The sequence below is a fragment of the Lacticaseibacillus sp. YLM2-1 genome (genome assembly GCF_056583465.1).
On sequence record NZ_CM152617.1, the window covers coordinates 2536640 to 2594310 of the forward strand.

General features: G+C 47.0%; 54 protein-coding genes (1 of these 54 cut by a window edge). 17 read left to right on the top strand and 37 right to left on the bottom strand.

The genetic code is table 11. The features are described from left to right. Positions 1-123 precede the first annotated feature (123 nt). A complete protein-coding gene (gene cbpA, locus AC07KQ_RS12285) occupies positions 124-789 on the top strand; it encodes a cyclic di-AMP binding protein CbpA (protein WP_003567650.1) in 666 nt (221 codons plus the stop codon). A 275-nt stretch (positions 790-1064) separates the two neighbouring features. After that, entirely contained in the window at positions 1065-1769 is a 705-nt protein-coding gene (locus AC07KQ_RS12290; protein ID WP_003567652.1) for a L,D-transpeptidase, read from the top strand. A gap of 128 nt (positions 1770-1897) precedes the next feature. Here the strand turns inward: AC07KQ_RS12290 and AC07KQ_RS12295 are convergent, their stop codons facing one another. The 11 genes from AC07KQ_RS12295 to AC07KQ_RS12345 form a co-directional block, all read right to left on the bottom strand. Next, complete coding sequence (locus tag AC07KQ_RS12295) at positions 1898-3331, bottom strand: glutamate synthase subunit beta (protein ID WP_274990907.1); 1434 nt, start codon at positions 3329-3331, stop codon at positions 1898-1900. Between the two features lie 135 nt (positions 3332-3466). Then, a complete protein-coding gene (gene gltB / locus AC07KQ_RS12300) occupies positions 3467-7924 on the bottom strand; it encodes a glutamate synthase large subunit (protein WP_274990908.1) in 4458 nt (1485 codons plus the stop codon). Between the two features lie 272 nt (positions 7925-8196). Further along, positions 8197-8718 (bottom strand): QueT transporter family protein, encoded by a 522-nt coding sequence (locus tag AC07KQ_RS12305; protein ID WP_003567657.1) that lies wholly within the window; start codon positions 8716-8718, stop codon positions 8197-8199. 183 nt (positions 8719-8901) lie between these two features. Then, complete coding sequence (locus tag AC07KQ_RS12310) at positions 8902-9285, bottom strand: type II toxin-antitoxin system PemK/MazF family toxin (RefSeq protein WP_003567661.1); 384 nt, start codon at positions 9283-9285, stop codon at positions 8902-8904. 19 nt (positions 9286-9304) lie between these two features. Beyond that, the gene (locus tag AC07KQ_RS12315; protein WP_003567665.1) at positions 9305-9553 is read right to left on the bottom strand and encodes an antitoxin; all 249 of its coding nucleotides are present in this window, start codon (positions 9551-9553) and stop codon (positions 9305-9307) included. A gap of 67 nt (positions 9554-9620) precedes the next feature. Next, positions 9621-10757, bottom strand: a complete 1137-nt coding sequence (alr, locus tag AC07KQ_RS12320) for an alanine racemase (protein WP_003567667.1) — start codon at positions 10755-10757, stop codon at positions 9621-9623. Further along, complete coding sequence (acpS, locus tag AC07KQ_RS12325) at positions 10744-11118, bottom strand: holo-ACP synthase (RefSeq protein ID WP_003567669.1); 375 nt, start codon at positions 11116-11118, stop codon at positions 10744-10746. Before acpS ends, alr begins: the two co-directional genes overlap by 14 nt. A gap of 168 nt (positions 11119-11286) precedes the next feature. After that, positions 11287-12795, bottom strand: coding sequence for a degradosome RNA helicase CshA (cshA, locus tag AC07KQ_RS12330; protein ID WP_013246091.1), 1509 nt, complete (start codon positions 12793-12795; stop codon positions 11287-11289). Between the two features lie 125 nt (positions 12796-12920). Next, the gene (locus AC07KQ_RS12335; protein ID WP_003567673.1) at positions 12921-13064 is read right to left on the bottom strand and encodes a hypothetical protein; all 144 of its coding nucleotides are present in this window, start codon (positions 13062-13064) and stop codon (positions 12921-12923) included. A gap of 30 nt (positions 13065-13094) precedes the next feature. Further along, positions 13095-14483 (bottom strand): UDP-N-acetylmuramoyl-tripeptide--D-alanyl-D-alanine ligase, encoded by a 1389-nt coding sequence (locus AC07KQ_RS12340; RefSeq protein ID WP_003567677.1) that lies wholly within the window; start codon positions 14481-14483, stop codon positions 13095-13097. Between the two features lie 60 nt (positions 14484-14543). After that, positions 14544-15308: a hypothetical protein gene (locus AC07KQ_RS12345; RefSeq protein WP_003567679.1), complete on the bottom strand. Its 765-nt coding sequence runs from the start codon at positions 15306-15308 to the stop codon at positions 14544-14546. Positions 15309-15687: 379 nt separating this feature from the next. Here AC07KQ_RS12345 and AC07KQ_RS12350 point away from each other — a divergent pair, with 379 nt between their 5' ends. Continuing rightward, complete coding sequence (locus AC07KQ_RS12350; RefSeq protein WP_003571475.1) at positions 15688-16335, top strand: hypothetical protein; 648 nt, start codon at positions 15688-15690, stop codon at positions 16333-16335. Here the strand turns inward: AC07KQ_RS12350 and AC07KQ_RS12355 are convergent. Then, a complete protein-coding gene (locus AC07KQ_RS12355) occupies positions 16332-17009 on the bottom strand; it encodes a DUF2238 domain-containing protein (protein WP_003567683.1) in 678 nt (225 codons plus the stop codon). The genes AC07KQ_RS12350 and AC07KQ_RS12355 overlap by 4 nt on opposite strands. Positions 17010-17108: 99 nt before the next feature. On the opposite strand from AC07KQ_RS12355, the gene AC07KQ_RS12360 reads away from it, so the two are divergent. Further along, complete coding sequence (locus tag AC07KQ_RS12360) at positions 17109-17537, top strand: hypothetical protein (RefSeq protein ID WP_003567685.1); 429 nt, start codon at positions 17109-17111, stop codon at positions 17535-17537. A gap of 380 nt (positions 17538-17917) precedes the next feature. Here the strand turns inward: AC07KQ_RS12360 and AC07KQ_RS12365 are convergent, their stop codons facing one another. The 6 genes from AC07KQ_RS12365 to AC07KQ_RS12390 form a co-directional block, all read right to left on the bottom strand. After that, positions 17918-18169 carry a type B 50S ribosomal protein L31 gene (locus AC07KQ_RS12365; protein ID WP_003567687.1) on the bottom strand — a complete coding sequence of 84 codons (252 nt, stop codon included), beginning with the start codon at positions 18167-18169 and terminating at the stop codon, positions 17918-17920. Positions 18170-18264: 95 nt separating this feature from the next. After that, entirely contained in the window at positions 18265-19524 is a 1260-nt protein-coding gene (locus AC07KQ_RS12370; protein ID WP_003567689.1) for a UDP-N-acetylglucosamine 1-carboxyvinyltransferase, read from the bottom strand. Positions 19525-20159: 635 nt separating this feature from the next. Next, a complete protein-coding gene (locus AC07KQ_RS12375; protein WP_003567691.1) occupies positions 20160-21764 on the bottom strand; it encodes a CTP synthase in 1605 nt (534 codons plus the stop codon). Between the two features lie 239 nt (positions 21765-22003). Further along, the gene (locus AC07KQ_RS12380) at positions 22004-22885 is read right to left on the bottom strand and encodes a TMEM175 family protein (protein WP_003567693.1); all 882 of its coding nucleotides are present in this window, start codon (positions 22883-22885) and stop codon (positions 22004-22006) included. A 417-nt stretch (positions 22886-23302) separates the two neighbouring features. Continuing rightward, positions 23303-23974, bottom strand: a complete 672-nt coding sequence (gene rpoE, locus AC07KQ_RS12385) for a DNA-directed RNA polymerase subunit delta (RefSeq protein ID WP_003658743.1) — start codon at positions 23972-23974, stop codon at positions 23303-23305. 52 nt (positions 23975-24026) lie between these two features. Beyond that, positions 24027-24473 carry a YwiB family protein gene (locus AC07KQ_RS12390; RefSeq protein WP_003567697.1) on the bottom strand — a complete coding sequence of 149 codons (447 nt, stop codon included), beginning with the start codon at positions 24471-24473 and terminating at the stop codon, positions 24027-24029. Positions 24474-24653: 180 nt separating this feature from the next. On the opposite strand from AC07KQ_RS12390, the gene AC07KQ_RS12395 reads away from it, so the two are divergent. Both AC07KQ_RS12395 and AC07KQ_RS12400 read left to right on the top strand, forming a co-directional pair. Further along, entirely contained in the window at positions 24654-25502 is an 849-nt protein-coding gene (locus AC07KQ_RS12395; protein WP_003567700.1) for a lipoate--protein ligase family protein, read from the top strand. Continuing rightward, positions 25492-26844 carry an HD domain-containing protein gene (locus tag AC07KQ_RS12400; protein WP_003567702.1) on the top strand — a complete coding sequence of 451 codons (1353 nt, stop codon included), beginning with the start codon at positions 25492-25494 and terminating at the stop codon, positions 26842-26844. Before AC07KQ_RS12395 ends, AC07KQ_RS12400 begins: the two co-directional genes overlap by 11 nt. An 8-nt stretch (positions 26845-26852) precedes the next feature. Here the strand turns inward: AC07KQ_RS12400 and AC07KQ_RS12405 are convergent, their stop codons facing one another. Next, positions 26853-27305: an NUDIX hydrolase gene (locus AC07KQ_RS12405; RefSeq protein ID WP_003567704.1), complete on the bottom strand. Its 453-nt coding sequence runs from the start codon at positions 27303-27305 to the stop codon at positions 26853-26855. 71 nt (positions 27306-27376) lie between these two features. Between AC07KQ_RS12405 and AC07KQ_RS12410 the strand changes: the two genes are divergently transcribed. Together AC07KQ_RS12410 and mscL are read left to right on the top strand one after the other, a co-directional pair. Then, entirely contained in the window at positions 27377-28435 is a 1059-nt protein-coding gene (locus AC07KQ_RS12410; RefSeq protein WP_003658747.1) for a YdcF family protein, read from the top strand. A 62-nt stretch (positions 28436-28497) separates the two neighbouring features. Beyond that, positions 28498-28869, top strand: coding sequence for a large-conductance mechanosensitive channel protein MscL (gene mscL / locus AC07KQ_RS12415; protein ID WP_003571482.1), 372 nt, complete (start codon positions 28498-28500; stop codon positions 28867-28869). Positions 28870-29025: 156 nt separating this feature from the next. On the opposite strand, the gene AC07KQ_RS12420 is transcribed toward mscL, so the two are convergent. Continuing rightward, positions 29026-30204 (bottom strand): metal-dependent hydrolase family protein, encoded by a 1179-nt coding sequence (locus AC07KQ_RS12420; protein ID WP_003567710.1) that lies wholly within the window; start codon positions 30202-30204, stop codon positions 29026-29028. A gap of 79 nt (positions 30205-30283) precedes the next feature. Then, positions 30284-31633, bottom strand: coding sequence for a M20 family metallopeptidase (locus AC07KQ_RS12425; RefSeq protein ID WP_020751763.1), 1350 nt, complete (start codon positions 31631-31633; stop codon positions 30284-30286). Positions 31634-31878: 245 nt separating this feature from the next. Between AC07KQ_RS12425 and AC07KQ_RS12430 the strand changes: the two genes are divergently transcribed. Further along, the gene (locus tag AC07KQ_RS12430; RefSeq protein ID WP_003571485.1) at positions 31879-33069 is read left to right on the top strand and encodes a hypothetical protein; all 1191 of its coding nucleotides are present in this window, start codon (positions 31879-31881) and stop codon (positions 33067-33069) included. A gap of 158 nt (positions 33070-33227) precedes the next feature. Here AC07KQ_RS12430 and AC07KQ_RS12435 read toward each other — a convergent pair whose 3' ends face one another. The 5 genes from AC07KQ_RS12435 to purR form a co-directional block, all read right to left on the bottom strand. Then, positions 33228-33566, bottom strand: a complete 339-nt coding sequence (locus tag AC07KQ_RS12435; RefSeq protein ID WP_003567716.1) for an ASCH domain-containing protein — start codon at positions 33564-33566, stop codon at positions 33228-33230. A gap of 295 nt (positions 33567-33861) precedes the next feature. Beyond that, a complete protein-coding gene (locus tag AC07KQ_RS12440; RefSeq protein ID WP_003567718.1) occupies positions 33862-34836 on the bottom strand; it encodes a ribose-phosphate diphosphokinase in 975 nt (324 codons plus the stop codon). 97 nt (positions 34837-34933) lie between these two features. Continuing rightward, on the bottom strand, positions 34934-36322 hold the full coding sequence (gene glmU, locus AC07KQ_RS12445; RefSeq protein ID WP_003567720.1) for a bifunctional UDP-N-acetylglucosamine diphosphorylase/glucosamine-1-phosphate N-acetyltransferase GlmU: 1389 nt from the start codon (positions 36320-36322) through the stop codon (positions 34934-34936). A 139-nt stretch (positions 36323-36461) separates the two neighbouring features. Next, the gene (locus tag AC07KQ_RS12450; RefSeq protein ID WP_003567722.1) at positions 36462-37655 is read right to left on the bottom strand and encodes a VanZ family protein; all 1194 of its coding nucleotides are present in this window, start codon (positions 37653-37655) and stop codon (positions 36462-36464) included. Next, positions 37652-38500 (bottom strand): pur operon repressor, encoded by an 849-nt coding sequence (gene purR, locus AC07KQ_RS12455; protein ID WP_003567724.1) that lies wholly within the window; start codon positions 38498-38500, stop codon positions 37652-37654. Before purR ends, AC07KQ_RS12450 begins: the two co-directional genes overlap by 4 nt. Before the next feature lie 233 nt (positions 38501-38733). Here purR and AC07KQ_RS12460 point away from each other — a divergent pair, with 233 nt between their 5' ends. Both AC07KQ_RS12460 and AC07KQ_RS12465 read left to right on the top strand, forming a co-directional pair. Beyond that, on the top strand, positions 38734-39384 hold the full coding sequence (locus tag AC07KQ_RS12460; RefSeq protein ID WP_003567726.1) for an ABC transporter ATP-binding protein: 651 nt from the start codon (positions 38734-38736) through the stop codon (positions 39382-39384). Next, positions 39377-40138: an ABC transporter permease gene (locus AC07KQ_RS12465; protein ID WP_003567728.1), complete on the top strand. Its 762-nt coding sequence runs from the start codon at positions 39377-39379 to the stop codon at positions 40136-40138. The genes AC07KQ_RS12460 and AC07KQ_RS12465 overlap by 8 nt, the downstream gene beginning before the upstream one ends. 89 nt (positions 40139-40227) lie before the next feature. Here the strand turns inward: AC07KQ_RS12465 and AC07KQ_RS12470 are convergent, their stop codons facing one another. From AC07KQ_RS12470 to AC07KQ_RS12500, 7 genes are all read right to left on the bottom strand, one after another. Next, positions 40228-41106: a cation diffusion facilitator family transporter gene (locus tag AC07KQ_RS12470; RefSeq protein ID WP_003567730.1), complete on the bottom strand. Its 879-nt coding sequence runs from the start codon at positions 41104-41106 to the stop codon at positions 40228-40230. A gap of 54 nt (positions 41107-41160) precedes the next feature. Beyond that, entirely contained in the window at positions 41161-42039 is an 879-nt protein-coding gene (ispE, locus tag AC07KQ_RS12475) for a 4-(cytidine 5'-diphospho)-2-C-methyl-D-erythritol kinase (protein WP_003567732.1), read from the bottom strand. A 255-nt stretch (positions 42040-42294) separates the two neighbouring features. Beyond that, positions 42295-42546: a Veg family protein gene (locus AC07KQ_RS12480; RefSeq protein WP_003567734.1), complete on the bottom strand. Its 252-nt coding sequence runs from the start codon at positions 42544-42546 to the stop codon at positions 42295-42297. 117 nt (positions 42547-42663) lie between these two features. Beyond that, the gene (rsmA, locus tag AC07KQ_RS12485) at positions 42664-43560 is read right to left on the bottom strand and encodes a 16S rRNA (adenine(1518)-N(6)/adenine(1519)-N(6))-dimethyltransferase RsmA (RefSeq protein WP_003567736.1); all 897 of its coding nucleotides are present in this window, start codon (positions 43558-43560) and stop codon (positions 42664-42666) included. Then, the gene (gene rnmV / locus AC07KQ_RS12490; protein WP_003567738.1) at positions 43547-44116 is read right to left on the bottom strand and encodes a ribonuclease M5; all 570 of its coding nucleotides are present in this window, start codon (positions 44114-44116) and stop codon (positions 43547-43549) included. The genes rsmA and rnmV overlap by 14 nt, the downstream gene beginning before the upstream one ends. Continuing rightward, complete coding sequence (locus tag AC07KQ_RS12495) at positions 44113-44892, bottom strand: TatD family hydrolase (RefSeq protein WP_003567740.1); 780 nt, start codon at positions 44890-44892, stop codon at positions 44113-44115. Before AC07KQ_RS12495 ends, rnmV begins: the two co-directional genes overlap by 4 nt. A gap of 17 nt (positions 44893-44909) precedes the next feature. Continuing rightward, positions 44910-45392, bottom strand: coding sequence for a PTS sugar transporter subunit IIA (locus tag AC07KQ_RS12500; protein WP_003567742.1), 483 nt, complete (start codon positions 45390-45392; stop codon positions 44910-44912). 218 nt (positions 45393-45610) lie between these two features. Between AC07KQ_RS12500 and AC07KQ_RS12505 the strand changes: the two genes are divergently transcribed. The 6 genes from AC07KQ_RS12505 to AC07KQ_RS12530 all read left to right on the top strand — a co-directional run bounded on the left by AC07KQ_RS12505 (position 45611) and on the right by AC07KQ_RS12530 (position 53260). Continuing rightward, the gene (locus tag AC07KQ_RS12505; protein ID WP_274990909.1) at positions 45611-46609 is read left to right on the top strand and encodes a tagatose-bisphosphate aldolase; all 999 of its coding nucleotides are present in this window, start codon (positions 45611-45613) and stop codon (positions 46607-46609) included. Between the two features lie 191 nt (positions 46610-46800). Further along, positions 46801-47682: an aldose 1-epimerase family protein gene (locus tag AC07KQ_RS12510; protein ID WP_003567746.1), complete on the top strand. Its 882-nt coding sequence runs from the start codon at positions 46801-46803 to the stop codon at positions 47680-47682. A 192-nt stretch (positions 47683-47874) separates the two neighbouring features. Continuing rightward, complete coding sequence (locus AC07KQ_RS12515; RefSeq protein WP_003567748.1) at positions 47875-48579, top strand: LytR/AlgR family response regulator transcription factor; 705 nt, start codon at positions 47875-47877, stop codon at positions 48577-48579. Beyond that, a complete protein-coding gene (locus AC07KQ_RS12520; protein WP_003567750.1) occupies positions 48566-49477 on the top strand; it encodes a sensor histidine kinase in 912 nt (303 codons plus the stop codon). The genes AC07KQ_RS12515 and AC07KQ_RS12520 overlap by 14 nt, the downstream gene beginning before the upstream one ends. 53 nt (positions 49478-49530) lie before the next feature. Then, positions 49531-51357 carry an ABC transporter ATP-binding protein gene (locus AC07KQ_RS12525; protein WP_003567752.1) on the top strand — a complete coding sequence of 609 codons (1827 nt, stop codon included), beginning with the start codon at positions 49531-49533 and terminating at the stop codon, positions 51355-51357. After that, positions 51344-53260, top strand: a complete 1917-nt coding sequence (locus AC07KQ_RS12530) for an ABC transporter ATP-binding protein (protein WP_003567754.1) — start codon at positions 51344-51346, stop codon at positions 53258-53260. The genes AC07KQ_RS12525 and AC07KQ_RS12530 overlap by 14 nt, the downstream gene beginning before the upstream one ends. A 117-nt stretch (positions 53261-53377) precedes the next feature. On the opposite strand, the gene metG is transcribed toward AC07KQ_RS12530, so the two are convergent. The 4 genes from metG to AC07KQ_RS12550 all read right to left on the bottom strand — a co-directional run. Next, entirely contained in the window at positions 53378-55360 is a 1983-nt protein-coding gene (gene metG, locus AC07KQ_RS12535; protein WP_003658752.1) for a methionine--tRNA ligase, read from the bottom strand. Positions 55361-55438: 78 nt separating this feature from the next. Then, entirely contained in the window at positions 55439-56317 is an 879-nt protein-coding gene (gene pepI, locus AC07KQ_RS12540) for a proline iminopeptidase (RefSeq protein ID WP_003567758.1), read from the bottom strand. A gap of 208 nt (positions 56318-56525) precedes the next feature. After that, positions 56526-57338, bottom strand: coding sequence for a DUF72 domain-containing protein (locus AC07KQ_RS12545; RefSeq protein ID WP_003567760.1), 813 nt, complete (start codon positions 57336-57338; stop codon positions 56526-56528). After that, positions 57331-57671 carry the 3' portion of an NUDIX hydrolase gene (locus tag AC07KQ_RS12550; protein ID WP_003571499.1) on the bottom strand. The gene runs 139 nt beyond the window's last position, so 341 of the gene's 480 nt are visible here — the last part of the coding sequence; the start codon falls outside the window, past its right edge — the gene reads right to left on this strand; it ends in the stop codon at positions 57331-57333. Before AC07KQ_RS12550 ends, AC07KQ_RS12545 begins: the two co-directional genes overlap by 8 nt.

Here is a 57671-nt window from a genome sequence, read left to right on the forward strand (position 1 = left end):
CTCTGAAAGTGATCTTCAGCATGAACAGTCCAGAAAAACGTTACACCGCCAGTGATCTATGGTATCATAAAGCAAGATTAGAATATTTTAATAAAGTGATACCTGTTTGATGGAGGAAAACGAATGTTAATTAAGTCGTTAGTATTAAAAAAGGAGTTCCTGACCACTGTCAAGGAAACGGTCACCCTTGAAGACGCGCTGAAGATCCTTGAAGACTCCGGCTTTCGTTGTGTGCCGATTCTGGATGAAAGCGGCACGATCTTCCGTGGCAACATCTACAAGATGCACATTTATCGGCACAAGTCTCAAGGCGGTGACATGAGTTTGCCAGTGACCTATTTGCTGAAGAATGCTACCAAGACGATTCCAGTCAATGCGCCATTCTTTAAAGTCTTCTTCAACATTAAGGATTTACCGTATATTGCTGTCCTTGATGAAAATGCCAACTTTTACGGTATCTTGACTCACGCTAAACTGCTTGGCATGCTGTCAGAAGCTTGGAACGTTGATGTTGGTTCCTACGTGCTGACAGTTATGTCGACTGGCGAGCGTGGCGATCTGGCCAAAATGAGCAAGATTTTGGCCAAGTATGTGTCCATTTCCGGGTGTATCACCTTGGATGCCAAACGCGACGAGTTCGTACGCCGCACCCTCTTTACATTGCCGGCCGGAACTGATGAAAACACATTGAACGAAATCGTTTCCCGGCTTGAGAAAAAAAGCTTCCGCGTTGTTGAAATCGATGACTTGCAATCAGGCCAACCAATCCGCATCGATGAAGATCTCTAATCTCCATGTAACGCTCACATAAACAAAAGAAGGTCGATCGTTTAATAAACGAATCGGGCTTTTTTTGTAAGCACGTGCAGAAGCGCTTACAAGCCTGCAAGTGCCCTATGGTGGTGCGTGTGTTGGTGCATGATCGTGAACATGAAGAACCTGCCTTAAGAACCTTGCGCTTTGCGCGAAAGGTCTTTGCTGTCCACCTCATCAAAAATCCACTATAATATGGGATAACGCATTGCTTGTTGTTATCGCGCTGCATACTAAACGGGAGGAATAACGTGAAACGTATCACTCGTTTTTTCGATCAGATCGCGGCCAGCATCCACTTTTTTAAGACACATCGTCTCAAGCGCAATTATCGACGGGCACTTTTATTCTTCGCGATATTGTTGCCAGTTTGTGTTGTCGCAATTATAGCAGGTCAACGGTTACATCAGCCGACACCGTCAAGTTCGAAAGCCGCTATCGCTCTATCAACCACAAAAAAGAAACAACAACGTCACAAGGCCACCAGTCATAAAACCAAGGTACATACAGCCCCGAAGAACATTGACTGGACAGCACCTTCCGAGAAACAGGCTTATCCCGACCTCACCCAGCATCCGAATATTACTTTAGATGTCAATCTAAAAAAGCAACGGGTTTTTATCAAGGAAGGCGACAAAACGCTATACACGATGTATGCGTCTACCGGTATTGATGACTCAACCCCACGAGGTGATTTTGCGATTCAAGACGAACGGGGTTATGAATTCTTCAATCCAAACGAACAAATGGGCGCCCATTATTATACAAGCTTTTATCTGCATGGAACTTATCTTTTTCATACCGTCCCGACAGATGTCGGCGGACAATACATCAAAAACGAGGCGGCTAAGCTTGGCAAAGAGCCTGGCTCTCATGGCTGCGTTCGGTTGAGTATTGCGGATGCTAAGTGGATATTCGAGCATGTGCCAACAGGGACGCCAGTTAAAATTCATTAGTTTAGTGCCTCAAAAACCAGAGAAACCTGTTAGTCAATCGACTGACTAACGGATTCCTCTGGTTTTTGTGTAAGTACGTATCAATCGTCAGAATGGTGAGCATTACTTTTCGCTAATCCGCCAACTAGTTAAATTTTCTCACTGGCCAACGTTTGCAATGATGCATCAATTTTCTCCGCGCACATCCTGCCTTCATGAATCCCCCAGATAACTAAACTTGGGCCGCGACGGCAATCACCGGCCACATAGATTTGCGTGTCATTGGTCGTGAAGTTATCATTTTTGGCAGTGATGCCAAATTGATCAAAAAGCCATTGTTCAGCGCCAGTAAAGCCCATTGCTAAAACCACAAGATCGGCCTTAATTTTCTTTTCGGTGCCTGCCACTGGTTTAAAGTGATCAACCTGACTAATTTCTGCTTCTTTGACTTGGCCATCTTTGCCGAAGAAAGCCGTCACCGTCGAGGCATAGGCGGTAATATCGCCAAACAATGCTTTAGCCTCTTTTTGCCCGTAGCCGGTTTTCAAAACCATCGGCCACTCAGGCCATTGATTTTGCGGTGTTCGTTCTGCTGGCAACGCTGGGGTGATTTCTAACTGGGTGATATCAGCGCATCCCTGACGAATCGCTGTGCCAATACAGTCATTACCAGTATCACCACCGCCAAGAACCAGAACATGTTTTCCCTTCAACTGATCATTTGCGGCTGGCCCATCTTTTAAAACTGTTTGGGTGGCTGCTTTGAGAAAATCTGTCGCTTGCATAATGCCTGAAAGTTCTCTGCCTGGCACCTTGAGATCTCGGGCTTCGCGCGCACCGGTGCAAATAACAACCCGGTCAAACGTTTTCTTCAGCTCATCAGCCGTGATGTCCTTACCAACCTCCGTGTTTGCAACCAGTTCAATCCCCACTTTAGTCAACGTATCGATGCGGCGCTGAACGACATCTTTTGGTAACTTCATATTAGGAATGCCATACATGAGAAAACCGCCAAAGCGATCATCGCGCTCAAATAAAGTGACGGCATGCCCGAGCTGGTTCAATCGCCAAGCTGCAGCAATACCTGCCGGACCGCTGCCGACGACTGCAATTTTTTTACCGGTGCGATGCAGGGGCTTACCAGAGTCAACCACCCAGCCATGTTTGAATGCTTGCTCGATAATAGATTTTTCGTTGTTACGAATTGTAATGCCAGCGCCGTTGAGTGCCTGCACACAGGAAACCTCACAAGGTGCTGGGCAAACGCGTCCGGTCATATCCGGCAACATATTTGAGCGGCTCAACCGTTCAAACGCACGCTTATCCTGATCACGATAAACCAGATCGTTCCATTCAGGAATCAGATTATCGTTGGGGCAACCACTCACGGCTCGTCCGCCGCCAAAAAAGACGCCATGATGGCAGAACGGAATACCACAGTTCATACAGCGCGCTGCTTGCTTACGGCGTTCAGCCATGTCTAAATCAAGTTCCATCACATTAAAATCTTTGATACGCTGCATGATCGGCCGCATTGGATCGTCTTGTCTAGGGTATTTTAAAAACCCTTTTGGATCTGCCATTCTGTTCCCTCCTCGTAAATGCGTTCACCAGCCCAGAAACCTGCGTATAAGGACCTCAAGCACACTGGCCAAAGCCCGGCCAATGCACTTGAGGCCGCTTATACTCCGGTTTCTAACCGGGCTGGTTCACGCTCTCTATTTCATTGCTTCATCAAAGGCTTTTTCAATCACTTGTTCTTCTGAAAGTCCCGGTTTGGTGTAAGCATCAATCAAGTCGCGCATTCGGTGATAATCGCGGGGATAGACTTTTACAAACGTACCTTTTTCCTTTTCCCAGTGATCCAGAATCATCTGGGCCGTTTCCGAGTGAGTATACTGGACATGCTTTTTAAGTAGTTCAATCAGAATACTGTCGTCTCCAGCTTCATCCAAGTGATAAAGATCAACTAGGTCTTGACTACAATGCTTCGCAAAATCGTGTGTCCAGTCATAGACATATGCAATGCCACCGGTCATCCCTGCTGCAAAATTACGGCCGGTTCGGCCAAGGATGACGGCGACGCCTCCGGTCATGTATTCGCACCCGTTATTACCAACACCTTCAACAACAACATTGGCGCCAGAATTGCGGACACAGAACCGTTCGCCAGCACGGCCATTGAAATAAGCTTCGCCACCAGTTGCGCCAAAACACGCAACATTGCCGACAATCGGTGAATGGGTGTACAGTTCTCGAGCTTGTGGCGGTGCAGCAACGATCAAGCGACCGCCTGACAGGCCCTTGCCAACATAGTCATTGGCTTCACCGACCAACTTAATGGATAGTCCTTGGGTAATAAACGCTCCAAAACTTTGACCCGCCGTACCGTGATAGTTGAAAGCCAGTTGTCCTGGTTTTAATCCGTCATTACCAAAATGCGCCGCAATCCAGCCGCCTAAACGCGTGCCAACCGCGCGGTCCACGTTATTGATTGGTAGGTCAATGGTTGTGGTATTTTGATTTTTGAGACTAGTTTCAGCAAATCGGTCTAAATCCGGCCAGTCATACTTTGGCTTGAAAGGATTGGCCTTTTTACGTTCAATTGGAATCGTTTTGCCCAGCATCCGATCATAGTTAAGGGTTTTGGCTTTCCCAAAAGGTACATACCGCGGCTTCAGATGCTCGCCGTGACCCACCATTTGATCGACTGTGCGATAACCTAATGCCGCCATCTGTTCACGCAAATCTTCGGCCAAAAATTGCATCATGTGAATCACATTTTCGGGGCGTCCTGCATATAACTTGCGCAGCTCTGGATTTTGGGTAGCGATACCGACCGGGCATGTGTTGAGGTTACATTTGCGCATCATGACACACCCAATAGCAACCATGGTTAAGGTACCAAAACTGAATTCCTCTGCGCCTAACATAATCGCAACAGCAATGTCGCGCCCTGTTAATAACTTGCCGTCAACTTCCAATGTCGTGCGTTGGCGCAACTTGTTGAGCGCAAGCGTTTGATGGGCATCTGCTAGCCCCATTTCCCATGGCAACCCACAATCTCGGGTGGAGTTTCTTGGTGCCGCTCCAGTGCCGCCGTCATAGCCGGAGATCACGACCGTATTAGCACCCGCTTTCACCACACCGGCCGCAATCGTACCAACCCCGGTTGAAGAAACTAATTTTACATTGATTTTGGCATACGGATTGACCTGTTTTAAATCATAAATCAATTGCGCGAGATCCTCGATGGAATAAATATCATGATGCGGTGGCGGCGAGATTAGCTGCACACCGGCAATCGAGCCGCGAATGCTAGCCACCCAAGGGTAAGCTTTCCCTGCTGGCAACTGCCCACCTTCACCCGGTTTGGCTCCTTGTGCCATTTTAACTTGGATTTCTTCAGCACTCATCAGATACTCTGTGTTCACGCCAAAGCGCGCCGTTGACACCTGCTTGATTTTGCTGTTGCGGTTCAGACCATCTGCACCGATATGAAATCGATTTCTGTTTTCTCCGCCTTCCCCGGAATTACTACGTGCACCCAACTTGTTCATGGCAATGGCAATGGTTTCATGCGCTTCTTCAGAGAGTGCCCCAAAACTCATCGCGCCGGATTTGAACCGTTTCACAATGGAACTCACCGGCTCAACTTCACTCAACGGCACCGGTTTACGGCCATTTTGATCAATCGTCCACATCGATCTTAAGGTCACTGGATTTTCCTGTTCTTCGGCATCCAGCTCTGCCGTGTACTGTTGATAGGCCTGATAGTCGCCGTTCCTGACTGCTTTTTGGAATTGATAAATGCTCTTGGGATTGTACAGATGCTCTTCACCATCGGCCTTATATTGAAAACTCCCGCCAGAAGGCAAATCGTCAATCGCGTGATTGCTGAAGGCTCGCTGATACTTTTGGTAATACTCGTCTTCAAGCTGGTTAAGATTGATGCCACCAATCCGAGTTGGCGTTCCGGTGAAGTATTGGTCAATCAAACTATCAGCCAAACCAACTGCTTCAAACAATTGCGCCCCTTGGTAGCCGGCGGTTGTCGAAATCCCCATACGGCTCATGATTTTGATGATCCCTTTGGTCGCCGCTTGGCAGTAATCTGGCAATTGCGCTTCAAGGCCACGTTCCTTTAGCGTCAAGAAAGCGCCATACGGATGAATGGCAGCGGCACCGTAACCGATCAGACAGGCAAAATGATGAATTTCGCATGCCTCTGCCGTGTCAACGACGATAGACGCAGCAGTGCCTTTACTTTGCCGTACCAAATAATTATGCAAGCCTGATACGGCCAACAAAACCGGAATCGTCATCTGATTGTCAGCAACTGGTCGATCACTCAACACTAAAATCGTTGCACCTCCATCAATCGCGTTTTCCGCCTGCGTGAAAAGGTCCTTAAGCACATGCGCCAAACGATCGGGCGTATCCGTCAAATCATAAGCCAACGACAATTTAGCGACTTGTAACATCGGCAAATCCAAGTTGAGAATTTTAGCATATTCTTGATCGCTTAAAATCGGGCTGTCAATTTTAAGCTTGTGACAATTTTCAGCAGTATCGCGCGTACAATCGCCATCGCGACCTAAAAAGCCAAAAGTCCCAATGACTACTTTTTCCCGTAATGGATCAATTGGCGGATTCGTCACTTGGGCAAACGACTGCTTAAAATACGTGAACAAAGATTGCGATTTTTTACTCAAAACTGCTAAAGGCGAATCAAAGCCCATGGCAATGACCGGTTCGCCACCATTTTGCGCCATTGGCAACAACGCTGTTTGAATGACTTCGTGGGTATAGCCGTTGCGCAGCCAAAGTTTTTTCAAACTGTCGATCGGCATACTTTCATCTGATTTAGCGTCAGGTAATTCCCCCAACGTTAATCGGTTGGCATTGAGCCATTGCTGATAAGGATGCGCTTCAGCACAAGCCCGTTTCAAATCACGAGTCTTCGAAATGCGGCCGGTACTGGTGTCAACTAGTAACATCTCAGCAGGCGCCAAAATGCCTTTCTCGACAATATCGCCGGGGTCGACATCTACCACCCCTGATTCTGAGGCAACAACCAACTGATTATTTTTCATTAATGTGTAGCGCGATGGGCGCAACCCATTACGATCCAAAAAGGCACCAACTTGAATGCCGTCTGTAAAACACAAGGCAGCTGGGCCATCCCAAGGTGCCATGAAAGTAGCATTGTATTCATCAAACGCCCGTTGTTCATCAGACATTTCGGTACCTTCGCCCCAAGCTTCCGGCACCATCATCATCAACGCTTGCGGAATGGATCGGTCATGCCGATAGAGATATTCCATACAGTTCTCTAACTTGGCGGAATCAGAGTCAGTTTCATCATAAATTTCAATACCATGACTGGTCATCCAATTTTCGGCGCCTTTTAACGTGTTGATTTCCCCGTTATGCGCTAAAAACCGGAATGGTTGAGCCCGATCCCAACTCGGAAACGTATTCGTGGAAAAACGGGAGTGAATCAAGCAAATGGCACTTTTCATTTGCGGGTTATGTAAATCCGGGTAAAAAAGACTTACTTGGTAAGCATGAAGCATGCCTTTATAAACGATGGTGCGGCTTGAGAAAGAACAGATATACATGGCTTGCCGATCAAAGGTTTTCTCTAACTGCCGTCGCAATGCATAAAGATGATCCTCAAAGTCCTGCCCTGCCTGTGTGTCTGTCGGCCGTTGGACCACAACCTGAACAAAGCCCGGCATAGCTTGTTGGGCCGCGGGACCACAGTTTTCGTAAACAAACGGAACATTGCGCGTCCAAAGAACCGGAAAGCCGGCTTCATCGATTTGACTCACGACCGCCTTTAACATGGCGGCCTTTTCTTCTGCATCATGCGGCAAAAAAAGCTGAGCCACTGCATAGTCACCTTGCGCCGGTAACGTTAATTCATAGCGGTGCATTTCGTCACGGAAAAAAGCATCCGGCATTGCCATTAAGATACCGGCGCCATCACCTGTATCAGGTTCAGCACCGGTGCCGCCGCGATGATTCATGCGTTGTAGCATGGTCAACGCTTTTTCCACAATTTCGTGGCTAGCGTGACCATCCACTTGCGCAATAAATCCCATACCACAGGCCGCATGCTCAAATTCCGGCAGGTACATTAATTTTTTGTCATGTGCTAAGTGATCCATGAAATCCCCACCTTATTAGTTAACATCAATGTCTTGAGCCTAAAGATATTGGTCTCATAGTATTCTAATAATGACGAGATTACAATGCTTTTTTCTTTGTCTGCCGTTTCACATTTGGCTCCGAAGTCTATCAAAGCTTGCAGAATCCGCCATCTGGTCACAATCAAAAACAGTGCATCAGACTGATTTAATAGGAAATCAGACTGGTGCACTGTTAGTCATGGTCGGTTGCAAGATCTTTTTTTATTTTTAGTTGTTTAAGATAACTGCCATCATTTTCTCACGATGGCGGCGTGAAAGTGGACGATTTTATCAAGTCCGTACATGATCGGCGCAGAAATCGTCATGATAATGAACTCGGAAAGCATCAACGAAACATAGGTTGGTAAAAACATTGTGGCGAAACTTAAATGCCCCGTCCACACAATCTCAACGGCAATCAAGGCCATCGTGATCGTCATGACAGCGATATTTAAGGCAAACCGGGCCCAGAGCTGACGCAATTTCGGCGCCACCCACCCGACCAACAGCAAGCCAAGCAAACTTTGACCGCCGCCAAAGACCACGTCAAGCCAACCAAGCGGTGAGAAGATAGCATTGAAAATCACGACTCCTGTCACAACACCCACAATATATTTACGATCAAACACGACCAAGTGATTCAAACTTTCAGACAAGCGGAATTGAATCGCGCCACTGGCCAAATTAAGGCTCGCGGGACCAATTGATAGCACAATATAGATAGCAGCGACCAAAGCATTAAGTACCCAACCGCGTGTTTTTAGATTTGTCATGAAAGTCCTCCATTAAAAGTCACATTATTTCGTCATAGCGCGTTTGCCGGAGCAGAAACCTACGTAAAAAGACAGCGAATGCAGTAACCCAAGCCCCGTCATCACGTTTGAGGCCGCTTGTCTCCAGTTTCTAACCGCTCTGGCGAACGTTCAACAAAAAACGCGCTGTTAAGCGCGTTGCTGTTAATTCTTATTATATGTTTTGGGCTTGGGCAAACTGACCAAGCCCACTGAAATCGCCAACGCGCGGTCGACTGCTGCCATTTTGGTGCTTGACAGAGCTGTCACGCGGGCTTGTAGCCGTTGCTTGTCAATCGTGCGAATTTGCTCAAGTAAAATGACCGAGTTGCGTTCAACGCCATCTTGCTTGGCCCGTAACCCGACATGCGTCGGCATCTTGGGTTTTTGAATCTTGGAGGTAATGGCTGCCACAATCACTGTGGGACTGTAATGGTTGCCAACGTTGTTTTGAATAATAAGTACTGGCCGGTTGCCGCCTTGTTCGGAGCCGACAACCGGAGACAGATCGGCGAAAAAAACATCGCCGCGTTTTACGGACACATCCATGCTTTTGCCCCCTTATCGCTCATCGAATATGGGCGTATGCCTCGCTCTCGCAGGCAGAGAAAGCATGACTGATCTCTGTATTGATCTGGCCCATTGCTACATAGCCAGAAATCAATTGGTTGATTTCGGGAGCCTGTGACTTCAAAAATGTCGCCACTGCCTCCGTAATCACAGCCTGAGCGTCAATGTCATTCAATTCACAATAGGCATCCAACCGCGCCTTAATGGCATCATCAAACGTTACCGCTACTGACGTTTGCTTTTTCATGACAACTTCCTCCAACTTCCCAAGTTCATGTTGTTACTTTAGCACAAAATGCGCATACGAGCCACCATCAATCGACCGGATTCACGCTCTGTCGCTTCAGGCGCGGCGTTAAATTGCAGGCGATTTCGTAATGAATTGTCTTGCTATATTTAGCAACGTCCAACAACGTAATCTCCTGATCGCCACTTTGCCCAACCAAAACTACCTTTGTGCCAGCTGGATATGCTTTGGGCAAACGAATCATAAACTGATCCATGCAGATACGGCCAACAATTTCACAATACTGACCATCAACAAGGACATGAAAGCCCTGTAGGCGCCGCAGCCAGCCGTCTGCATAGCCAATCGGGACAGTCCCGATGAATTCATCTCCTTTGGCACGATAGGTCACACCGTACGAAATACCGTCACCAGCATGCACCTGCTTGCAATAGGTCAACTCACTTTCCAATGACAACGCTGGTTCCAGTGGAAACGGTGTGGTTGGAATCGCGTCCCCAGACGGATTTAAGCCGTAAATAGCCACCCCATACCGAATCATATTGCCATTGCAAGCCGCATGCCACAAGCTGGTAGCCGAATTAGAAACATGCACATAACGCGGCCGACTTGGTAAAAGATCGACTAGATGATTGAACTTGTCAACTTGCTGTTTGAAATAAGTATCATCAGGAGCATCTGCCGTTGCAAAGTGAGTGAAGATCCCCTCAATGACAAATTGCTTGGAATGCGCTTCAACAAACGCAACTGCCGTCTTGAGTGCTTGATCTTCGGTAAACCCGATACGACCCATGCCGGTATCTAAAGCCAGATGAATACGCAACGGCGGCAGCTCTGGCTGTGCTTCTAACACTGGCAAAGCCTGTTCAAGCCATTCGGTGCTGCTGACAGGCAATGATATTGTTTGGGCAGCAGCAATGGCCGCATACTGACTCGGTACGATGCCTAACACCAATACTGGTTCACTATAATCGGCCTTGCGCAATCCCAATGCTTCATCCAAGATCGCCACACAAAAACCGGTTGCACCAGCTGCTTTAGCAACCCGCGCCACCCGCAACATACCGTGACCATAAGCATCAGCCTTGACCACAGCGAAAAGCTGCGTCTGCTTTTTTAATCGTGCGACCTCATGCTGGATATTATGCAAAATGGCTGTTTCATCTATTAATACCTTTGCTGGTCGAAAGTTACCGATCGTCACGTTCAGGACCTTCTTTTTCTAAAATTACCTCGGTGAAGACCAAGGTTTCACTGTGCGAAATGGAGACAAAAGCCTGACCGGAAAAAGGATGCTTCGTCAGAATAGGTTTGCCCAACTCATTATTGAGAATTTCGACATCCTGTAAGGCGACTTTTCCTAACCCAGTACCAAATGCCTTTGAGTACGATTCTTTGGCAGAGAAACGGCCGGAAAGATATTCAACGGCGCGGCGGCCATCAAGTTGTTGATAATTTGCTAATTCAGTCGGCGTCAAAATTTTAACCGCGAAGCCGCTGTTTTTTTCTTGTGCCGCCTGAATTCGCGCCAAATCTGTGACGTCCACCCCAATACCGTAAATCATGGGTTGCCTCCTTAACCGCGTTGACATCGCCGGAACTAACCACTGTTCCTGCTCACGCTTTGTCATAAAGTTATTCTAGCATGCTTTTACAGAAAACGGGTGTTTGGTTGAAGCAAAAAAGACCCCAGGACGTTTAACCTGAGGCCTTTTGAACGCTTTAATTAAAAATCATTCGCCATTACGGATTTTGAAACTACGCTTAACATTCTTGCGTTTATCGCTGAAGTTGCGTTTTTTGTCGTAACTGCGCTTATTATCACGATTGCCTTGATAGCCGCCTTCGCGACGCTTACCCTTGTAACCGCCTTTATAACCACCACGATTATTGCCGTGACCGTGATTGCTGCGACCGCGATGTGGCAGCGGACGTTCTGGCGTGATTTTAACCGGAACGGCACTGGCATCATCCGGGCTGACTGCTTTAAGATAAGCGGAAACCAACTGTAACGGGGTATAGTTTTCCAACAAGGATTCAGCCATAGCTTCGTACTTTTCAGTATCGTTAGCTTCGACTTGTGCCTTGATCGTTTCTAAACCGCTGGAGATCTGGCCCATCAATGCTTCTTCTGCTGTTGGTGGTTTCATCGGCAGCATCCGCTTCTTGGTCAAGTCTTCGATCGTGTGCAAATATTCGATTTCGTTTGGGGTGACGAAGGTGACGGAAACACCCTTGTGACCTGCACGACCGGTCCGGCCGATACGATGAACATAGGAATCAGGATCTTGCGGAATGTCATAGTTGTAAACATGGGTGACACCGGAAATATCCAGACCACGAGCGGCGACATCAGTAGCCACTAGGAAGTCCAATTGGCCACTCTTGAACTGGCGCAAAACGCTCATCCGTTTTTGCTGTGTCAAGTCACCATGAATGCCTTCTGCCCGATAACCACGCGCCTTTAGACCACGGGTTAGTTCATCAACACGACGCTTGGTCCGACCAAAGATCAAAGCCAAGTCTGGGTCTTGAACATCGAACAGACGAGTCATGACATCGAACTTTTCGTAGTCTTTTGCACGGACATAATACTGTTCAACGGTATCGGCTGTGAGTTCCTTTGCCTTAATCTTAACGGTGACCGGTTCATGCATGAACTTATTGGTCAAACGCATGATGGAAGCAGGAATCGTTGCAGAAAACAGCAAAGTCTGACGTGCGGTTGGCATTTGTTCAACAATCTTTTCAATGTCATCGATGAAGCCCATGTCGAGCATTTCATCTGCTTCGTCTAATACCAAGACTTTAAGATTTTGCAACTTCAGGGTGTGACGGCCAATATGGTCAAGGATTCGACCTGGTGTCCCCACCACAATTTGCGGGTGTTCTGATAATTGGCGAATTTGCCGGCGAATGTCGGCACCGCCGTAAACTGCCTGGACCTTGATTTTCTTATCTTGGCCTAAACGATAAAGTTCTTCTTGGGTCTGAATCGCCAATTCCCGAGTTGGGGAAATGACCAATGCTTGGATACTCCGGTCAGCCTTATCGATGTTTTGCAGGATCGGCAAGCCAAACGCTGCCGTTTTCCCGGTACCGGTCTGTGCTTGACCGATCACATCTTTGCCTGCCAGAACCAGTGGGATCGTCTCCGCTTGAATCGGCGTCGCTTCCTCAAAACCTGACTGGGCGATTGCCTTTAAGAGATCATAATCCAAACCTAGTTCTTTAAACTTCAAATGAGTTCCTCCTTGAGAATTCCTGCACGCGTTTACCCAAGCGTGTTTTCAAAGGAATCCGCGGGCATCACGTGCATTTTCAGTAAATGACAAAAAAACATATCCGAACAATAGTATCATGCTCACTATAAAAAAACAAGTGCCGAGATTCGGCCAAGTCTTGCATAATCACCAAAAGCTTCAGTCAACACATACTTATTTAAGCCTAAACTGACATTTTTAAAAGAATAAAAACCGTCAAAACATGCTAAAAGCCGTTTCATTTTCATGGAACGGCCTTTATGCTTACAACGCTAGTATTAAGCACGACCACCAGCGACCAAAGCTGACAAAACGGTTTCCAGATGCAATCCGTGACTCGCTTTCAACAAAACCATATCGTCATGGTTAACATCGTTTTGTAAGTCGCGCGTCATCTGTTCCTTGTCATCAAGCGGATAATAGTGCAACTGATCGGCTGGATATTTTGCTGCCAATGCATCGGCAAGTGCTTTCATATCGCTACCGTATAGATAAACAACCTGCACTTCCTTAGGATCGAGTGCCTCTGCCAGACCTGCATGCAACGCGGGACTTTGTTCACCAAGCTCCAGCATGTCCCCTAGCACTGCAATGTGACGGCCAGTTGCCGTAAATTCGCTAAAATCATGAATGACGGCTTTCATCGCGGTCGGGTTGGCGTTATAAACATCGCTTAGAATCTGTTCACCCACATCCCCGATCAACCACTGTGTCCGGTTAGCCGTCACCTGAAAATGAGCCAATGCCTTTTGCATGATTTCGGGTTTGACATGGAATTTGCGGCCAACTAACAAGGCTGCTAACGCATTGACAACATTATATTCACCCATAATCGGAATCGAGAACGTCAGATCAGGCCAAGCTTCAACTGTGAACTCAGTGTGGTTACGATGCCCGCTGATTGAATGGGCAAATATCGTATTTTCAGGATGCAAGCCAAAAGTTTCGCGCTCCTGCGTGATCTTCTTCGCCCGTTCCTGCAACAATGGTTCGTCACCATTAAAAATAAACGTACCATCATCCTTTAGGCCATCAGTGATTTCCATTTTGGCATCGGCAATTTTATCCCGGGTCTTGAAAAATTCAATATGTGCTTCCCCGATCATCGTAATCACGGCCACATCCGGTTCAGCTAAGGTTGACAGTGCATGTAATTGCCCTGGCCGATCCATCCCCATCTCAAGAACCAAGACTTCGGTATTGGGTTCCATGCTGAGAATAGTCATTGGCACGCCGATTTCATTATTATAGTTATCAGGGGTTTTAACGACGTGATATTGTGTGGCCAAGATCGCAGCGGTCATGTCCTTCGTTGTCGTTTTGCCATTGCTGCCGGTGATCGCCACCACTTTGGGATTCACTTTCATCAACAGATAATATTGTGCCAATTGTTGCATCGCTTTCAACGGATCCGGCACCACCAGCGTAATCAGCTTGGTGGTGACAGGTAAATGATCAGCTGCAACAAATGTCGCCACTGCGCCAGCCGTAGCAGCCGCCGGAATAAATTCGTGACCATCACGTTCACCGCGTAACGGCACAAACAGCATACCCGGCTTCAATTTGCGTGAATCAAAAGCCAGTCCGGTCACCACATGCGACCCGTCTGCTTCAGAGAGCGGTTGAGCTTTCACAACTCGCGCAATCTCTGCCAATGTCATCTTCATAATTAATTCGACTCCAATTCTTCAACTTCATCCTGTTTAAGAACAGGTTAAAACAGTCCATTATTGGCGATGATCGGCAGATGCAGCATCATCAATCATCATCCACTGATTCTTTTGCCGCATCAAAACAAGCATTCCCAATCGCCGGACATCTGTATCCGTCAAGATACCATCAGGAACGAACCGAGCTTTCGGTGCCAAAAGTGGCACACTGATTTTTTCACGAGAAAACCGGACGTTCCGGAAATCAAATACCACGCCATCTTCCAATAATGGTAAAAACTGTGTATAGACGGCATGTGACACGCGAGAAAAGTGCTGTTGCCGTAAGCGTAACCAAAATGGTTCCTCATTAGCAATTCGCCGCATATACTTGTTAATGGCGTTTGCTAAGAAGGTCGCAAATAAAGATTCGTTACGCAGATACATATTCACCATACCGTTTCGCAATGGCAGGTAAACCAACTCGTTTTTCAATTTGTAGTAAAATGGCGAACTTAAATGCGTTTTGGCATGTCCTAAGTATAGCAGTTCCGCAATCTCGTTAGGCGTGAGTTCCTGCAAAAATCGCGGGCTTGAATAATCTAGCCAGCAACGCGTCTGACCCGCTTTACTCCGCAAAAAGTCCTGAACCTGATCCGCGCCGTCGATAATATTGAACCAAGTATGCGGATCTATCTGTTCCTGCTCATCCACAGGGGGCAGCAATAACAGATGCTTCGGTACTTTTAGATGGTCGCTCAGCAAATCACTTGCTGAAATGCCATATGTCAAAAACAAATGCGCCAACGGTTCATGGCGAACATAAATCATCGCATTTCGCACGTTTAAAACCCCTTCAATACTCCCGACTTAATTATACGACTTTCACGGCATGGCATGCGTTAAGATTAAGAGCGTGAGCCAACCCGCTTAGAAACCGGAGCATAAGCGGCCTTGAACGTGATGGCTGGGCCTTGGCCATTGCGTTCAAGGTCCTTATGTGCAGGTTTCTGGGTTGGCGAACGCGTTTCAATCAGAGCGTGAGTTGGCGCGGTTAGAAACCGGAGTGCAAGTGGCCTTGGTCGTGATGGCCGGGCTTTAGCCATTGCGACCAAGGTCCTTACACGCAGGTTTCTGCGCCAGCGAACGCGTTTCAATCAGAGCGTAAGTCAACCCGGTTTCTGCGCTAGCTCTCCTCATTCTATCTAAGAAAGGGTGACCTATGATGTTACAACCATGGCCTAATCTTATCCCTCGTCCTGATTTGCCAACGATTCCAAAAACAGCAGCCATTCCGCCTGCTTATTTTAAGCTCATTCAAACAGGTATTTTACCGATGAATTGGTGGCTTCCGACTAAGGAGCCGACGAGTGATGCCATTGACGGCGTGGGTATCCACGCCTTTGCAACTGTTGGCCCAGCCATGACTTCAAGCGATTTGCCAGCACATTTTTTGCCATTTGCCAAAACCGGGCACCAATATTTTGGCTTCGATCTCCAGCAGGAGCCACGCCAGATTCGCTATATTGATACCGAAGTCGACCAGTGGCTGACAGTGGCGATGGATTTGCCAGCTTTCATGAAGCAATTGCAGCCTCATGAAGCAAAGTTGCCAGAAATTTCAGTCGATCCGCAGATTTTTGGACATATGGCCGTCATCGCGACAGCGGCTGAATGGCCAGCGCTGTTTGATTACGCGCGCGAATTCATGGCCGGCCAAGCAATTGGCCCATGGCTGCGATGGCTCGCCCAATCAAAAGAGGAAGCTAAGCGGCAAGTCGGGATGGAAGAATTTCATTTTCTCACCCGTTACCAGCCCAACTTCCTCACACCCAACGACACGCTGACACTGCAGCATGTATTCGGCTAATGGTTAACCGACTTATGGTCAGGTTGGAATGCGAAGGTGTCCAACCAACGTAGATCCCGTTTGATTCCAAAATAACCAAACAAAGCAAGTCCCAACGAACCAAAGAAGTCCATAAACAAATCACCCATCGTATCCATTAATGCCGCCCGGCCACGCAGTAGCTCGCCGCCAGTCGCCATGTACCGCTGCATATTCAATCCTAACAACCCATCAAAGGTGAACTCATAAAATTCCCAGAGCACGCCGATGGTGGTGCCAAAAGCTAGTGCAAACAAGGCCATCAGCAACGGGCTTGTTGATGTCAACCGTTTTTGCGGGGTCAATGCCGCAAAAATAGCAAATCCTAAACCGGCGAGCATCGCGGCACTGAATAAATGTTCAAACTTATCCCAATAAGGCACACTGTAGCATTGCAATCCTGTCCCCAGTAAAACGCTTAAAAGAATAAAGATCTCGAATAAGTAAATTAAAACCGGTGGAAATCTAAAATGCCACCACCGCTCCATCAATCGCGGTAAGCTGACAATCAATATACCGGACGCAACCTGCGCCAATAACATCATCTGACCGTGAAATAACGAGCGGCCGCTGATATAAAGGCCACCAACAATCAATAAGTAAAGCAGGTCGCCACCGACATTCAGCCAGTATAAAAAGTTAGATCGTTTTGTCATTGTTTTTGCCCCTTTTCTTTAATGTAACATGACGCGGCAAGTCATTTACTACCTCTTTGTAAGCGCTTGGTGTAGACTCAAAGATAGGAGGTGTTATCTATGCCGATCAAAACATTACCTGAAGATCAACTCGTCACTATGAGTCAATTTGTCGTGAAAGATGTCGCTAAAGCTTTTGACTTTCCCTATTATGTCAATGATCTCACACATGACGCAAATTTTGACACTGAGCACACAGCAACCAAGTTAGAATTTGAGCTCACCTTGTTGAATGATCCTGATCCAGAACGGACCATCAGCTTTTACAGTGATGCCAGCGCTGACCCGATTATGGGTGGTGCTGCATCAGCACAGGTCATCGTTGAGTCAGGGATTACCTTCGTTTATTTAAATGATGGTTACAAGGATTCCTACCTCATTATCATTCGTGATGGTAAAGTGGTCCAAAACCTTAAGCTTGAACAACAAATTCTGTCCGGCCCAGAGGTAGAAGATTTGATTGATAATGTGATGCCAAAAGCGAAATGATTTTTGATGTCAAAAGGCAGCCGGATTGCGGCTGCCTTTTTGGTCGCTTGTGATGCGTCAAACTGATGATCGTGCAGATAATGACAAAGCGCTGATAGCCTCTGAAACGTGAGAAAAGGCACAACGCAACTAAAGAGACCTTTTCTTGCTCAACAAAAAAACCACCACGAGGGTGGAAAAGTTTGGGGGAACTTTTTTGGGAGTGTAAGTTAATGTGTAAGCTTAAGGCTGAAATACATCTGCCTTATTGACCTAAGTATAGCAATTCACTAACTCTTAGGTGGTTCCATTTTCAACAACAATTCTGTTCATTTTATAAATCCGCTTATATATTCATAAGTTTTAACTACAAAAAAACAGCCCTATTGGCTGTTTTGGGTTTATTTCTTGTCCAAACCATACTTCTTGTTGAAACGATCAACCCGACCATCGGCCTGAGTGAATTTCTGCTTACCGGTGTAGAAGGGATGGGAGTCGGATGAAATTTCAACCCGGACTAATGGGTATTCCTTGCCGTCTTCCCACTTAACGGTTTCTTTTGAAGTTTTGGTGGAACCTGAGATAAATTTGAAACCAGTTGCTGAATCCATAAAGACAACTGGATGATAATCTGGATGGATGCCTTGCTTCATAATGATTACTCCTTTTGCCCTAAATCATTGCCTGATCTAGAGATACTCTTACAACAACTCTAATAGTCTATCACGGTCATGGTTCAAACGCAATCTCAATCAATCAACTCAACATCTGCGCCGAGGCCACGTAATTTCATGACGACACGATCATAACCACGCAAGATATTATCAACTTTGGTAATCGTTGTCGTGCCTTCCGCCATTAAACCGGCAATCATTAAGCAAGCACCTGCGCGAATTTCTTCAGCTGCAACTTCAGTGCCTTGCAAATGATCGCAATGATGCAAAATAATGACGTCATTTTCAATAGTAATATCCGCGCCCATTCGCAACAACTCAGGAATATGCCGAACTCGTTTAGGATAAATGGTATCGATGATCAAGCCCTCGCCATGAGCTTTCAGCATTAGCGGCGTGATGGGTTGCTGCAAATCAGTTGCAAATCCTGGATAAGGCATGGTTTTAATCTGAACCATTTTCAAATCACCAGACGGGTAAACGAAGATACTGTCCTCACCGACATCCATGACGACACCCATTTCCTCTAATTTAGCTAAAAAGGCATCTAAATGTTCAGAAATAATATTTTTGACTTTCACACCTTCGCCGATCGCTGCCGCCATCGCCAAATAAGTCCCCGCTTCAATTCGATCAGGGATGATGGTATGTGAGTTGTGTGCTTCAAGGGTTGGCACGCCGTCAATCCGAATCACATCGGTACCAGCGCCACGAACCTTAGCCCCCATATTATTCAGATACGTGGCTAAGTCGATAATTTCTGGTTCCTTGGCAGCATTTTCGATCACGGTCCGGCCTCTTGCTGTTACCGCAGCCAAAATGACATTGATCGTAGCACCGACGGACACCATATCCAAAAAGATGCGTGCACCGTGCAAGCCTTCAGCTGGTGCCTTGATGGCCATCGCGCCGTGTTCATTGCTGACGGAAGCCCCCAGTGCCTCGAACCCTTTTATGTGCTGATCAATCGGTCGTGGTCCAATATCATCACCGCCGGGCAAGCCGACAATTGCTTTACCAAACCGCCCTAATAACGCTCCCATGAAGTAATAGGAAGCGCGCAAACTTTTTATTTTGCCATTTGGCAGGGGGACATCGTTAATTTCAGTTGGATCAATCGTTAGGACGTTCTCAGTAAAATCCGATTTGACATTCATGTCATCCAGAATCGCCATCAAATTATAGACATCCTGAATATGTGGAACTGAATCAAGTGTGACCGGGGTGCGTGACAAAATCGCCGCCGGAATCAAGGCAACGGTACTGTTCTTCGCGCCGCCGATCACAACTTCACCGGATAATTTCTTCCCGCCGTGGATCAGCATTTTTTCCATTGAGTTAAATCCTCACTTAAAGGTCGTTCATTTCAAATAGGCTGAAGCTGGCCTGCATCTATGCTTCAAAATAAACTGCGATTTCTGGTAGGCGAGGCACAACAAACTCATCATGCACTCAACATACAAGTTTAATGAATTCTATGGGAAAAAACAAGGACTAAAAGAACAGAGCGCGAACTGGCGCGATTAGAAACCGGAATGTAAGTGGCCTTGGCCGTGATGGTCGCTCTTTGACCATTGCGGCCATGGTCCTTACATGCAGGTTTCTGCGCCAGCGAGCGCGTTTAAGCAAGAGCGCGAACTGGTGCGATTAGAAACCGGCATGTAAGTGGCCTTGGTCGTGATGGTCGCTCTTTGACCATTGCGGCCATGGTCCTTACATGCAGTTTTCTGCGCCAGCGAGCGCGTTTAAGCAAGAGCGCGAACTGGCGCGATTAGAAACCGGAATGTAAGTGGCCTTGGTCGTGATGGTCGCTCTTTGGTCATTGCTGTCAAGGTCCTTACATGCAGTTTTCTGCGCCAGCGAACGCGTTTAAGAACCTGAGCTGCCCCCAAGTGCTTCATCTGCCAAAAAAGCCGTCCCAAAGTAATGATACCTCAGGACGGCCTTTATAAATCAATGAAACCTGCTATTAAGCTTTAAAATCGCCTGCTGCCTGAATGAAGGCTTTGAATAATCCCTCCGGCTTGTTTGGCCGCGATTGGAATTCTGGGTGATATTGTGGGGCAACGAAGAACTTGTTCTTCGGATATTCAATAATTTCCATCAAGCGGTTGTCTGGGCTGACACCGGAAAATACCAATCCGTGGTCTTCCATTGCCTGACGATACTTGGTGTTGAATTCGTAACGATGACGATGACGCTTTTGAATTTCATGGGCATTGTCATAAGCCTTCGCTGCAACGGAACCTGGCTTCAGAACACATGGATAAAGGCCAAGTCGCAAGGTACCGCCAAGATTTTTGACACCCACTTGATCACGCATCAGGTCAATGATCGGGTCCTTGATATCAGGTTGCGTCTCAGTTGTACCAGCATCTTTCAGGCCCAGCACATCACGCGCAAATTCGACTGAGGCCATCTGCATACCTAAGCAAATGCCAAGGAATGGAATATCGTTTTCCCGCGCATAGCGAATCGCGGCAATTTTGCCTTCCAATCCACGGTCACCGAATCCGCCCGGAACAAGAATCCCATCAAAGCCTTGCAACAAGCTTTCAACGTTATCGTCATTGACATCTTCAGCTTGGAACATTTGCAGATCAATATCAGAGTCCCAATAGTAGCCCGCATGCTTCAACGCCTCGGCAACAGAAATATAAGCATCTTTCAAAGCGACGTATTTACCAACCAAGGCAATCTTAGTGGTATGGGTCAAATGCTGAACTTTATGCTCAAGCTGCGTCCAAGCACGCATGTCGGCATCAGGCACATCAAAGCCGAAATGATCGACCACAATCTGATCCATGCCTTGCGCTTGTAATGCCAGCGGAATTGAATAAAGCGTCTTTGCATCGCGTGATTCGATGACCGCATTTTCCGGAACATCAGTGAAAAGCGCAATTTTCTTCTTCATATCTTCCGTGATCGGTTTTTCAGTCCGGACAACGAGCATATTCGGCTGAATCCCAATACTACGCAATTCCTTAACACTGTGCTGAGTTGGTTTCGTCTTCATTTCATCGGCCGCGCGCAAGTATGGTACAAGGCTGGCATGAATATAGAAAACATTTTCCGAACCAACATCACGCTTCATTTGGCGAATGGCTTCAAGGAATGGCAATGATTCGATATCGCCAACCGTACCGCCGATTTCCGTGATAATCACATCGGAGTCGCTATGCTTTGCGGCCCGCATGATCTTCTCTTTGATCATGTTGGTAATGTGGGGGATCACTTGAACGGTCGCACCGAGGTATTCACCGCGGCGTTCACGTTGCAGAACTTCAGAATAAATTTTCCCGGTTGTGACGTTGCTGTACTTATTCAGGTTGATGTCAATAAACCGTTCATAATGGCCAAGGTCGAGGTCGGTCTCCGCGCCATCGTCGGTAACGAACACTTCACCATGTTGATAAGGGTTCATCGTCCCAGGATCGACATTGATATAAGGGTCGAATTTTTGAATGGTGATCTTCAAACCGCGATTCTTTAACAAACGACCTAAGGATGCCGCAACAATCCCTTTACCCAATGACGATACGACCCCACCGGTAACAAAAATATACTTGGTCATAGCCAGTCTCCTTTTTTAATAATCGGGAAAAAACAAAAACAAGCTCCCTATTCATACGAACAGGGAGCTTGAACCGTATTGGCTTTACATTTTGTAAAGCGCCCAAGCTGTATATTAACTAATTGTGGCAAAGACGTCAAGGCCTAAAACTTAAGTGTGAAATGTCCCAAATAATCATAAATAACATCACGTCTCAAAGACAGCCTTAAAGTCAGCTTTCTGCTTCCGCTATAAATCCTTTAATCATGGACTTTTCTCGGTCGTCCCTGACGATAGGGTGCACCATTTTGATGTGTGTTTTTTGCCTGCTGAAAAGCCGCAAACCAATGTCCGAGTGTTGTTGGATTAATGTTAAGCTCTGCTTCAGCTGCTTTCGCGAAGTTTTCCCATGCTGTTCGACTAATTTCAGTATTACCTCGAGCATTGCGCGACTCGCGAATGAACTCGCCAACCAAACGGCGGAACTTCACTTGCTGGTCATGGCTCATGCGCAAATAATCTTGTTGCCCAGTTGTTTCCATTTGCTGGATACCGGTTAGTTCACGAGCATCATTGTCGATCGTAAAGAAGGAACGGATGGGAATCGCAATGTACAAAATATACGCTGCCTTGGGCACAAAAATAGCTAAAATCATAATCGCAGCGATCATGATAACATTTTCTAAGTTGTGCTCCCCATAAATACTGGTATAAATTTTCCGCATTTCGTCTTTATCATTGGCTTGTTGATGCACGATTGTCCTTGATATGAGTCGAAATACGACAATTACCAAAAAGTAGATCGCACCATAGATAATCACAGAGATGGATTCAACATCTCCTGACATCAGTCGCGTCAATGCTGGCACCAGTGACAGTAGGAAAACCAAGATGAATTCCCAAAGCACGATTCGTCGTGGAATCTGATCAACGGTGCTGAACAAAGTTGCTTGCTGGTACCAAATATTCGCCACGAAACAGAAACTGACAGCATACACCCCAACTGCCAAAAAGAAATTGGTAATGTTGGCATGATGTTCCCAACTTTGCGCAGGCAACTCCAAGACCATAATGGTAATAATAATCGCAAGAATAGCGTCAATGAACGTATCTAACCGGGTTTTAAGTTCTTTTGAAATCATCGTAGATCCCCCTCTTGTTAGAAAGTATCGTGCTTTGTCAAAAATTGTCAACGGTCTTAAAGCGTAAAAGAACATTTAGGAGCAGTCAACTTGTAACACTCGCACTTTTAAGGTTTTTAGGATACCACAAATAGCGGTAAAACACGATCATCTTGGTCAGTATGCCACTTCTAGGATTTGCCTACTAGTGGACCTAAAATGAGCTTCATAACAGGCTCGCAGTCGCAAAAACCTATTCAGCCCCAATTCAGAAAGTATATCCACAGACGCAGCAAACTATATACGAGCCTCCAAAACTAAAACATCAAAACCAATCCATGTTGACCTGTATCGGCTAGTACTTCGGGTGCTAATTGCGCCTGCTCGCGCACACAAAAAAAGCCGTCCCCACAAGACATGGGCACGGCTCGCCAAACATTACTTTTTGGTGTCGCTATCGTCATCATCATCTGAATCGCTGTCGTCATCATCGTCATCAGAGAAGTCAGCGGTGATGTCATCGTTATCATCATCATCGTCGCTGTCGTCATCGCCGAATTCGGCTAGCTGACCTTCGATACCATCTGGCAGCCCATCATCTGGGTCGTCATCACTGTCATCGTCTGTGTCAGTCGTCTTCCCGACCTTGTCGTGGAAGCCTGAGTCATCGTCATCGAAATCATCGTCGTCATCGCTATCTGCGTCGAGATCCTCATCTTCAGGATCATCATCGTTATAGTCGATCACGTCATCATCGTCGGCAACGTCTGCTAAGAAGGCATTGACCTTCTTACGCTTCTTACGACGTGGTGCCTCTTCTTCATCTTCCGGATGGTTAACTTCTTCATCAACGGAATCGTATGGATACCAAGCGCGCAGGCCCCAAACGTTATCGCCTAAAGAAATGAAACTGCCATCCACGTTCAGATCCGTGTAGAATTGCGGTAAACGTTCACGAATTTCTTCGTCACGCTTACCAAGATAATTCTGGATCTCGTTGGCCAGATCAACGAACGCCATGGTATCCCCTTTTTCTTTGAGGATCTCATGGGCTACTTCGATCATTGATAATTCTGATTTATCGGCATTGGCAAATGCTTTGAGTTTCAACCGATACACGCCCTTTCCACAGTTTATACAGTCTGTTTTTCATCATACACGCTCAGGCGTTGAATTGCAATCTCAATCGATAATCACCCAAGTGCTGGTTATTAGCAAAAAGTTGATATTCAATGTAGACTTCACCTGCCACAGGTTCAGTTGTCATGCGCACGTCAATCCGTGGCGTGACCGTTTCAACCGGAATGATACCGTACGGTGTGCGATAGCGCGTCAGCACGCGCTTTTCATTGGCAAAGAACAGTTTCAGCTGAGTGTCGCCGTTGCTGCTGCCACGCGACAACTGAACATCGCCATCTTCACGCAGCTTCATCGTCACCGGCATACTGGTCCCAGCATCTTCGTCAACTTCTTGGTAACGAATGTATAAAGCGTTTCCCATCTGCACCAACGTTCCAGGTTCGTCAAAAACATGTGTCTCATTGTCCTCACCCTGCGTCACAAACGTCTCAAGGTGAATTTGAATCGGCACTCCTTGTGAAAGATCCATAATGTCAATCCTTTCTAACAGCTATTGTACGCCCACGGGTCAAACTGGTCGAGTCGTAACAATTATCCATGTTTCAAATCACTTACTGCAAGATATGCAATGAAAATGCAGTTCCAACTGACGTGGCTTGTTACCTTAGTTATAATATAAGTAATCTATCATATAGAAAGAAGGCGCGTGATGGACTTGACAACACTGGCCGGCCAGCAGGCAGCAATTTTTCAGCAAAATTTTACAAAAGACGAGGCGCCGCTCAGTTTTGCCCATACTAACGCGTTATTGGCACATCCTGAATTGCACCCGCCTTTGATGCTGCATTTCTGGACGGCAGACCAAACCGTCATTCTAGGCATGCAAGATCTAAAATTGCCGCAACTCGGTCGTGGATTGCGGGTATTGGCAAGTGATGGCTATGGTTTCTTCGTTCGTAATTCTGGCGGTTTAGCGGTCATTGCAGACCGTGGGGTTTTGAATGTATCACTATTTTTGCCAAATGAAGACGAGCTTTCAATTAACGGCGCATACGAGTTGATGACTCAGCTTTTCCGCACCGCGTTTCCGAGTCTGCCAATTGCGACCACTGAAATCGTCCACTCTTATTGTCCCGGTAAATACGACTTAAGTGTTCGCGGACAAAAGTTTGCGGGCATGGCCCAACGCCGTAATCGCGCCGGCATCGTTGTGATGCTTTATTGCAGTATTTTCGGTAATCAAGACGCTCGTTGTGCCTTGCTTCGGCGATTCTATCATGAAGGCAAGGCTGCTGCCAGCTCACATTTTACCTTCCCCGTGATTCGATCCGAAACCATGACGACTCTTAGCGACTTGCTGGGACGATCGTTAACGCTTGAGCAAGCAACGGTCGCCTTGCTAAATGCCTTGGCTGACACTGGCATCGCCGCTGATATGAATTCAATGCCAACCCTTTTGCGCGATCCAGCTTACCATAAGGCGCTGACAGAAGCGACTGCCGATTTGCACACGCGCAATCGCAGCCTAAAAAAGATGGGAGAACATGATGCTATTTGAAAAGTTACCTCGCGAAAAAGTCTTTCGCGATCCAGTTCATAATTATGTCCATGTGCAACATCGCGTCATTCTGGACCTGATTAATACCCCAGAATTTCAGCGATTACGCCGCATTAAACAGCTCGGCGTTTCTGATTATGTTTTTCAAGGCGCCGAACATACTAGGTTTGCCCATTCACTTGGTGTTTATGAAATTGCCCGTGAGATGTGTGACAACTTTGTCAACAACTATCCGACACAAACACCTGGCGATGGCCTATGGGATGACGCCGAACGGCCAGTCGTGTTATGTGCCGCCTTGCTGCACGATATCGGCCATGGTGCCTATTCGCATACATTTGAGCACATTTTCGACACTGATCACGAGGCGATTACGCGAGCAATTCTCACGGATTCGCATACGAACGTGAACAAAATTCTGCGTGGTGTCGGTCCGGAATTTCCTGAGATGGTCGCATCGGTTATCAACCACACCTATCCGAATCCGCAAGTCGTGCAAATGATCTCCAGTCAGATTGATGCTGATCGGATGGATTATTTGTTGCACGATGCTTATTACACCGGCACGAAGTATGGTCTCTTCGACCTTTCGCGAATTCTGCGAGTCATGCGACCATACTCGGATGGCATCGCTTATGAAGCCAACGGCATGCATGCGGTCGAAGATTATGTTGTCAGTCGGTTTCAGATGTACCAGCAGGTTTATTTCCACCCTGTGTCTCGTGGCATGGAAGTCATTCTTTTCCATCTGCTAAAACGTGCCAAATTCCTGTATGAGTCCGGTCAGTTTGAATCTGGCTTTTCGCCGCGGCTACTCGTGCCATTTTTTGAACAAACTTTTAACCTCACCGACTATTTGAAACTCGACGATGGCGTGTTAAACACTTACTTCACTTACTGGCTAGATTATCCAGACAGTATCTTAAGCGATTTTGCTGATCGCTTCTTGAACCGCCGACCACTGAAGTCTGTGACCTTTACTGACCAAACAGCCTATCTCTTGCCACGCTTAAGGGATTTGGTAGCATCAGCCGGCTTTGACCCGCACTACTACACAGCGGAAAATGATAGTTTTGACTTACCATATGACCAATACGACCCAGCTTCCGCAAATCCAAAAACGCAAATCGAGATCATGCAAAAAGATGGGACGCTTGAGGAGCTCTCCACCCTATCACCGTTAGTCGCGGCACTTAGCGGTCGGGCAACCGGTGACAAACGGTTCTACTTTCCAAAAGAAATGCTAGCCACGCAAGACAGTAACCTGTTTTCGCCAATTTATGAAAAGTTCCAGCATTATCTGCTGAATGGCGGTCTCATTGATCCACACTTTAACGATTGATGACTGCCTTATCGCTTAGGTTGATTGGCTAGCCATTTGGCAACTGCCCAACGGTGGGTCGGTCGTTTCAGCTCAGCGAGGGCTAGGTCAATCGGCATTAACATCAAGGTATTAAAAGTTTCCAGCGGATCTTGTACAAACGCCAATTGATCACAAGCAAAAAAAGTTGCCGGATGATAGTAAGCTGTTTGACGGTGATGAGAGTAAAAATATTCAGATGACTTGCCCAACTTTTGGGTGACATGAACGGTTGCCCCAAATTCTTCTAACAGTTCGCGTGCCAACGTGACTTCTGGCGTTTCGCCTTCCTCGACGCCGCCGCCCGGCAAGAATAAGGCGTGGTTGGGCGCCTGCAGAATCAGCAACCGAGCGCCACTATGATCCGGTATGACGCCATATGCGCCAATCCGGGTATGATAATCTAACTTTGGATCTTTTCGGCCAAACACAGGATCGATCATGTTGATTACCTCCGCTTTTAATCACATTATACCCTAATCATTTTTTAACCTCTACACAAGGAGACTTTCCAATGTCAGCTCAGGAACTTTTTATTGTTTTTGCGATACCGATCGTATTAGGTGTCATCTTCGCTTTTAGTTTCACCGTGGAGCCGCGACGGTTGATTAATGGTGTCTTGTTTAATTTTTTTGCGGTCACGTTTCTTGTGGCGTTAGCGATTGCCATTTTAAGGTCAGGCAATTTGTTGCTAATATCGGTCACCGGCGTATTGTTCCTGATCATTATTTTGATCGTTGCCTTGCTCTTTGCGTTGCATTTATTCTGGTTGTTGTGGAATGCCATTCTGGTTTGGCGGCGTGAAGGTCATTCATTGAGCAATATGCTGACTTTATATATTGCAATTGGTTTGTTGCTGATCGAAATTGCTGCTTCTTTTGGTCGCCGGTTCATTCCTGATCCGTTGTACTTCTCTCTTGCAATCTTTTTTGGTCTCGGCGGCTTTTATGTGCTCTTAACGTTGTATAATTTTCTTACAGTTTTGATTCTGTATAACTTTCGTCCGCAACCGCACAATCGTACATTTCTCATTGTGCTGGGCGCCGGTTTGTTAAATGGCGACCAAGTTTCACCGTTGCTAGCGAGCCGAATCGATGCTGCGATCAAGTTCTATCGCAAACAAATCAAAAAGGGCCGACCAGCGCCGCGAATTATTTTTTCTGGCGGTAAGGGGAGCGATGAGGCCATCTCAGAAGCGATGGCCATGCAACGATACGCTTTAGGAAAAGGCATCCCTGAAGGTGACACGCTTCTTGAGGATCAGTCAACCACCACATTGGAAAATATGCAATTTTCCAAACGTCTCATTACTCAAGAAATTGGTGAATCACCTTATAAGGCTAGCTTTTTCACAAATAATTACCATTTGTTTCGCGCAGGCATCTTTGCCCGCATGGCTGGCATTGCCGCCAATGGTGTCGGCGGCGCGACTTCGTTCTACTTCCTACCCAATGCGGTGATTCGCGAATACCTCGCCTTAGTGGTTCTATATAAGCGACGGCATGCTGTCGCATTTGGCCTCATTGTCTTGATTGCGATTGCTGAATTCTTACGGGTTTGGCATCTGGGATAAGCCGCAGAGATGCAGCATAAGTGTTGATTTCAGTATACTAATTTTGAAGGGAGTTACTGTTTATGTTAAAAGAATTTCAGAAATTTATCATGCGAGGTAACGTGCTAGACTTAGCCGTTGGGGTCATCATCGGCAGTGCCTTCACTGGTTTAGTCACCTCTTTAACTAAAAACCTTATCAACCCGATTTTATCCATGTTTGCGGGCAAAGCTGACCTCAGCGGGCTTTATTTCACGATATTGGGCGCCAAGTTTACATATGGGAATTTTATCAATGACGTGCTCAACTTCTTGATTATTGCTTTTGTAGTCTTTCTGCTGGTCAAAGGTATTAACCGCATTTTACCGTCAAAGCCGGCCAAACCAGCTGGTCCGACACAAGAAGAATTGCTAACAGAAATTCGCGATCTGTTAAAGCAAGATCAACAGGTCTAATAACCTAAAATAATCATCTTGTACAACGCTTTATCCCATAAATATAAAAAGTGGCCTCGTTGCAGTATTTGCGCGAGGCCACTTTTTATATGAATAATTGAATATTAACGCTTGCTTGACAACTTGGTTCTTTACCAAAAGCTTAGTAGCCGTATATCAATACTGCCGCTTACCGCCTTGATAGACTTGTTTATCTTTTTGTTGAAAAGCCTTCACATCAGCCATCGGATCTTTTTCCAAAACCAAAAAGTCAGCGAACTTGCCTTGCTCAAGGGTACCGTATTGATCTGCAATTCCCATCAACTTGGCGCCATTAACAGAAGTCGAAAAAGCTTCAAACGGGGTCATACCTTGTTCAACCATTAATTCAAGTTCAACAGGCGACATCGTAAAATCATTGAAAGGTGTGCCAGCATCTGTTCCCAGCGTTAAAGGAACACCACGGCGGAAAGCATTCATGATGTTCTTGTAAAGATCATCCAAAGCGTCAGCAGCCTTTTTGACTTCCCAATCAGGAATCTTTCCTTTGGCGAAAGTAGGAATCGCCCAGTCGGCCACCAACGTGGGAGTTAAATAAGTCCCTTGTTTCAACATGAGGTCAATTTCATCATCTGTCACATAAAAACCGTGTTCGATTGAATCAACCCCTGCTTGAATCGCATTCATAATGCCAGGATTTCCTTCAGCATGTGCCGCGACAATGTGTCCCTTATGATGAGCTTCCTCAACTGCGACATGCATTTCAGCCACACTTAGCTGTGGATCATCCATGAAGTCATTTGGGGTCATGACCCCACCAGTGGCAATTACTTTAATTGCCTTTGCACCTTTCTTCAAGGCTATGCGAACGGCCTTTCGCATCTCATCTGGCGAGTCAACCACATACGCCGCATTTGGCATATCACCATGACCGCCAGTCATAGAAAAGAATTTGCCCGATGGCATCATTTCAGGCACATGGGTTAACTGACCTTGATCTCGCATCGCTTTTAGCGCGATATCGATATCCCAACTACTGCCACATTCACGAATGTATGTAACCCCAGATTTTAATAAGTCATGCAGATGTTCGACGGCTCCTACGGTAGAGGCAACAACGCCTCTGCTGGTACCACCATCCCCAGTTGTGGGGTCAAGCGTGATGTGCGTATGGACATTGGTTAATCCCGGTGTCACGTACTGGCCCCCAAGATCGACCATTTCAGTTGCAGATGGTGCTTGGCCAGTGCCTGTTTGTGCAACCTTGCCGTCGTCATCGACAGCAAACCAAGCGTCTTGAACGACTTTTTCAGAAGTACCGGTAAATAAGGAACAATGAGTAAAAACAGTTGACATGATACTGCCTCCATTCTTTTCTGCCTATTGGCTAATGCACTAACTTTGATATTGGGCTTTAATATTGCTTGCGTTTCACCTAGTTCACACTCGGTCTTGCATATGCGTTTAGTAACTGAATTAAATAATCGACCCCTTGCTGGTAATCATGCAATCGAATGTTTTCATTAGGCGCATGCGGACCTGAGCCAGCATAGTTCACCCCAATCAAGATAACCGGTAAGTTCAGGGCATCAACAAAATGTTTGGCCGGTCCGCCTCCTGGCATCATTGGCACAAAACGTACTTGTCCAGTCCCGTAAACTTCTTCAGCCACACTTTTAGCTAACTTCAGATGAGGGTCATTCAAATCAGAGTGAAAGGCATCTTCGCCAAGATTGTAATGTAAATGAACGTCAGAATAACCATTCTTATCTAATTGTGCCTGAATTAGGCTTGCAATTCGGCGAGGATCTTGCCCCGGGAGCAACCGGCAGTCAAGCTTCGCCAATGCCTCTTTTGGAATAATTGTTTTAAGTCCTTCGCCTTCGTAACCAGCTGATAAGCCATTGATCGTCAGTGTCGGCGCCGTCACTACAGCCCTCTTTGGATCGGCACTTGTAAACGGTCGCTTGAGTCCATACGTTTTACGAATCGCATCTGCATCAAAGTCCATTTCATCGATTGCTGCCTGTGATGCCAGATCTAATGGCTCGATATCATCATAAAAACCATCGATAAGAATATGATTTTGTTCGTCCGTCAAAGAGGATAATGCTCGAACTAAACGCCAAGCGGCATTGTCGATGTAGGCTGCTAACGATGAGTGAATATCAGCATCAGCGGTCTTAACATGAAGATCAAATGAAACGATCCCCTTTAGTCCAGCAATCACTTGAAAATGATCTGCCTCATTCTTGCCACCCGTTTCCCAAATACATGAATCGGCTGTTAGTTCATCACGGTGGGCTTTGACATACTCCCCTACATGTGGACTGCCCACTTCCTCACCGCCTTCGACAAAGAATTTCATGTTGACCGGAAAACCGCCATGATCCTTCATCCAGCGAAGCGCGGTTAGTCGATACATCAGCTCTCCCTTGTCATCAGCTACTCCTCGCGCAAACAGCTTGCCATTCACAATCGTCGGTTCAAACGGTTCGGTCCGCCATTCCGCTAAGGGTTCCGGTGGCTGGACGTCATAATGGTTATAGAACAATATCGTTTGATCAGAATTTCCCTTGAATTCTGCAAAGACAATTGGGTTGCCTCCTTGATCATGCCATTCTTCAACGGTTTCAGCGTCTAGGTCCGAAAACGCCTTTTTAACCCAGTCCACGGTCTTGCGAATGCCTTTATTTTGGGCGGAAATAGTCGGAATTCGTAAATAGTCTTCTAAGGATGGTAAATAATCCAACGCAAATTGCTCAATTGCCTCGTGCTCAGTCATGACTCAACCCCCTTGTGTGATTAAATGCTAATATAGTGCTCATTTGTAAAAGCGTCAACATTATTTTGCCATTTTAGTCACATGATAAAGAATGACCGAATCCTTAAGTTAAAAAGGATTGATAGCAAGTTATATAGGTTTAATGAGAATTTTGTACAATTATTTGTTGACAGTCAAGCAAATAAGGTTAAAGTAATCTCCATATTATAATCTTTTTTTAATTTATTTTTGAATGGAGGAAACATATGAATTTCTTAATTGCGTTTGCTGTTGTCATGATCTTTATGACACTCGGCGAATGGGTTGCTACCGCCACCAAAGCCTTTATTCCTTCCGTGTTCATTACGGCAGTTCTATTCGTCATTGGGTTCTGGACAGTCTTGCCAAAAAACGTCGTTGAGAATGCCTCGTTTGGTCCAGGATTCATTACCATCTGCATCGCGCTTTTGTTAGTTCACCTCGGAACGCTAATGAATCTGCGCGAACTACTTGCACAGTGGAAAGCTGTTTGTATTGCCCTGCTCGGCGTTTGTGGCACCTTGCTGTTGACATTAACGGTTGGGACACTCATCTTTGATTGGAAAACAGTGGTCGCTGCCGTCCCACCGCTAACAGGCGGACTTGTTTCTGCCCTACTCATGTCTAACGGCCTCAAAGCGCAAGGCTTAGCATCACTAGTAGCCTTACCTGTCGCGATGTTTGTTATCCATTCTGTTGTTGGTTATCCGCTAACTTCAGTTTTGTTGAAGCAAGAAAGCCGCCGCTTGCTGAGTCATTTCCGTGCAAATGGCAGCAAATTGGATCCGAACGTTCCCAAGATGCGCCGTGGAGCTGAAGAAGTGAAAGACAATCGCCCTAAGCTGCTGAACTTGCCTGAAAAGTATCAAACGAGTGCTTTTATCATGGCCCGCGTCGCAATTGTCGGTTTGCTTGCAATGGGGTTTGGGACATTGACAAACAATGTCATCAATTCTAATGTGGTTTGTTTAATCTTCGGGGTTATCGCGCATCAAATCGGTTTTCTTGAGGACAATGCTTTGAACAAGGCTGGCGTCTTTAACTGGTTGATGTACGGCTTGCTCGCCTATGTCTTTGGTCAACTGAGTGCCACCACGCCAGCTGTGCTTGGTGGTATTGTCCTCCAAATCATTGTCCTAATTGCCTTGGGCGTTCTGGGCATGTTCTTAGCATCGCGGCTACTTGCTAAACCATTCGGTATGTCTTGGCAAATGGCATTTTCTTGCTCACTGACAGCTCTTTTTGGCTTCCCAGCGGACTACATCCTGACTTCGGAAGTGGCGCGAGCGATGGCAACAACCGAAGATGAAGAGGAATACTTAACCCAACAAATGATGCCGAAGATGCTGGTTGGCGGATTTGCCACAGTTTCCGTCGCCTCAGTCATCATCGCCACCATCTTCTTAAAATTGCTCTGATAAATTGGCACAGTATTTACACCGGTAGCTTGAAAAAATGACAGTCATTGGCGACTTCTAAGAAAGCATTCAAAAGTCTGGTTTATTGATCATCAACGCACATAAAAAGCGACAGTCATCTAATCTATTTCAGATGACTGTCGCTTTTGTCGTTGTCATTAAAATACTGGTTGTAAATGAATGGCCAAAACACCAAAGCTTGCTTCCTGCCATGCTGTGTATAGCTGATACGTATCTGCAACCATTTTCGTTTCGGAATCCGTTGGTGCACTGCCTACCTGCGGACCTCGATATTTGTGATACAACTCAGCAAAACTGGTGAATTTTTCCAGTGCACTTACTGTCCTGCGCTGTGTTTGTGCCGTTGTGGTGTCTTCAAACACAATCGTATCGCCAACTTTTAATTGTTGCCGTTTTTCATCATTGAGTCTGATCTCAATTGTTTTGCTGCCTTGTTTGACTAACAAAAACTGATCGTGAGCTAATCCCATTCGCATCTGCCGGTTGTGCCCCCTTTTCAGCTAATCTCAGTGGCTGTTAATCTAATGACGCTTTGTTTGATGCAAGTAGTTGGTTACTGTCTCGGCAAACAAAACTAACGGTGGATCCAGCAGTAGAACGGAATAGAAAAAGGTCACCAATATCACCAATCAATCATTTACACGATAGTCGCTATGCTACTTTTCACATTATATGACTTTCTTGCGACTATATGTCGTTTATTTGCTTCAACACCAATGATGCAGGTAAATAAAAAAGCCGTACCTGAATATAGGTGCAGCTTTTTTAGTACTATTTCGTAAACCGATTTTCAAACAACGGTGTCACGGAACGATTTTCCTGAATCCGCATGATGGCGCGACCCATCAGCGGACCAACTGAAACCACATCCAGTTTATCCATATGCTTGTCAGCTGGAAGATTAATGGAGTCAGTCACAACAACCTTTTCAATAGCTGAGTGGGTCAAGCGTTCAACTGCCGGACCAGAGAAGATGGCATGGGTCGCGGCCACGAGCACTTCGGTCGCACCGGCATCCTTCAATGCTTGAGCAGCGAGCGTAATGGTGCCTGCAGTGTCGATCATGTCATCAATGATGATACATTGTTTGCCAGTAACATTACCAACAATATTCATCACTTCCGCAACATTCGGACGCGGACGGCGCTTGTCAATGATCGCAATCGGTGCCTTCAAGAATTCTGCTAGTTTTCGGGCACGGGTAACACCGCCATGGTCAGGTGACACGACAACGGTGTCGGCACCATCGTAGTGATTCCGTAAGAAATAATCTGCCAACAATGGGGCGCCGACAAGATGGTCAACCGGAATATCGAAAAATCCTTGAATCTGCGCGGCATGCAGGTCCAGCGCCAAAACACGTGTGGCGCCGGCACGTTCTAACATGTTGGCAACAAGCTTGGCTGTGATCGGTTCCCGTGAACGGGCTTTCCGATCCTGACGGGCATAACCGTAATAAGGCATAACCACGTTGATCGTATGCGCAGAAGCGCGGCGCAAAGCATCGATCATAATCAACAGTTCCATCAAGTTGTCGTTAACCGGGCTGGAAGTGGATTGGATGAGATAAACATCATCCCCACGAATACTTTCTTCGATGTTGATTTGAATTTCACCATCGCTGAACCGCTTAACCGACGACTTTCCTAGTTTCACACCGACCTCGGCAGCGATTTTCTCTGCCAACGGCTTGTTCGAATTCAAAGCAAAAATCTTTAATCTCGGGTCACCGTATTGCTCAGACATATGTTCCTCCACGAATTGTTATGGGCTGCGAAAAATTGTTCCACAGAAATCTTAGCGGACTGACGAAAAAAAGCAAGCACATGAATAGAATTATAACCTAATTCCAATCTGGATCTTTTGCCAGCGGCAGGCGTTTCCAAAAATCATCTTTGTTGGTTTGTCGTGCGCGAGCGATGGCCATCGCGTGAAACGGGACATCTTTTGTGATCGTTGAACCAGCAGCAATAAAGCTATGGTCAGCAACATCCACTGGCGCCACAATATTGGAATTTGAACCGATAAAGGCATGATCGCCAATCTTGCTTTCCCACTTCTGAACGCCATCATAGTTGACGAAAACAACGCCGCACCCAACATTAATATCCGTTCCCAAGGTCGCATTGCCAACATACGTTAAATGACCAACTTTGGTGCGGGCACCGATCTTGGCTTTTTTAATTTCGACAAAATTGCCTAAATGGACGTATTCGCCGATGTCAGCATCAGGCCGCAGATGCGAATTTGGACCAATGTCACTATGAGCGTGCATCACGGCATGCTCGATGGTTGAACTAGTTACTGTGACATCATTTTCCAGTGTGGCATCGACTAGTTCAGAGTGGGTACCAATATGGCAATCTTCGCCAATGACTGTTTTCCCCTTCAGGTAAACACTGGGTTCAATCACGGTATCGGCACCGATTTTGACCTCGGTATCGATATAAGTCGTTGCTGGGTCAATTAAGGTCACACCATTGCGCATATGCTGTTCATTAATGCGCTGCTGCATCAGGCGGGTTGCCCGCGCCAATGCGACCCGATCATTGACGCCCAATGATTCGGTATAATCTGGCATCTGATAGGCAGCCACTTTTTCGCCAGCGTCGCGCAAAATGCCTAGTACATCTGGCAAATAATACTCGCCTTGGGCATTATTATTATTCACTTGATGCAACGCCTTGAACAGAGCCTGGTTGTCAAAGACATAGACGCCGGTATTGATTTCAGAAATCAATGCTTCTTCCGGCGTTGCATCTTTTTGTTCGACATTCTTCACGACATTGCCGTCTGAGTCGCGAATAATGCGGCCGTAACCGGTTGGATCAGGAGCACTGGCAGTCAAAATAGTCGCCTTTGCGCCTTTGGCTTCGTGATAAGCAAATAAATCATTCAACGTTTTGGCGGTAAACAATGGCGTATCACCACTGATAATGAGGGTTGCGCCTTCTTTTTGACCAAGTAACGGTTCAGCTTGTAAAACGGCATGTCCAGTTCCCAACTGTTCAGATTGCAAAACAAACTTCGTGCGCTTGCCTAGCGTTTCTTCAACTGCTTCTGCGCCATGGCCAACAATTGTTACAATGGCATCGGGATGGATGGCTTCCACCTGACTCACCACATGCTCGACCATACTTTTGCCACAGACCGGCTGCAAAACCTTGTAATACTTTGATTTCATCCGCGTCCCTTTACCGGCCGCAAGAATAATGGTGAATTTCTTTGACATGTTTATGCTCCAATCCTAATATTCTGTCTTCATGATAGCCCAGCCACGGGAAGCTGACAACAAGTGGGTGGCTTGTGTCTGTGGCTGTCCACAACAACAGACCCATGTTGCCACGGGTCTGTTATTGACTATGATTGGCTTATGGCTTTTGTATGTCATCGTCATTGGCTGAATCCTGCCTAGCAACAGGATTTTTTGCTTGTGACTGGAAGGTGCTAATTTGGGTGGTATCGGTCCATGCATCGTAAAAGAAACGGTGATGACGCGAAATGATTTCCCATGCAAAATTGATGAGAAAGAGTAGCGACAAGAGGCCAAAGAATCCCAGCGCCGCTAAATTGATTTCGGTTCGATGGAAGGCGCCGAAATACTCGCCAAAAAAGTAATTCAATCCCATAAAGCTCGGCAAAGCCAGCCCGTAAAGCAGACTCTCACGTAAAAAGAGACGCCAGAACCCAATCGGCTGGCCATTTGTCCGAACTATTTTGATTCGTACAAGACTTTTTCCCAGTGTCTGCCCTTGATTAAATGCTGGCCAAAGAACAAAGACAAAGAATAGCGGCAGGACATAATTGCCGAGAAAACCTGGTAGCTGATCCAGTCCCAGCAAATGCAGCAAGATTTGAATTAACACGCCAATAATCCCACTGAAGAGAAAGAAATCAATGATAAACGCGGCAAATCGGCGAGCCAAAGTCACCCGAGCACCGCGCGCCTGACTTTTCGCATCAATGATGTCCCGTGACGGCAACGCGCGCATCAGAATTGGTGCAAACACACCGCCCAAAAAGCCGCCTGTCGTATTCAAAATCAGGTCATCAACGTCAAAGAGTCGATACGGACGCGGATAATAACCGTAGAGTCCTGACAATTGCGTCAGTTCGAAGAATAAACTTAAGCCAAAACTCATCAAAATAATCTGCGGCACGCTGCGTTTGAAGTAATAGCGCAAGTAAAAGCCAAACGGAATCGTCAAAACGACGTTAAAGAACGGCTGAATGAAAGCGGATTGCTTTAACGCTGCCAACCAAGTATGCGGATTGGTTGGCACGAACACGGTTGTATGCACGAAATAACGCAACGCCATGAAGGGTTCCAGATTATATTTAGGCCCAGTGAACTGCGCAACTGCTGCTCGCGAAGGCAACGGCAAAATAATCAAAAAGTAGGCTGATAGCAGATAAAAGACGAACGAGTAGATCACGACTGCACGCCACCAGCTAAAGGCACCGTACCGTCGATAAACGACGACCAGAAATGGTAATGCCAACACCAGCGCTAAAAACGGAAACGTGATGATCGCAGTTCTGACCGGTCCGAGATAAGCACTCATTGACCAGCCACCTCGAGTAGTTGACGATTCTGATCTAGAAAATTGCCAGCTGTGGCATGAAGCGTATTGGCTTTAGTGTCCACCTTGTCAACCCGAATCAATGATGTATATTCACTGACCATCCGATCACCGTCGAACTTACCTTCAGCAAAAACCGTAATACCGACCATTTTGGCATTGAATTCATCAATCAGAGCCTTCATGCCATTGACGGTGCCGCCGCCTTTCATGAAGTCGTCCACAATCAGAACTCTTGAGTTAGCTGGCAAGCTGCGTTTACTCAGTTCCATCTTTTCAATTCGCGCAGATGAACCGGACACATAGTTCACGGACACTGTGGAACCTTCCGTAATCTTGGAGTCGCGGCGCACAATCACAAACGGCACATTCAGATACTGACTAACACTTTGCGCAATTGGAATACCTTTGGTTGCAACCGTCATGACAGCATCAACATGGGCCTCGCGATATTGGGTGGCAATTAATCGCCCAATTTGCCGTAGCACACTAGGTGTTCCTAACAGATCGGAAAGATAAACGTAGCCGCCTGGCAATAAGCGATCTGTCTCGGATAAACGTTTGGACATTGCGGCAATAAAGTTTTCCGCCTCATCTTCTCCCATGATCGGAATATAGCGCACACCGCCTGCTGCACCTGGCACCGTTTCAAGAATGCCCGTCTGTCGCTGGGCAAATGTTCGCCGGACAATAGCCAGATCTTCACTGATAGAAGACTTCGCACTCTCATACCGTTTTGAGAAAAAAGTCAGTGGAATCAAGGTATGCGGTCGTTCTAATAAATACCGGGTCATATCAATTAACCGGTCACTTCGTCTTACTTTCATCATTTCGCTCCTAACACCGAATATTTAGCACTACACTAACATTGCGTGATAATCTCAACAAGTATAAACGTTTTAACCGAAAATTTCGACCCTTTTGCGTTGTTTTTTCAACGAACGTTCGCATTTGCTCATCTTGTGTTTCTTTTTAACGGAAAAATTGCTACGTCTGATTGGCTTCTTACGCCGTTCTATATTAGAATGATTATAAAGAGGAAAAATGAGGAGGGCAAACCATGAATTGTTTTGAACTGAGTCATGTGACGTTTGCGCCGGAAAAAAATGCGATCCTGCATGACATCAATCTGACGATTCCGTGGGGTGCAGATCTTACCATTGCCGGTCATTCGGGTTCAGGAAAAAGCACCTTGCTTCGTCTGCTGGCGACGCTGCTAACACCAACGAGCGGAACCATTCGCTATAATGGCAAACCGCAGGACGATTATGATCCGATCAGTTATCGCCGCGAAGTTTCTTATTGTGCGCAGCAGCCCGCTTTGTTTCATGGCACCGTTGCTGATGATCTGCAGTTTCCATTCACCATTCGTCATCAAAAAATGCCCCGTGAAGAAGCCGAGCGTGCTTTAGAAAGCGTTGATTTAGCCAAAACCATGCTCGACGATCCGGTCAAAAACCTTTCCGGCGGCGAACGTCAGCGAGTGGCGTTGTTGCGGCATCTTTTCTTTCCGCCAAAAGTGCTGTTACTTGACGAAGTGACTGCTGGGTTAGATCCTGACACCAAAACGGTCATTCATGCCTTATTACAAAAACAAAATGACCAAGGCATCACCTTAATCCGCGTCACCCATGATGAAGGCGAGATTCAGGCCGCGAAACAATTGCTGCGGCTAGTTGCCGGACAATTCGAGGAGGCAGCTCATGAGTAATCAGCTCATTGTGTCCCCCATCACCTTATTGCTAGCACTTATCTTGGTCTTGATTGCACTAGCGATCAACCTAAAAGAAGATCTCGGCATGACCAAAGATTTGATTATCGGCGTTGTACGGGCTGTCATCCAGTTGACTGTTGTTGGTTTCGTCCTGACCTACATCATCAAAGCCGATACTGTCTGGCTGACGTTGGCCATGATTGCGGTCATCATTTTTAACGCCGCTTGGAACGCTAAAAAACGCGCCGGGACAATTCCAAATGCGCTCGTGACGAGTTTGTTGGCGATCACCACCGCGACTGGGTTAACGCTGGTGATGCTGGTCGCGGTCAAAGCCATCCGTTTTGTCCCGTCACAAATCGTCCCAATTTGCGGCATGATCGCCAGCAACGTTATGGTGGCAATTGGCTTGGCTTATCGCAGTTTGAATACAGAATTCAATGATTTACGGCAACAGGTCCTTGAACGTTTGGCACTCGGCGCTGATCTCAAGCAAGCCAGTCAATCGCTCATTGTCAATGCAATTAAAACTGGGATGGCGCCGACGATTGATTCAGCAAAAACGGTAGGGTTGGTCAGCTTGCCGGGGATGATGTCGGGGTTGATTTTCGCGGGTATTGATCCCACCAAAGCCATCATGTATCAGATCATGGTCACCTTTATGTTACTGGGCGCCACCAGTATCGGTAGCTTTATTGCCGTTTACCGCAGCTATCCACGCTTTTACAATGCCCGTAAACAACTGCGCTAAAAAATCGTCCAACGAATCATTTGACAACCACATAAAAAACGTTGTGATCGCATTGGCCATGCGGACACAACGTTTTTTAAATTACTTGATTAATAAGGGTTCTCCATTTTATTTTGCGGCTCGTATGGACCATACTCAACCTGAATCGTCGTGTGCGCAATATCAAAACTTTCGCGCAAAGATAGGCTGAGCGCATCGAGGAAGTCGTCATTGCCAACTGTGGTCGTGCGCACGACATGGACGGTCAGCGCCACATCGGTCGTGCTCAATGCCCAAATATGCAGGTCGTGGCAAGAAGCAACGGTTGGGTAAGCATTCACGAGCTTTTTAACCGCCACTGGGTCAATATCTTTTGGCACTGCTGCCATGGCAAGGTTGACCGCATCGCGCAGCAAATTCCAGGTGCCAACCAAAACGACAATGGCAACTAAGATCGACATCACGGGATCAAGCCATTCCCAGCCAGTCAGCAAAATCAGTCCGCCGGCAAGAACAACGCCAAGCGAAACGCCAGCATCGGCGGCCATATGCATGAAAGCGCCGCGAATATTCAAGTCATGTTGCGAACCGCCATGGAATAGCAAGGCGGTGGCGCCGTTGACAATAATCCCAACGCCCGCCACCAGCATCATCCAGCCGCCTTCAACAGGTGCATTTTGTGAAAGTCGGGTGACCGCCTCAACAATGATGGCACCCATAGCCACTAATAAGAACGCGGCATTAGCCAAAGCTGCCAAAATCGAAGAACTCTTATAACCATAAGTCCGTTCGACAGTGGGATGCCGTCCTGACAGCCAATCTGCGAACCACGCTAATCCGAGTCCCAACACATCGCCTAAGTTGTGAACCGCATCTGCGACCAAGGCCACCGATCCAATGCCGATGCCAAAGGCCACTTCAGCAATAATATAAATTGTATTCAGTAAAATGCCCCAGAAGAATGCCTTGTTTGGTTGAACTTGTTCCATGACAACCGCCCCTCCATTTTCCTATCCCCATCATGGTTTAGCGTTACCTAAAAATCAACCCCTAAACCGTGGACCCGTGGCGGATAAGCAAAATGGCCGTAATAGGTAAACTTCGCGGCAAAAGCCCTTCATACTGTTATAAACCCGCATGGCTCTGGAGTGCTTTTGGCACAGGCCAAAAACAGTTGGGCCGCTGCCTGACATTTGCGCGAATTCGGCACCATACTTTTGTAGCCGCTGCTTGAGGGCGGACATTTCCGGATACCGACTAGCAGTGATGGCTTCAAGGCTATTTGCCATGCCACTCGTCATTTGTGCAAAGTCATGATTTTGAATGCCTGCCACCACCGTTTGCGTATCAGGATGGCGCAGACCGGCGTCATAATCAATGGCATTCAAAATGGTCGGCGTCGATACTGAAACGCGAGGCTTTGCCAAAACGACCCAAAAATTCGGCAAGCTGCCAAGTGGGGTGACCACATCACCACGACCAGTTACGAGCGCCGTCTCTGAATAAACACAGTAAGGGACATCACTATCAACACTTAAGCCGATCCGTGCTAATTGCGACCGACTATAGCCGAGTTGCCAAAGCGAATTCAACCCTCGCAAAACGGCAGCTGCATCACTTGAGCCGCCGCCAAGCCCCGCGGCGACCGGAATATGTTTTTCAATATGAATCCGCGCACCTTGACGGATATTGGCGTGACGCTGCAGCGCCAACGCTGCTTTGTAGGCCAGATTGCGCGGATCTTCAGGTAGGAAGCCGCTATCTGTCGAAACCTGAATGCTGCGATGCGGGCTAATCATCACATAGTCAGCTAAATCGACCGATGTCATGACCATCTGCCACTCATGTTCGCCGTCGTCATGGCGATACAAGGCATCCAAGCTGAGATTAATCTTGGCCGGTGCTTTTTCGATCAGTTCCATCCAACCACCAGTCTCTGGCGACCCATACGCTTGCCGGTCAATCACTATCACCGCAAGCCCCGTTGTATGCATCGACCGTATAGTTATTTTTAGTATACTGTTTTATGCGCTGATTTTCACCGATACACGGTAAAAATCGCGTAACGATGCGTGACTTACTGTTTCCGTATCCGAAATGCAAAACAGCAAAAGACCTCGATGCAACTCACATCGAGGTCTTCTTATAACAGATTTAATTGTTAAAACAATTCAATGTTATGAGGCTTTTTCTTCGCCTTCGAAGGTGATCTGAATTGACTTAGTCAAGAGATCCGCGTAACTGTATGAGACGCGCTCGAACGCATTTTCATCTTGGTCGAGATCGACCACAAAAATAGCCGGATAGGTTTCTTTCAAAGTCCCCCGTCGCCGCGTCACTTTCTTGCGTCCAGCTTGTGCAACGACCGTTAAGTTCTCACCGATTTTTCCATCGAGCTTCCGTTTGATGCTTGCTAGTGTGATTGGCATGCACTTCACCTCTTGCAGTCTATCATAGCACGAAAGCAAGAAATTTGCAATTATACCACGCGTTTCTTATTTCGGCAAGCGATTTATGCTGGTGTTTTTAGTAAAAATTTATCGTGCTTAAGCGTGAGCCTGACTGATTAAATCCGCCGCTCGCAAAGCACGATCTAACCGAGCAAAATCAGCAATTGAAAGCCGCTCTGCGCGGGTACCAGGGTCAATGGCGGCGGTTGTTAAAGCAGATCGAATGGCAGCCTTGTTAGTTTTGCCAAATAAGACCACAAGATTATTCCAGAGTGTTTTTCGCCGTGAAGCAAAAGCGCCGCGAACTAGCCGATCAAAACTGGCTGGATCGGTTAAAGCTGCAAGCGGTTCGGTGCGCTGCGTCAAGGTGACAATGGCTGAATCGACATTGGGTGCCGGTACGAAGGCATGGCGGCTTACCGTGAAAGCAGTTGCCACGCTCGCAACGAGTTGAACTGCAATACTCAGGCTACCATATTCTTTTGACCCCGGCGTTGCGCTTAATCGTTCTGCCACTTCTTTTTGCATCATAACCGTCATGCTATGAAGTGGTAGCTGTGCGCGTAAAAGATGGAGCAAAATGGGTGTGGTGATGTAATACGGCAGATTGGCAACAACCTTTAAGGTGTGCTTGCCATCAAAATGCTCGGCAACCAATGCGCCGAGGTCGGTTTTTAAAACATCCTCATTTACGACCGTCGCATTGGGATAATCGGCCAATGTTTCATCCAGAATCGGCAGCAACCGATCATCAATTTCAAGTGCCACCACCTGATGCGCGCTGTCCGCTAAGAATTGGGTCAAAGCACCAATCCCTGGGCCAATTTCGATCACATCATCCTCAGGGGTCAAATCGGCGGCTGTCACAATTTTTTGCAAAATCTTGGAATCGGTCAAAAAATTCTGACCTAAGCCTTTGCGCATATGGAAACCATGGCGCTTTAAAATAGCGTTGGTGACCGCTGGCTGCGCAACTTTTTCAGGTTTTGTCATGCTGTCCTCCATCTACTTGGGCCATGGCAGCCAAAAAAGCTGCGCGGCTAATTTGAAACTCTGCGAGTCGTCGAAGCAACTGTTTGCCGTTTGTGTAGCCAATATGCAACAACTCGCCTAACTGTTCCCGACGTTGGCGGGCACCGACACCACCGACTAAATCAGCAGCGAGCAAATCTTGCTGACTAATCACTTGCGGTGCATCTGGCATTTCTGTAAAAAGATGCTGCAAAGCTGCGCGCAACGCAGCAGGCTTGGCATGTTCGATGCCCAACGAGCCTTTATGATCCGGCACACCTTCACGCCGCGGCAAGAAAGCATGCGTCACCCCTGGAACCGCGCGGGAAATAGTTTTGCGGATTTTCTCACCCGGGAAATCAGGGTCGGTCAGCACAATCACACCGCGTTTAGCCTGTGCTTGCCGAATGCGTTCGAGCGTTGCCTCGTCAATTGCACTGCCGCGGGTTTCAATGGTGTCAATGGCACCAAAAGTTTCTTTCAATCTTTTCGTATCATCGCGGCCTTCAACGACCACGACTTGTTTGATAGTTGTCATGCTTTTTCCTTTAATCCAAAGATGCGATGGGCATTGTCCCATGTTTGCTTGGCAATCACTTCCGGCGTTGTTTCACGTAATTTCGCCAAGGCCTCCACCACATACCGCGTGTAGCCCGGTTGATTCTGCCGGCCACGATAGGGTGTCGGCGTGAGATAAGGCGCATCCGTTTCCACTAACAGTCGATCATTGGGCACAATTTTGGCACTGGCATGTTCTTCCGGTGCATTTTTAAAGCTGACAATGCCAGAGTATGAAATGTATAAACCGAGATCCAGAAAACGTTGACCCCAAGTTGCATCGCCGGTGAAGCTATGCATGATCGCGCCGAAGTCTTCAACATGAGCCTTTTTTAAGATGTCATAGGTATCGTCAAAGGCATCGCGACTGTGAATTGACACCGGTATTTTCAACGAACGTGCAATCTCAAGTTGCCGACGAAAAACCCGTCGCTGAATTTCCCGTGGCGAGGTATCCCAGTGATAATCTAAGCCGATTTCGCCTAAGGCTACAACTTTAGAATCCGCCAGTTGCTTGATTAACAATGCCTCTTTGGCCGCATCATAATCCTTGCTAGACTCGGGATGCCAACCAACAATGGCATATAAATTGTCATACTGGTGGGCCAACGCCAATGCGCCGGCATTCAAAGCTGTGTCAGAGCCGACAATCGCCATCTTCTTGACACCAAGTTGCCGAGCGTTTTCAATATACTCGGCTTCTTTGCCTTGATAGGGCGTGTCATTCAAATGGGTGTGTGAATCAAAAATATCCATGCGATCTCAACTTTCTTTTACGCTTCTGTCATAAGCGGTGTCAGCAACCGTGCAACTTGAGCGGCTTTTTTGGCAGCAAATAGTCGCTTCAATTGCGCAGCTGGCGATTGCGTTAAAGCGCGAATCAACTGTGCCATGCGTTCCGGTTGTTTCTGCGGCTCAGCATTCATGAGCATGAACACCCAGTTCACTGGTAAAATCCGACTAGCATCGGCTAAATCTTTGAAGGCGACCGGAATAGCAAAATGAACAACCACCAACCGCGTTTGTTTCACTAATTCGCCTTCCAAATGCGGAATGGCAATATTCGGCAAGCCATCTGCCACTTCATTTAGTTGCATGCCAGAAGGAAATGTCTGCTCGCGTGTGATCAACGCTTCTTTCCCAGCCGGCGCCATAATTTGCTGGTCAACAAGTGTTGTGCTAATCGTTTTAAAAAAAGCTGCTTGCGTGGGTGTATTCAGAAAATAGACCAGCTCTGGCGTGATCAAATCAGTCATGCATTTCACCTATCTTTACAAATTCTCAATATGTTTAGAGTATAGCACGCAGTTTGCCTAGGCTCATCGTCGGGTGATCATTTCAAGAAACCATTTATTATCCGCGCTTTTTCTTTGATTTTCATGAAAATGCTCCGCGAAAAATGTCTATTACTTCTATTTTGTTCTATACTATGGAGGTACTGAACATTTAAGGATTACCTAGGAGGTATTTTTACATGTCTGTTAAACTTACTGCTGGTCAGTTGAAGCACTTGAAGCAATTGTCAAACGATGACAATGTGATCTCAGCTTTGGCCATTGACCAACGCGGTTCCCTGAAGAAGATGCTTGCAGCTGCAGCTAACAAGCCGGCTGATGAAACCACGATTGTTGATTTCAAGAAGGCAGTCTCTGAAGAATTAACCAAATACGCCAGCGCTATTCTGCTTGACCCAGAATATGGCTTGCCGGCTGCTAAGGTTCGCGATCCTAAGTCTGGCCTACTCCTTTCATATGAAAAGACTGGTTACGATGCTACCGAACCTGGCCGTTTCCCAGATCTGATCGACAACCAAAGTGCTTTGCGCATTAAGAACGAAGGCGGCGACGCTGTTAAGTTCTTGCTCTACATCGATCCGGATGAACCAGACGCTATCAATGATCGCAAGTATGCTTTCGTTGAACGTGTTGGTGCTGAAGCAAAAGCTAATGACCTGCCACTGTTCCTTGAATTGGTTTCTTACGATGGTAAGACCAACGAAACTGGTACAGCTGCATGGGCTAAAGCTAAGCCTGAAAAGGTCATCAAGATCACCAAGGAATTCAGCAAGCCGCAATACAATGTTTCTGTTTTGAAGCTTGAAGTTCCAGTTAATCAAAAGTTTGTTGAAGGCTACACCGATGACGGCGTTACCCCTGTTTACAGCAAGGAAGAAGCCGCTAAGTATTACAAGGAACAGTCAGATGCAACGGATCTCCCATTCATCTTCCTGTCCGCTGGTGTCACCAACGAATTGTTCCTTGAAGAACTCAAGTTTGCTAAGCAAGCAGGTTCAGCCTTTAATGGTGTTCTCTGTGGCCGTGCAACTTGGAAGCCGGGTGTTAAGCCATATGCTGCTGAAGGCGAAGCTGCTGGTAAGAAGTGGCTTCAGACCGAAGGCAAGGCTAACATTGATCGTTTGAACAAGGTGCTTGCAGAAACTGCAACCCCTTGGACTGACAAAGTTGAAGGTTAATCTTTAACCATAGTTGCAAGAAAGGACCGATTATGATGATCGGTTCTTTTTTTATGACTGCGGACATGTTTTTGTGACCACTGCAAACATCAAAATGAAGTTCGAAAAACTTGCTAACAATCATTACAGGTTGGTGATCCAGTGGTAGACTGATATTGAATGCGTTTTCGTCTATTAGGAGGTAATTCAACTTGATCACAATTGAAAACAGCAAATTTAAAGCAGGTATTGCCGAGCGCGGTGCTGAATTGCAGTCGCTGGTAAATAAAGCCGACAACTATGAGTATGTCTGGACAGGTGACAAGACTTTTTGGAATCGGCATGCGCCTATTCTGTTCCCATCTATCGGGAAGTCTAATCAGGATCAATATCGGTTAGGCGCAAAAACCTATCCAATGAGTCAGCATGGATTTGCTCGTGACTATGACTTTGATGTCAGCGATAAGAGCGACTCAGCGGTCACCTTCACGCAACATCAAAATGCTGAGACATTGAAGAAGTTCCCGTTTGAGTATACCTTGGCTGTCACTTACATGTTGACGGACGGCGGCCTCAGCGTACATTACACGGTCACAAATGACGATTCTAAATCAATGCCATTTGCTTTAGGGTTCCACCCTGCCTTTAATGTCGGCTTGAAAGCTGATGGCAGTTTCGACGATTACGACCTCACTGTTGAACCATTAAACAGCCCACTACAACGGTTCGGCATCGGCCCTGTGCCATTCCGCAATGGCGATGTTGAGGACATTCCCGGCGCAGAAGGCAATCGTTTGCCCCTGACACATGATCTTCTTGATGGTGGTCTCGTGATTCTCGCTAACAGCGAAATTGCCAAGGCAACCCTCGCATCACCGCACCATGACCACAGCATCACCCTCGATATCAGCGACTTCCCATATCTCACCGTCTGGAGCCCAGAACATAAAAAGGCGCCTTTCATCGCTGTTGAGCCATTCGATGGTCTGCCAGATCAAGCTGGCGAACCAACCGACTGGTACACCAAGCTTGGCAACACCACGCTATCTGCTGGTGCCAACAAGCAATTGGCCTTGAAGGTTGAGCTTCACTAATCGAAGTTGAACACCCAATCGTCCGACACAATTCGGGCGATTTTTTTGTGAGCGCGGGGCAGCTCGGTAGCAACCGAAGTGTCAGCAGTCAAAAAAAGCTGACTCACCCTAGCTAGCTTTCTGGAAAAGCGACCAAATGATTGGTACAGTTGCAGTACAATGAACTAAATTCAGAAAAGGAGGCCTCTATCCATGCACATTGCCATCATTGACGATCAGGCAGCCACGCGACAAGCAACAACTCAGTTGCTTAGCCAACTGACCACGCCCACGCAGCCTTTACAAGTGACAGCTTATCCAACTGCAGAGGCCTTTCTTTTTGCTGACGAGCCTGCCGATCTGTTGTTACTCGATATCAAGTTAGGCTCGGGCATGGATGGGATGACGCTTGCAAAGCAGATTCGGGAACATGACGCGGACACGGCGATTGCGTTTGTCAGTAACTATGATGAATTCGTTTTTGACGGTTATGATGTCAACGCGATTGATTATGTCATCAAACCGATTACAAGTGACAAGCTGCAGCATCTCATCAGCAAAGTCGCCGCGCAAACGCAACCAAAGCTGTTGGCCTTCACCACCGCCAACGGCATTCAGCGTGTCGCCATGTATGATATCAGTGCCATCGAAGTAACCGATCATCGCTTGCAGGTGCACACCCAGAAAATGACGTACACGGTCGCTGGTCAGCTAAAAGAGTTTCTTCCTCAACTCGACGAGAATTTTATTCAAATCTATCGATCAATTGTCATCAACCTCAATTTTTTGTCGCAACTTGAGAAAAACACCGTCGTCATGGCTGATGGCACCAGTTACCCGGTTTCTCGGCAACAAGCACCGCTTGTCAAACGGGCCTTCTTTAAACATTTTCGGGGGTTAGCTCATGACAGTGAATGAATGGTGGTGGCTAGCCACATTCGGCCTGTTGACAGTTGGCTGTTGCCTGCTTCTATGGTGGACCTTCCGCCGACAACAAAATTGGCCTGTGCGCGGTTTGAATCTGGCTGTCACATTGCTGGCCTTGGGCGGTTGGTGGCTTTGGCCGCTGCCAAGTGTGCGGTTTGTGCTTTTCTGCAGCACCGTTTTGACCGGCACCTTGGAGTTTGTCTTAATGCGTCAATTCCTCAACGATCAGGACGCCGTATTCGCCCGCAGCCTCGATAAAATGATGGCCCAATATTCGCAAGAAGTACAGGAACTTTATGCCAATATGCGCGGATGGCGCCATGATTACCATGATCATCTGCAGGCGCTCAAAGCTTACTTAGATAATCAGGATACGCAGGCAGCCCGAGCCTATCTCGACGAACTAGAAGACAAACTGGACGAAGTTGATCCGCTCGTTCACTCTGGCAATGCCATGTTGGACGCTATCGTCAATGCTAAGCTGACATTGGCCGAACGGTTGCACATCCCCGTCAATGAAAAAGTGATTGTCGGCAGCACTCCGTTAATTAAAGATGTCGATTTGGTGGTCATCTTAGGAAACCTATTAGATAACGCCATCGAAGCGATCAGTGAGCAACCGGCCGGTGAGCCGCGCCAACTGCGGCTGTATATCGGCATCGTCAAGCAACAGTTTTACATCTCCGTTACCAACACCCGGCCTGCCGATCAAGAAATCGATTATCAGTACGCCTCAACCAAAAGTGACAAACGCGGCCTCGGTATCCGGCGCGTCAACAAACTCGTGGCCAAGTATAATGGCATGATCAATCGCCAATATGAAGCTTCCGTCTTTGTCACCGAGATTGCGATTCCCATTCACGCTGTTAAATCGACCACTCACGCATAATCTGCCGCGAGTGGCCGATTTTTTGCTAGATTAAGATCAACGAGGTGATCGACATGAAAAAATACGGGTTGTTCAACAACTTAAGGTGGTACTTAACTTACTTGCGAAAAGATGAACCGTCACTTGCTTGGACCGCAACCGGTCTTGCCATTGATAAAGCGGCTGCAGCCTTGCTGGGAGTTTTCACCCCGGCATTGTTGGTCGGTGCCATCGTGCAACATGCAACATTGGGAGAATTTGCTTGGTTAGCTGGTTTAACTGGCTTGGGATTAGCCATTACCAGTGAAGTTGATTATCTTTTAATGACCCACGATAACGTTAAAAGCACCAAATTACGTACCGTCATTGAGATGGACTTTCATCAGAAACAATGGGATCTGGATTATGACCAAATCAGCAGCGGCAAAGTTCAAGGGTTGGCGCACACCGCTTTCAGTAAAGGGTTGAGTTGGACATATGCTGGGGCAGAGGCAATCTATATTTATGGTCGTGGCACTTTGATTGATATCGCGACCTTGTTAGTATTCCTTGCAACTTTGTCGACCGTCATTCCGTGGGTGTTTGCATTGGTTCTTCTCAGCGCTGCCATCAGTTATGCCGGGCTGAGCTGGTACCGCAAGTGGTATCAAACAAACAACGTCAATTGGAATAAGCTCAGCCGCCAGCAAGCTTATATCTCCCGCAATGCCTATGCACTGGAAAATGGTAAGGATATTCGGATGTTTGGGATGGCTAGTTGGTATCACACCCATCTTGATCGACTCCTTTCACTTCAAGATGCTTGGCAACGCCGCAACTCATTGCGGCATTTCTTAGGGGCACAGGTTGGCGAACTTGCCGGATTATGCCGCGATGCCTTGGTCTACGGGAGTTTGGTTATTGCCGTCATCCAAGGCAGTCTATCCATTGCTCAATTTACTTTGATGTTTGGCATGACAAATGGCTTCATCACCTTACTTGACCAATTACTGAAAGATTTCAGCGGTTTGCAAACCGCTAGTCTCGATCTGCAAGAACTTCGCGAATTCATGACGCTTAAGCCGCGAACACCAGCACGCCCGCTCACCACTTCCGAACAAACACAACTAGCACAGCGACCGGTCACCATTCATTTTGATCATGTAACCTTCCGCTATCCCGAAGCTAAAACCGCGAGTCTCAAGGATGTCAGCTTTACGTTAGAAGCCGGCCAAAAGCTTGCCATTGTCGGCGTCAATGGCGCAGGTAAATCAACTCTCGCTCGTTTGATGATGGGCTTGTTACACCCAACAAGCGGCACCATTCTGATCAACGGCTTAAACGCCGATCTATTACCACTAGCAACTCGTTTTTCATTGTTCGCCCCCGTCTTTCAGGAAACCATCGTTCTAGCATTGAGCCTCGCTGACAACGTGGCATTGACGAATCCGCCGCAACCTCAACGAGTCGAGTCAGCATTAAAAGACGCGGGTCTAGCTGATTTTGTTGCGACGTTGCCACAAAAAGCTCATACACCTATGACCCGATACACTCGCGATGATGGCATCGAACTTTCAGGCGGTCAGTCCCAGAAACTTATGTTAGCACGCGCACTGTATAAAGATGCTCCTGTCTTGGTGTTAGACGAACCAACAGCGGCTTTAGATGCCATCGCCGAAAACGAGGTTTACCAAGAGTATGCTCAATTAGCCTCGGGGAAAACTTCTCTGTTCATCTCGCATCGACTCGCCTCAACCCGTTTCTGTGACACCATTCTCTTCATGGATCACGGTCAAGTGCTTGAATCAGGGACGCATGACCAATTGATCGCAAACAATGGTCGTTATGCGCAAATGTATCATATTCAAAGTAAATACTATCAACCTGAAGCAAAGGAGGTTCCAGCCAATGACAACCTTTAAAGACGCCGAAAAAAAGAAGCTGGCAAGTAATACGGTAGTCCGAGCTTTACGTGTGGTTCGGGTCATTTATGAACTCGACTCAGCCGCTCTGCCAGTTGAATTTATGCGTGCCCTCACAACCGTGGGAATCCCTTATCTCAACATTGCCTTTCTTGGGCTCGTGTTGAATCAGCTACAGCAACGGGCATCATTACAACAAGTCATGCTATTAATCAGTATCTTTTTGGCCGTTCGTTTTTTGCTACAATTGTGCGGCGGCTGGTTTAACAAGCGCGCCGAGGATCATGAAACTGCAGTTAAACGGCGACTCGATCGCGCTGTGACCGAAAAGCTATTAACTGTTAGCTACAGCACGCTCCAAGATCCAGACATGCGCAAGGCATATGCTGGAGCTCAGGCTGGGCAATCCTTCAGTGGTGGCTTATCGACACTTATGAAAGAAGGGTTGCAGGACTTCTTTTCGCTTATAATCGCTGTTGGTTTTGGGATTGCGACACTTGTTAGCCTCATGAAACCAATGGCAGCCTCCAGTGCGTGGCTCAATGATGATCGTTATCCCTTGATGATTTTGGCTTTGTTGATCTTACCAATTGTCGTTGGCAGTTGGAGCATTAAACACAGTAATCGCATTCAACAAGGGGTTATTCAAAAAATCATTCCAAGTAATCGAAGGTTCACCTATTTTTTCAATTTCACTGAAAATATGGACAATCATCAGGTTGTCCGCCTTTACCGTGCAAGTGACCTCATTATGCATCGAGAAACAAACAGCACCATGGCATCACTTCAACAAATTTGGGATGGCGACTGGCAAATAGCCAAATACGGTCACTGGCCAAATCTCGCTATCGCCGTTGCTGTCATCGGTCTCTATATCTTAGTCGGTGCCAAAGCCCTCCTCGGTAGCCTTGCAATCGGCAGCGTCATGATCGCGGTTGGGTATTTTCAACAACTTATGACCGCGGCCTACGAATTTCTTCAGCAAGTTGGCATGTATGTGAATATGGTTGACTACCTCCAATTCTATGTCGATTTTCTGGCCCTGCCTGATCACGAAAAGTCCGGCTCGCTGCCTGTCGAGAAGCGCAACGACAACGAATTTGCCATCCAGTTTCATGATGTGAGCTTTAAATACCCAGGCAGCGATGAGTGGGCGCTGCGGCACGTCAATCTCACGCTGAATATTGGCGAACGCCTTGCCTTGGTCGGCCGAAACGGCAGTGGTAAAACGACCCTCATCAAACTGCTTGTGCGCCTGTTCAAACCAACTGAAGGCATGATCACCCTTAACGATATCGACATTCAAAAATACGATGAAGACGAATATCGCAGCCTACTGGGGGTTGTTTTTCAGGATTTTCGGCTTTTCGCTTATAGCATCGCGGAAAATGTTGCGGCAACGACCCAGCCTGATCGTGGCCGCGTTTGGCAAGCACTAACTGTTGCGGATGTGGCCGATCGGGTTAAGCGAATGCCTGAAACAATCGATACCCCAATTACGACTGCGTTAAGTGACGATGGTGTGGATGTCTCTGGCGGCGAAGCCCAAAAAATCGCCATCGCCCGCGCGTGGTACAAAAACGCGCCAATCATGATTCTGGATGAACCAACCGCCGCTCTTGATCCCATCTCCGAGTATGAAATTTATCAACGGTTTGACGAGCTCATTGAAGGGAAAACTGCCATCTATGTGTCACATCGCATGAGCTCAACCCGTTTTTCCCAACGGATTGTGGTGCTTGACCATGGTCAACTCGTCCAAGATGGTACGCATGCCAGTCTCATGGCTAAATCCGGCATTTATCGCGATTTATTTAATGCGCAAGCGCAATACTATACAGAGGACAGAATAAAAGCTGCACGTAAAAAAGTGGCCACATCCGTTGCACCTGTGGCGAATTAACAAAAACGTTTTGGGTTGACTTACCACGAATAAACTTTACCAACTGTTGCGACATTATCTCTGACCATCAAAAAACACTCGACTACAACTAGTCGAGTGTTTTTCATTGCCTTTCAATTAACCAACCAAGCTGCCATTCTCTAAGTTCTCAGAGACTTCCAGCAAAGTGATTTTCTTGCCGTCTAAACTTTCAGCCGACAACAACATGCCTTCAGACATTTCGCCTTTTAGCTTGCGCGGCTTCAAGTTGACCACGGCCATAACCTTTTTGCCTTTCAGCTTCTCATATTCTGGGTAAAATTCACGAATACCGGAAAGAATTTGCCGTGTGCCTTCATCGCCTGCATCGAGCGTGAACTTCAACAACTTATCAGCGCCTTTAACCGGTTCGACATTCAAAATTTCTGCGACCCGAATTTCGCTCTTATCGAATTGTTTGAACTCGATTTCTGACTTCCTCGTTTTTTCGTCGACAGTGGCTTTCGTGGTGCCAGGGGTCATCTTGCTCTTGATATAAGCGACTTCTTCTTCCGTATCAAGACGTGGGAAGATTGGTGTGCCTTGTTCAACCACTTTAGCACCAGCTGGCAAAGCGCCCCATTGGACAAGCTTGTGGTCGTCATTTTCATGATCCAAGCCAAGTTGGCCGAAGATTTGCAATGGTGCATGGGTCATCACTGGTTGAATCAGTAGAGCAATCAGACGCAGACTTTCGGCCAAGTGAGCCATCACAGCATCAAGCTGATCTTTTTTGGCAGGATCTTTGGCCAGATTCCACGGTTCCGTTTCGTCGATATACTTGTTCGCCCGGGAAACAATTTTCCAGACTTGATCCAAAGCATCGGAGAAACGCAACTCGTCCATCAATTTGTGATATTGCGCCAAAGCCGCCTGCGCCACATCGCCAAGATCTTGATCAAACGGCGTTACATCCGGCTTAAAGGCTGGCAAAATACCGTCTTCATACTTGTTAATCATGGCAATGGTCCGATTCAACAGATTGCCGAGGTCATTGGCCAAGTCGTAATTGATTCGGTCAATAAAGTCTTCTGGTGTGAAAATACCATCATTACCAAACGGAATGGCGCGCATCAAGTAATACCGCAAGGCATCCAAGCCATACCGTTCAACAATCATGTCCGGATAAATGGCATTGCCTTTCGACTTACTCATTTTGCCATCTTTCATGACTAGCCAGCCATGGGCATAAATTTTCTTTGGCAACGGCAAGCCGAGTGCCATTAAAATAATTGGCCAATAGATAATGTGGAAACGAACAATCTCCTTACCAATCAATTGGACGTTGGCTGGCCAGTATTTGTCAAACAAAGCGTGATCATTACTGCCATAGCCTAGGGCGGTAATATAGTTCAGCAACGCATCAACCCACACGTAAACAACGTGCTTCGGATCGGATGGAATCTGGACACCCCAATTGAAGCTCGTCCGGCTCATCGCCAGATCTTCCAGACCCGGTTTGATAAAGTTATTGATCATTTCAGTTTTGCGTGAAGCCGGTTGAACAAAATCCGGATGCTCGTCATAATACTTCAACAAGCGATCGGTGTACTTGCTCATCTTAAAGAAGTAACTTGGTTCGTGAACCAGCTGCACTTCATGACCAGACGGCGCTTTCCCGCCGGTCACGTTGCCGTCTTTATCGCGATAAACTTCTGACAGTTGAGATTCCGTGAAGTATTCCTCGTCTTCAACGGAGTACCAGCCAGTGTATTCGCCTAAATAGACGTCCCCTTGTTTGATGAGACGTTCCACAATCGTTTGAACGGCTTCGACATGTTCCTTGTCAGTGGTCCGGATAAACTTGTCATTAGTGATTTCAAGCATTTTCCAAAGTTGCTTGATTTGGGTCGCCATGCCATCAACATAAGCTTGTGGCGTCACCCCTAACTTATCAGCCTTTTGCTCGATTTTCAGGCCATGTTCGTCGGTCCCAGTTAGGAAGAAAACGTCGTAGCCCATGAGCCGCTTATACCGTGCGAGCACGTCTGCTGCAATCGTGGTGTAGGCGTTGCCGATATGTAGTTTGCCAGATGGGTAATAAATTGGTGTTGTTACGTAAAAAGTTGGTTTGCTTGCCATGCAAGGGCCTCCCGTACATTAGTTCAGAATGAGTCTAGTATAGCATAGGAAACAGCGGGGCTGTATAGTTGCCCACAGCTAATCATTTGCTGCTAACCAGTGATCCAAAACACTGATAAATTCATCATGTTGGTCAAGCAGCGCCAAATGCCGACTGTTGGCGAAGAGATGCCATTTGGCGTTAGGAATATGATCGACAACTGTTTTCGCAATAAGCGGCGTGCAGAGGTCATCAGTCCCATTGGTCACCAAAACCGGAACGTGAATGTTTTTGAGCTGATCGGTTACATCGAAGTCGCTAATCGTCCCATTTTCAGTAAATTCATTGGGGCCTTCAGCAATTAAACTGGCTCGTTTGCCGTTAGTTGGCCGGCGTAGCGGTTCAGGTGAGTTTTCGTCTGGATCATCCCAGCAGTACTTTTCCATGTAGCGATCATTGGCCGCCAGATATTTCACATTCGTAAAGTCGCCAGTTCGTTCTGCTTCTGCGATGGCTTCGCGATCTTCATAACTCAGGTATTTGATCAGGCGATGTTGTTCCTGAATCCACAACTTAATAGATGACGGCGAGCCGTCAATCATCACACTCTTGATACCTTGAGGATCGAAGCTGGTTAAATAATACATTTCCAGCATACCGCCCCATGATTGACCAAGCATGTGAAGCTCATCGAGGTGCAGGTACTTTCGTAAGGCGATCAACTCTTCTGCCCAAGTTTCTTTAACATAAACCGCCGGATCTTCTGGTAGTGACGACTTCCCGCAGCCGACTTGGTCGTACATAATCAGTTGCCGGCCGGTTTCGGCATAGTCGTCCATGAGTTCAAAATAATTATGCGACGACCCCGGTCCACCGTGAATCAGTAACAGCGGCGCCTTATCAGCACTAGGTTCGCCAACGATTCGGTAATAAGTTTTATATTCATGAAACGGCATGTAGCCTTCTTGGATTTTCATAGATGCACCAGTCTCCTTCTTAAAAATGATGATCCTTACCGCGATTGTACTACGCATTGATCATGGTGTCAGAAAGAATCGAAGCGCGATCGCCAACCCAGTTTCTGGATCGGTGGTCGCGCTTCGAAGATGATATGTTTGCTCTCAATGCTAACTTAGCGCTGTGCTGTTATCCGAGCCGGCCTCTTTGATCCCAACTTAATCAGCATCAAAACAGATCTAATTGTCGTGGGGCAAGACCCGGAAAGTCCAGACCCAACAAATCGATCAAACTTTGCGCATTGGCTGCAGCATCGTGACCACCATTATTGTTGAAGATGACGGTAACATTTTTACTTTTCAAATGCTGCGCGATGATACCAAACTGCTGCAGTTCTTCTTGGCTGTAACGATAATTGGTTCTTTCAGTCGTTTTGGCGCCGGTTCGACCCCATGCCGGATTTCGGCCATGCAAGCGCATCATGGTTAAATCGGCATTCGTTGCAATTGGCACAAGCGGCACTGAGCCGCTGGTCGTCTGCGCTTCATCAACGATCACGTGAATGTCGCCGGCTGCTTGCAACAGCGCCATCGTGTTGGCACGATAAGCCGGCAAATACCAGCTAGGATGGCGAAATTCAATGGCAACAGGTAAATCCGGCAGCAACCGATTTAGTTGCTGCAAGTAGCGTACATTTTCTGCGGTCACGCCAAAATATGGCGGAAATTGGCACAGCACCGCCTGCAACTGATGGCTTGCAACCAGCGGTGCCACCATATCATTAAATTTGGAAAAGTCAGCGACTGTGTCTGCACTTTCTTCGTGTTTCGTCATGGTTCGCGTCGCTTTAATTATGAACTGAAACCCAGATGGCACTTGGGCCTGCCAGTGGCGAACCTGTTCCACAGGCTTCAATCCATAAAACGTCGTGTCCAACTCCAGTACAGGAAAATGCTGAGCGTAATCCGAAAACGTACTCCGATTGCCGCGCGTCGCTAATTCTGGATGATCGGCTACACTCGTCAAACCAACATTAATCATCAATTTCACCATCCGCGATGCGAAAATCTTCTAACCGATCGCCGGTAAAATAAGATGCATAATCATGGCGTTCGCCATTCAGCGCATAGTGCAACAGCGGCTGTAAATCTGGTACCAAGCCGGGATTATCCGCTAACAACCAATCTTTTGAAAAAGTCGCTAAAATGCCCTCCCGGGTGGCTCGCGGCATCACCAGCTCGTCTTCCGTGTGGCCAAAGAAGGCAAAAAGTTCGGCCCGCAACTCACCATCAACATGCCAAAACACACGCCCGCCATTGATCAGATCATGCGGGGGAATAATAATGTGACTTTCTTCCTGCAATTCACGTGAGG

Coding starts and splice junctions, on each gene's coding strand:
- AC07KQ_RS12545 (WP_003567760.1), bottom strand. CDS start 57,338: ATGATTAATGTTGGTTTGACGAGTGTAGCCGATCATCCAGAATTAGCG.
- glmU (WP_003567720.1), bottom strand. CDS start 36,322: ATGTCAAAGAAATTCACCATTATTCTTGCGGCCGGTAAAGGGACGCGG.
- AC07KQ_RS12295 (WP_274990907.1), bottom strand. CDS start 3,331: ATGGCAGATCCAAAAGGGTTTTTAAAATACCCTAGACAAGACGATCCA.
- AC07KQ_RS12425 (WP_020751763.1), bottom strand. CDS start 31,633: ATGACTGAGCACGAGGCAATTGAGCAATTTGCGTTGGATTATTTACCA.
- AC07KQ_RS12435 (WP_003567716.1), bottom strand. CDS start 33,566: ATGCGAATGGGATTAGCTCACGATCAGTTTTTGTTAGTCAAACAAGGC.
- rnmV (WP_003567738.1), bottom strand. CDS start 44,116: ATGACAACTATCAAACAAGTCGTGGTCGTTGAAGGCCGCGATGATACG.
- AC07KQ_RS12470 (WP_003567730.1), bottom strand. CDS start 41,106: ATGGAACAAGTTCAACCAAACAAGGCATTCTTCTGGGGCATTTTACTG.
- AC07KQ_RS12395 (WP_003567700.1), top strand. CDS start 24,654: ATGGACTTGACAACACTGGCCGGCCAGCAGGCAGCAATTTTTCAGCAA.
- AC07KQ_RS12390 (WP_003567697.1), bottom strand. CDS start 24,473: ATGGATCTTTCACAAGGAGTGCCGATTCAAATTCACCTTGAGACGTTT.
- AC07KQ_RS12355 (WP_003567683.1), bottom strand. CDS start 17,009: ATGACAAAACGATCTAACTTTTTATACTGGCTGAATGTCGGTGGCGAC.
- metG (WP_003658752.1), bottom strand. CDS start 55,360: ATGGCAAGCAAACCAACTTTTTACGTAACAACACCAATTTATTACCCA.
- AC07KQ_RS12525 (WP_003567752.1), top strand. CDS start 49,531: ATGAAAAAATACGGGTTGTTCAACAACTTAAGGTGGTACTTAACTTAC.
- AC07KQ_RS12375 (WP_003567691.1), bottom strand. CDS start 21,764: ATGACCAAGTATATTTTTGTTACCGGTGGGGTCGTATCGTCATTGGGT.
- AC07KQ_RS12500 (WP_003567742.1), bottom strand. CDS start 45,392: ATGACTGATTTGATCACGCCAGAGCTGGTCTATTTTCTGAATACACCC.
- pepI (WP_003567758.1), bottom strand. CDS start 56,317: ATGAAAATCCAAGAAGGCTACATGCCGTTTCATGAATATAAAACTTAT.
- purR (WP_003567724.1), bottom strand. CDS start 38,500: ATGAAAGTAAGACGAAGTGACCGGTTAATTGATATGACCCGGTATTTA.
- AC07KQ_RS12505 (WP_274990909.1), top strand. CDS start 45,611: ATGTCTGTTAAACTTACTGCTGGTCAGTTGAAGCACTTGAAGCAATTG.
- AC07KQ_RS12405 (WP_003567704.1), bottom strand. CDS start 27,305: ATGATCGATCCTGTGTTTGGCCGAAAAGATCCAAAGTTAGATTATCAT.
- AC07KQ_RS12305 (WP_003567657.1), bottom strand. CDS start 8,718: ATGACAAATCTAAAAACACGCGGTTGGGTACTTAATGCTTTGGTCGCT.
- AC07KQ_RS12410 (WP_003658747.1), top strand. CDS start 27,377: ATGTCAGCTCAGGAACTTTTTATTGTTTTTGCGATACCGATCGTATTA.
- AC07KQ_RS12310 (WP_003567661.1), bottom strand. CDS start 9,285: ATGGATGTGTCCGTAAAACGCGGCGATGTTTTTTTCGCCGATCTGTCT.
- AC07KQ_RS12430 (WP_003571485.1), top strand. CDS start 31,879: ATGAATTTCTTAATTGCGTTTGCTGTTGTCATGATCTTTATGACACTC.
- AC07KQ_RS12520 (WP_003567750.1), top strand. CDS start 48,566: ATGACAGTGAATGAATGGTGGTGGCTAGCCACATTCGGCCTGTTGACA.
- AC07KQ_RS12315 (WP_003567665.1), bottom strand. CDS start 9,553: ATGAAAAAGCAAACGTCAGTAGCGGTAACGTTTGATGATGCCATTAAG.
- AC07KQ_RS12440 (WP_003567718.1), bottom strand. CDS start 34,836: ATGTCTGAGCAATACGGTGACCCGAGATTAAAGATTTTTGCTTTGAAT.
- AC07KQ_RS12495 (WP_003567740.1), bottom strand. CDS start 44,892: ATGGATATTTTTGATTCACACACCCATTTGAATGACACGCCCTATCAA.
- AC07KQ_RS12380 (WP_003567693.1), bottom strand. CDS start 22,885: ATGATTTCAAAAGAACTTAAAACCCGGTTAGATACGTTCATTGACGCT.
- acpS (WP_003567669.1), bottom strand. CDS start 11,118: ATGATTTACGGTATTGGGGTGGACGTCACAGATTTGGCGCGAATTCAG.
- AC07KQ_RS12360 (WP_003567685.1), top strand. CDS start 17,109: ATGCCGATCAAAACATTACCTGAAGATCAACTCGTCACTATGAGTCAA.
- gltB (WP_274990908.1), bottom strand. CDS start 7,924: ATGGATCACTTAGCACATGACAAAAAATTAATGTACCTGCCGGAATTT.
- AC07KQ_RS12350 (WP_003571475.1), top strand. CDS start 15,688: ATGATGTTACAACCATGGCCTAATCTTATCCCTCGTCCTGATTTGCCA.
- mscL (WP_003571482.1), top strand. CDS start 28,498: ATGTTAAAAGAATTTCAGAAATTTATCATGCGAGGTAACGTGCTAGAC.
- AC07KQ_RS12515 (WP_003567748.1), top strand. CDS start 47,875: ATGCACATTGCCATCATTGACGATCAGGCAGCCACGCGACAAGCAACA.
- AC07KQ_RS12530 (WP_003567754.1), top strand. CDS start 51,344: ATGACAACCTTTAAAGACGCCGAAAAAAAGAAGCTGGCAAGTAATACG.
- AC07KQ_RS12480 (WP_003567734.1), bottom strand. CDS start 42,546: ATGCCAATCACACTAGCAAGCATCAAACGGAAGCTCGATGGAAAAATC.
- AC07KQ_RS12400 (WP_003567702.1), top strand. CDS start 25,492: ATGCTATTTGAAAAGTTACCTCGCGAAAAAGTCTTTCGCGATCCAGTT.
- AC07KQ_RS12450 (WP_003567722.1), bottom strand. CDS start 37,655: ATGAGTGCTTATCTCGGACCGGTCAGAACTGCGATCATCACGTTTCCG.
- cbpA (WP_003567650.1), top strand. CDS start 124: ATGTTAATTAAGTCGTTAGTATTAAAAAAGGAGTTCCTGACCACTGTC.
- AC07KQ_RS12335 (WP_003567673.1), bottom strand. CDS start 13,064: ATGAAAATGAAACGGCTTTTAGCATGTTTTGACGGTTTTTATTCTTTT.
- AC07KQ_RS12370 (WP_003567689.1), bottom strand. CDS start 19,524: ATGGAAAAAATGCTGATCCACGGCGGGAAGAAATTATCCGGTGAAGTT.
- AC07KQ_RS12340 (WP_003567677.1), bottom strand. CDS start 14,483: ATGAAGATGACATTGGCAGAGATTGCGCGAGTTGTGAAAGCTCAACCG.
- AC07KQ_RS12365 (WP_003567687.1), bottom strand. CDS start 18,169: ATGAAGCAAGGCATCCATCCAGATTATCATCCAGTTGTCTTTATGGAT.
- AC07KQ_RS12420 (WP_003567710.1), bottom strand. CDS start 30,204: ATGTCAACTGTTTTTACTCATTGTTCCTTATTTACCGGTACTTCTGAA.
- ispE (WP_003567732.1), bottom strand. CDS start 42,039: ATGGAACTGATCGAAAAAGCACCGGCCAAGATTAATCTCAGCTTGGAT.
- rsmA (WP_003567736.1), bottom strand. CDS start 43,560: ATGACAAAACCTGAAAAAGTTGCGCAGCCAGCGGTCACCAACGCTATT.
- AC07KQ_RS12460 (WP_003567726.1), top strand. CDS start 38,734: ATGAATTGTTTTGAACTGAGTCATGTGACGTTTGCGCCGGAAAAAAAT.
- AC07KQ_RS12465 (WP_003567728.1), top strand. CDS start 39,377: ATGAGTAATCAGCTCATTGTGTCCCCCATCACCTTATTGCTAGCACTT.